General features: G+C 36.2%; 47 protein-coding genes and 1 tRNA gene (2 of these 48 running past the window's edge). 21 read left to right on the plus strand and 27 right to left on the minus strand.

Features of this window, described 5'->3' with window-relative positions:
- From AACZ41_RS10100 to AACZ41_RS10170, 15 genes are all read right to left on the minus strand, one after another.
- Positions 1 to 179, minus strand: the 5' portion of a protein-coding gene (locus AACZ41_RS10100; RefSeq protein WP_339628310.1) for a S9 family peptidase. The gene continues 2,026 nt to the left of window position 1, outside the view; only the first 179 of its 2,205 coding nucleotides appear in the window; its start codon is at positions 177 to 179; its stop codon lies beyond the left edge, outside the window.
- 138 nt (positions 180 to 317) lie between these two features.
- Positions 318 to 1,598 (minus strand): hypothetical protein, encoded by a 1,281-nt coding sequence (locus AACZ41_RS10105; RefSeq protein WP_339628311.1) that lies wholly within the window; start codon positions 1,596 to 1,598, stop codon positions 318 to 320.
- 523 nt (positions 1,599 to 2,121) lie between these two features.
- Positions 2,122 to 2,529 (minus strand): nuclear transport factor 2 family protein, encoded by a 408-nt coding sequence (locus AACZ41_RS10110; RefSeq protein WP_339628312.1) that lies wholly within the window; start codon positions 2,527 to 2,529, stop codon positions 2,122 to 2,124.
- 78 nt (positions 2,530 to 2,607) lie between these two features.
- Positions 2,608 to 3,795, minus strand: coding sequence for an MFS transporter (locus AACZ41_RS10115; protein ID WP_339628313.1), 1,188 nt, complete (start codon positions 3,793 to 3,795; stop codon positions 2,608 to 2,610).
- A 224-nt stretch (positions 3,796 to 4,019) separates the two neighbouring features.
- Entirely contained in the window at positions 4,020 to 4,532 is a 513-nt protein-coding gene (locus AACZ41_RS10120; RefSeq protein ID WP_339628314.1) for a hypothetical protein, read from the minus strand.
- Positions 4,533 to 4,743: 211 nt separating this feature from the next.
- Positions 4,744 to 7,041, minus strand: coding sequence for a glycoside hydrolase family 3 N-terminal domain-containing protein (locus tag AACZ41_RS10125; protein WP_339628315.1), 2,298 nt, complete (start codon positions 7,039 to 7,041; stop codon positions 4,744 to 4,746).
- An 8-nt stretch (positions 7,042 to 7,049) separates the two neighbouring features.
- Positions 7,050 to 8,669, minus strand: coding sequence for a carboxylesterase family protein (locus tag AACZ41_RS10130; protein ID WP_339628317.1), 1,620 nt, complete (start codon positions 8,667 to 8,669; stop codon positions 7,050 to 7,052).
- A 13-nt stretch (positions 8,670 to 8,682) separates the two neighbouring features.
- Positions 8,683 to 10,056 (minus strand): FAD-binding protein, encoded by a 1,374-nt coding sequence (locus AACZ41_RS10135; protein ID WP_339628318.1) that lies wholly within the window; start codon positions 10,054 to 10,056, stop codon positions 8,683 to 8,685.
- Positions 10,057 to 10,106: 50 nt separating this feature from the next.
- Positions 10,107 to 10,931, minus strand: a complete 825-nt coding sequence (locus tag AACZ41_RS10140) for a sugar phosphate isomerase/epimerase (RefSeq protein WP_339628405.1) — start codon at positions 10,929 to 10,931, stop codon at positions 10,107 to 10,109.
- A gap of 92 nt (positions 10,932 to 11,023) precedes the next feature.
- Positions 11,024 to 11,722 carry an NUDIX domain-containing protein gene (locus AACZ41_RS10145; protein WP_339628319.1) on the minus strand — a complete coding sequence of 233 codons (699 nt, stop codon included), beginning with the start codon at positions 11,720 to 11,722 and terminating at the stop codon, positions 11,024 to 11,026.
- Positions 11,723 to 11,954: 232 nt separating this feature from the next.
- Positions 11,955 to 12,812 (minus strand): GNAT family N-acetyltransferase, encoded by an 858-nt coding sequence (locus AACZ41_RS10150; protein WP_339628320.1) that lies wholly within the window; start codon positions 12,810 to 12,812, stop codon positions 11,955 to 11,957.
- Positions 12,813 to 12,847: 35 nt separating this feature from the next.
- A complete protein-coding gene (locus AACZ41_RS10155; RefSeq protein WP_339628322.1) occupies positions 12,848 to 14,044 on the minus strand; it encodes a glutamate-5-semialdehyde dehydrogenase in 1,197 nt (398 codons plus the stop codon).
- Positions 14,044 to 14,832 (minus strand): glutamate 5-kinase, encoded by a 789-nt coding sequence (gene proB, locus AACZ41_RS10160; RefSeq protein ID WP_339628324.1) that lies wholly within the window; start codon positions 14,830 to 14,832, stop codon positions 14,044 to 14,046. The genes AACZ41_RS10155 and proB overlap by 1 nt, the downstream gene beginning before the upstream one ends.
- On the minus strand, positions 14,825 to 15,640 hold the full coding sequence (gene proC / locus AACZ41_RS10165) for a pyrroline-5-carboxylate reductase (protein ID WP_339628327.1): 816 nt from the start codon (positions 15,638 to 15,640) through the stop codon (positions 14,825 to 14,827). The genes proB and proC overlap by 8 nt, the downstream gene beginning before the upstream one ends.
- A gap of 367 nt (positions 15,641 to 16,007) precedes the next feature.
- Complete coding sequence (locus AACZ41_RS10170; RefSeq protein WP_339628330.1) at positions 16,008 to 16,868, minus strand: RNA polymerase sigma factor RpoD/SigA; 861 nt, start codon at positions 16,866 to 16,868, stop codon at positions 16,008 to 16,010.
- Positions 16,869 to 17,163: 295 nt separating this feature from the next.
- On the opposite strand from AACZ41_RS10170, the gene AACZ41_RS10175 reads away from it, so the two are divergent.
- Positions 17,164 to 20,283, plus strand: a complete 3,120-nt coding sequence (locus AACZ41_RS10175) for a hypothetical protein (protein WP_339628332.1) — start codon at positions 17,164 to 17,166, stop codon at positions 20,281 to 20,283.
- An 11-nt stretch (positions 20,284 to 20,294) separates the two neighbouring features.
- On the opposite strand, the gene AACZ41_RS10180 is transcribed toward AACZ41_RS10175, so the two are convergent.
- Genes AACZ41_RS10180 through AACZ41_RS10190 form a run of 3 tightly spaced genes read right to left on the minus strand, consistent with a single transcriptional unit; the run spans position 20,295 to position 24,906 of the window.
- A complete protein-coding gene (locus tag AACZ41_RS10180) occupies positions 20,295 to 21,743 on the minus strand; it encodes an aldo/keto reductase (protein WP_339628334.1) in 1,449 nt (482 codons plus the stop codon).
- Positions 21,744 to 21,746: 3 nt separating this feature from the next.
- Positions 21,747 to 23,234: an APC family permease gene (locus AACZ41_RS10185; protein ID WP_339628335.1), complete on the minus strand. Its 1,488-nt coding sequence runs from the start codon at positions 23,232 to 23,234 to the stop codon at positions 21,747 to 21,749.
- A 25-nt stretch (positions 23,235 to 23,259) separates the two neighbouring features.
- Positions 23,260 to 24,906 (minus strand): hypothetical protein, encoded by a 1,647-nt coding sequence (locus AACZ41_RS10190; protein WP_339628336.1) that lies wholly within the window; start codon positions 24,904 to 24,906, stop codon positions 23,260 to 23,262.
- Between the two features lie 393 nt (positions 24,907 to 25,299).
- On the opposite strand from AACZ41_RS10190, the gene AACZ41_RS10195 reads away from it, so the two are divergent.
- The 6 genes from AACZ41_RS10195 to AACZ41_RS10220 all read left to right on the plus strand — a co-directional run bounded on the left by AACZ41_RS10195 (position 25,300) and on the right by AACZ41_RS10220 (position 31,853).
- Positions 25,300 to 26,964: an ATP-binding protein gene (locus tag AACZ41_RS10195; RefSeq protein WP_339628337.1), complete on the plus strand. Its 1,665-nt coding sequence runs from the start codon at positions 25,300 to 25,302 to the stop codon at positions 26,962 to 26,964.
- Positions 26,965 to 27,152: 188 nt separating this feature from the next.
- Complete coding sequence (locus tag AACZ41_RS10200) at positions 27,153 to 27,329, plus strand: hypothetical protein (protein ID WP_339628338.1); 177 nt, start codon at positions 27,153 to 27,155, stop codon at positions 27,327 to 27,329.
- Between the two features lie 166 nt (positions 27,330 to 27,495).
- Positions 27,496 to 28,029, plus strand: coding sequence for a helix-turn-helix domain-containing protein (locus tag AACZ41_RS10205; protein WP_339628339.1), 534 nt, complete (start codon positions 27,496 to 27,498; stop codon positions 28,027 to 28,029).
- Between the two features lie 35 nt (positions 28,030 to 28,064).
- Positions 28,065 to 28,505, plus strand: a complete 441-nt coding sequence (locus AACZ41_RS10210) for a response regulator (protein ID WP_339628340.1) — start codon at positions 28,065 to 28,067, stop codon at positions 28,503 to 28,505.
- 135 nt (positions 28,506 to 28,640) lie between these two features.
- Positions 28,641 to 30,581, plus strand: a complete 1,941-nt coding sequence (locus AACZ41_RS10215) for an ATP-binding protein (protein WP_339628341.1) — start codon at positions 28,641 to 28,643, stop codon at positions 30,579 to 30,581.
- A 276-nt stretch (positions 30,582 to 30,857) separates the two neighbouring features.
- Positions 30,858 to 31,853 (plus strand): AraC family transcriptional regulator, encoded by a 996-nt coding sequence (locus AACZ41_RS10220; protein ID WP_339628342.1) that lies wholly within the window; start codon positions 30,858 to 30,860, stop codon positions 31,851 to 31,853.
- A 274-nt stretch (positions 31,854 to 32,127) separates the two neighbouring features.
- Here the strand turns inward: AACZ41_RS10220 and AACZ41_RS10225 are convergent, their stop codons facing one another.
- Together AACZ41_RS10225 and AACZ41_RS10230 are read right to left on the minus strand one after the other, a co-directional pair.
- Positions 32,128 to 32,571 carry a response regulator gene (locus tag AACZ41_RS10225; protein WP_339628343.1) on the minus strand — a complete coding sequence of 148 codons (444 nt, stop codon included), beginning with the start codon at positions 32,569 to 32,571 and terminating at the stop codon, positions 32,128 to 32,130.
- 328 nt (positions 32,572 to 32,899) lie between these two features.
- On the minus strand, positions 32,900 to 33,331 hold the full coding sequence (locus AACZ41_RS10230; protein WP_339628345.1) for a BLUF domain-containing protein: 432 nt from the start codon (positions 33,329 to 33,331) through the stop codon (positions 32,900 to 32,902).
- Between the two features lie 356 nt (positions 33,332 to 33,687).
- Between AACZ41_RS10230 and AACZ41_RS10235 the strand changes: the two genes are divergently transcribed.
- The 5 genes from AACZ41_RS10235 to AACZ41_RS10255 all read left to right on the plus strand — a co-directional run bounded on the left by AACZ41_RS10235 (position 33,688) and on the right by AACZ41_RS10255 (position 39,319).
- On the plus strand, positions 33,688 to 34,977 hold the full coding sequence (locus AACZ41_RS10235) for a site-specific integrase (protein WP_339628346.1): 1,290 nt from the start codon (positions 33,688 to 33,690) through the stop codon (positions 34,975 to 34,977).
- Positions 34,978 to 34,984: 7 nt separating this feature from the next.
- Positions 34,985 to 36,079: a hypothetical protein gene (locus tag AACZ41_RS10240; RefSeq protein WP_339628347.1), complete on the plus strand. Its 1,095-nt coding sequence runs from the start codon at positions 34,985 to 34,987 to the stop codon at positions 36,077 to 36,079.
- Between the two features lie 101 nt (positions 36,080 to 36,180).
- The gene (locus AACZ41_RS10245) at positions 36,181 to 36,642 is read left to right on the plus strand and encodes a helix-turn-helix domain-containing protein (RefSeq protein ID WP_339628348.1); all 462 of its coding nucleotides are present in this window, start codon (positions 36,181 to 36,183) and stop codon (positions 36,640 to 36,642) included.
- Positions 36,639 to 37,769 carry an AAA family ATPase gene (locus AACZ41_RS10250; protein WP_339628349.1) on the plus strand — a complete coding sequence of 377 codons (1,131 nt, stop codon included), beginning with the start codon at positions 36,639 to 36,641 and terminating at the stop codon, positions 37,767 to 37,769. Before AACZ41_RS10245 ends, AACZ41_RS10250 begins: the two co-directional genes overlap by 4 nt.
- A 218-nt stretch (positions 37,770 to 37,987) precedes the next feature.
- Entirely contained in the window at positions 37,988 to 39,319 is a 1,332-nt protein-coding gene (locus tag AACZ41_RS10255; protein WP_339628350.1) for a DUF6371 domain-containing protein, read from the plus strand.
- 390 nt (positions 39,320 to 39,709) lie between these two features.
- Here the strand turns inward: AACZ41_RS10255 and AACZ41_RS10260 are convergent.
- Together AACZ41_RS10260 and AACZ41_RS10265 are read right to left on the minus strand one after the other, a co-directional pair.
- Positions 39,710 to 39,783: transfer RNA gene (locus AACZ41_RS10260), tRNA-Arg, on the minus strand.
- 105 nt (positions 39,784 to 39,888) lie between these two features.
- Complete coding sequence (locus tag AACZ41_RS10265) at positions 39,889 to 40,335, minus strand: MarR family winged helix-turn-helix transcriptional regulator (protein ID WP_339628351.1); 447 nt, start codon at positions 40,333 to 40,335, stop codon at positions 39,889 to 39,891.
- A 119-nt stretch (positions 40,336 to 40,454) separates the two neighbouring features.
- Here AACZ41_RS10265 and AACZ41_RS10270 point away from each other — a divergent pair, with 119 nt between their 5' ends.
- The 5 genes from AACZ41_RS10270 to AACZ41_RS10290 all read left to right on the plus strand — a co-directional run bounded on the left by AACZ41_RS10270 (position 40,455) and on the right by AACZ41_RS10290 (position 46,149).
- Positions 40,455 to 41,561 (plus strand): histidinol-phosphate transaminase, encoded by a 1,107-nt coding sequence (locus AACZ41_RS10270; RefSeq protein ID WP_339628352.1) that lies wholly within the window; start codon positions 40,455 to 40,457, stop codon positions 41,559 to 41,561.
- Between the two features lie 64 nt (positions 41,562 to 41,625).
- The gene (gene hppD / locus AACZ41_RS10275) at positions 41,626 to 42,756 is read left to right on the plus strand and encodes a 4-hydroxyphenylpyruvate dioxygenase (RefSeq protein ID WP_339628353.1); all 1,131 of its coding nucleotides are present in this window, start codon (positions 41,626 to 41,628) and stop codon (positions 42,754 to 42,756) included.
- A 77-nt stretch (positions 42,757 to 42,833) separates the two neighbouring features.
- A complete protein-coding gene (locus tag AACZ41_RS10280; protein WP_339628354.1) occupies positions 42,834 to 43,988 on the plus strand; it encodes a homogentisate 1,2-dioxygenase in 1,155 nt (384 codons plus the stop codon).
- 17 nt (positions 43,989 to 44,005) lie between these two features.
- Positions 44,006 to 45,241: a fumarylacetoacetase gene (fahA, locus tag AACZ41_RS10285; RefSeq protein ID WP_339628355.1), complete on the plus strand. Its 1,236-nt coding sequence runs from the start codon at positions 44,006 to 44,008 to the stop codon at positions 45,239 to 45,241.
- Positions 45,242 to 45,258: 17 nt separating this feature from the next.
- Positions 45,259 to 46,149, plus strand: coding sequence for a flavin reductase family protein (locus AACZ41_RS10290; protein ID WP_339628356.1), 891 nt, complete (start codon positions 45,259 to 45,261; stop codon positions 46,147 to 46,149).
- Here AACZ41_RS10290 and AACZ41_RS10295 read toward each other — a convergent pair.
- Both AACZ41_RS10295 and AACZ41_RS10300 read right to left on the minus strand, forming a co-directional pair.
- Positions 46,144 to 47,016 (minus strand): cation diffusion facilitator family transporter, encoded by an 873-nt coding sequence (locus tag AACZ41_RS10295; protein WP_339628357.1) that lies wholly within the window; start codon positions 47,014 to 47,016, stop codon positions 46,144 to 46,146. The genes AACZ41_RS10290 and AACZ41_RS10295 overlap by 6 nt on opposite strands.
- 80 nt (positions 47,017 to 47,096) lie before the next feature.
- Positions 47,097 to 47,639: a DUF4287 domain-containing protein gene (locus AACZ41_RS10300; protein ID WP_339628358.1), complete on the minus strand. Its 543-nt coding sequence runs from the start codon at positions 47,637 to 47,639 to the stop codon at positions 47,097 to 47,099.
- A 275-nt stretch (positions 47,640 to 47,914) separates the two neighbouring features.
- Here AACZ41_RS10300 and AACZ41_RS10305 point away from each other — a divergent pair, with 275 nt between their 5' ends.
- The 3 genes from AACZ41_RS10305 to AACZ41_RS10315 are packed head-to-tail and all read left to right on the plus strand — an operon-like array spanning position 47,915 to position 54,708.
- The gene (locus AACZ41_RS10305) at positions 47,915 to 51,241 is read left to right on the plus strand and encodes a transglutaminase family protein (protein ID WP_339628359.1); all 3,327 of its coding nucleotides are present in this window, start codon (positions 47,915 to 47,917) and stop codon (positions 51,239 to 51,241) included.
- Positions 51,242 to 51,253: 12 nt separating this feature from the next.
- On the plus strand, positions 51,254 to 53,815 hold the full coding sequence (locus AACZ41_RS10310; RefSeq protein ID WP_339628360.1) for a circularly permuted type 2 ATP-grasp protein: 2,562 nt from the start codon (positions 51,254 to 51,256) through the stop codon (positions 53,813 to 53,815).
- A 2-nt stretch (positions 53,816 to 53,817) separates the two neighbouring features.
- Complete coding sequence (locus tag AACZ41_RS10315) at positions 53,818 to 54,708, plus strand: transglutaminase family protein (protein WP_339628361.1); 891 nt, start codon at positions 53,818 to 53,820, stop codon at positions 54,706 to 54,708.
- Positions 54,709 to 54,738: 30 nt separating this feature from the next.
- Here the strand turns inward: AACZ41_RS10315 and madM are convergent, their stop codons facing one another.
- From madM to AACZ41_RS10330, 3 genes are read right to left on the minus strand one after another with little or no spacing between them, the layout of a single operon-like run.
- Positions 54,739 to 55,485: a malonate transporter subunit MadM gene (madM, locus tag AACZ41_RS10320; protein WP_339628362.1), complete on the minus strand. Its 747-nt coding sequence runs from the start codon at positions 55,483 to 55,485 to the stop codon at positions 54,739 to 54,741.
- Between the two features lie 2 nt (positions 55,486 to 55,487).
- Positions 55,488 to 55,862, minus strand: a complete 375-nt coding sequence (gene madL / locus AACZ41_RS10325) for a malonate transporter subunit MadL (protein WP_339628364.1) — start codon at positions 55,860 to 55,862, stop codon at positions 55,488 to 55,490.
- Between the two features lie 8 nt (positions 55,863 to 55,870).
- Complete coding sequence (locus tag AACZ41_RS10330; RefSeq protein ID WP_339628365.1) at positions 55,871 to 57,349, minus strand: acyl-CoA synthetase; 1,479 nt, start codon at positions 57,347 to 57,349, stop codon at positions 55,871 to 55,873.
- A 290-nt stretch (positions 57,350 to 57,639) separates the two neighbouring features.
- Between AACZ41_RS10330 and AACZ41_RS10335 the strand changes: the two genes are divergently transcribed.
- Positions 57,640 to 57,671: the 5' portion of a glycosyl hydrolase gene (locus AACZ41_RS10335; RefSeq protein ID WP_339628366.1), read on the plus strand. It continues 3,238 nt past the right edge of the window; the window shows 32 of its 3,270 coding nt (coding positions 1–32); it begins with the start codon at positions 57,640 to 57,642; its stop codon lies beyond the right edge, outside the window.

Raw genomic sequence — 57,671 nt, forward strand, 5'->3', positions numbered from 1 at the left:
ACTGTTTTTGTATCGTGGTCGGGTAGGGTATAGGTGAGCAATTGGTTTTTTTCCAATTTATAATAAGAACGCCCATCGTTGGTCCAATTTACTTGTGCTTCTCCATTAAAATTAAAAAAGAAAAAACAAATAAACGCGAGAATTTTAAAGATGTTTAAGGACTTTTTTACGTTTTTCATCTGTTGATACTTATGGATTATTATTGTTTTTTAAAATTTATTTCAAATGCAAATCATTCATTCTTTTTAGGCATAATGAAGGCTAATTTTTACACGGTGCTAGCCTTTCGTTATTTATTTTTTTCAATTCCTTTTTTCTTAATTAAATTGAATTGATCTGACATAAATAGTTTTTCCTTCACCACCTAAAAAAACGAAGGCAAGCGGTGTTTTTATGATTTTCTTATCTGCCGTTGCAAATTTCTCCAAAGGAACTTCATAGTTTTCCCAGGCATTGCTTAATGTAATATCAACTCTTGATTCTGTGCCATCAGGAAGATCATACTTATCTTTTATCGCTAAAGCGAACTGCTCACCACCAATGGCCCCCTTCATTTCAAGGATTACCTTTTTGTATTTTGTAAAATCCATTTCAGTTACGCGATTATTCAATGCGTTAATAGTAAAATAAGGGGAGCCCCAGTCAAACGTATTTTCAGGATAGGTCAAAATCATAGCGTCATCCCCGAATGTTATACCATCAAAAAACTTGCTACTTGATTGTGCGTATACTACTCCAAAATCTGACGGTATTTTGCCATTTACTAAAAGATTTAAGACATCAACTTCTGCATAGGAATAGAAAGTACCACTAAAATCTATTTTGGTCTGTTCATCAAAATTCACCTCTCCTTTTTCGACCATTTCAATGTATTTTTCTCCAAGAATAATTTGCTGATCGTATAATTCAACCATATCTAATTCTTCAAAGCTTTTAGCAAATAGTGCTATCGTATAGTCATCGTTTAAAACATCTAAAAACTGCTCTTTAATATCACCTGATTCCATATATTCCCAGGGCCTCTTAAAAAGTGTACCGACTTCATTCCTGAATTTATAGGACCATGTTTGAAAATCAGTTTTCAACGTCTGATTATAATCTTCCTCCTGTTGGTGTAAACGTTCGGCTGCAGCATAAAACGAATTAAGTAACAATTCGATATCCGTACCTTGAAGTTTACTTAGATAAATTGAATTTTTTAACGCGTCGAAAGCACTAAGGTTGGGTTGGTAATAAATGATATTATTTAATTCACCAAAGGTATTGGCTATAAAAGCGTAATCATTAAAAACTAATACTTCTTTTTGAGAATCAATATAGGTGTTGAAAATAGAATCTGCCCGAATGCCAATATTTTCTCTTCCCGTTCGGATTAATTTTAAATATTTGATATCAGATTGAATAGCACTGGAAATACTTTTCTTAAGCCCATTTAGTTCTGTTGCCTGGATACGCTCCTGATTCCAATTATTGATTTGCAGTGCTAACAAAATACCTATAACCACAAGAACGATTTCGCCAATGGCATATTTAAAATACTTTCCAGTTTTCCCTTCTGAAAGTAAATTTTGTCTAATTTTTCTAAAGAATTTTATCATTTGGTTCGTGGTTGGAATAATGAAGCACAACAATTAAATATAGTAATAAGTACTTAATTTTCTCAATATCAAGGAGTATAGTCACTAGTACCTATATCTATTTCCGCTAAAGTGTTAGGGGCATTTACTTTGCTTGGTCTCCTGCAAGGTAAAGAAGAATGTGGTTTATTTTCCTGCGGTTTTCCGTAAAGTTGTAAGAAAATATCATTTTTATGTCACGAAAATGGTGAGGGGGTTTTAGGTATAGTGGGCGATTATAAAACACGAGTTCTCGATACATTCTTTAGAATTGCTCCGCTTATCTAAAAAACATTTGAAGTGACGTGCCGGCATTACATAAAAAGGCTAAAAAGTGCTGAGCAAAAAACGTATTGTCAGTTCGAGTATTTTCCGCAAGAAAATGCATCAAGTAAAGGTTTGGTAAACGAGAGCTTCTCGATACAAACTTACTCGTACCTTTTAAATTCACTCGAAGTAACAATAGTGGTTTAAACAAAAGGGCCGACCAACGCTGAATTTAAGTTTACTTTTCTGCGTCCGCCAACTTCTTAGTATCAACAAATTGCTGAAAGGCAGTTATTTTACCTGCATCATTAAGTGTCCAAAGATGTGCGGCTTGTGCATTATAACTCTTTCCGGTTGCTTTTACTTTAGCGTCATATCGAAGCGTAGCTAAGACCATATTATCGCTCATACCGTGTGTTTTTACATCCTTTAGGCCAAAGTGTTCGTGGTTGTCGCCAAGTCGTGCAAATACGCCTTCTAAAATTGCATTTGGACCAATGTAGGGATTGCCATCGGCAAGTGAATTGCTTTCCGCTTCGTTCCATTCGATTTTAGGATCCATTGAGCCTAGTACCGTTGGCATATCGCCAGTTGAAAATGCGTTGTACAATTTGTCAATAATCTCAATGTTCTGCTTTGTTGTCATGTTTATGGTTTTTGTTGTTATTAAATTTTTCAAATAGGTTAACTATAGTACTGTACACAGAATTTTACCACCCAATTATTAGGTTACTTCATTTCTCGCAATTTCAGGTTTTGGAATTGTTGAAATGTATAAAATAACAAGTAGTGTTGCAAATGCAGAAACTAAAAAAGTCATGGCCGCACCAAACTGAAACCAAATTAGACCGGCCAATGAGCTGGCCAACATGGTGCAAATGCTCTGAAATCCTGAAAATGTTCCAATTGCCGTGGCAGTATCTTTTTTGTCCGTTATATTTGAAATCCACGCTTTTGAAATTCCTTCTGTTGCAGATGCATAAATGCCATAAAAAAAGAACAGCACGAAAAACATAACCAGATTTGTGTTCGCCGACATGCCGAAATAGACCACTGAAAATATGACCAGGCCGATTATAAATACTTTTTTCAATCCTAATTTGTCGGCTAGGATGCCAATTGGAAAAGCAAACAACGCGTAAATGAGATTGTAAAAAATATAAACTCCGATGACCATCGTGTCATCAAGTCCCGATTCTTTTGCTTTTAAGAGTAGAAAAACGTCAGAACTATTGAAAAGTGTAAAGGCAAGAAGGCCTCTGATCAATTTTTTGTATGCTATCGGACTTGTTTTCCAATAGGTGAGAAACGAAAAAAACGGTGTAGCAACTTTTGGGTTATTGTCGTTACGCCTTGTATCCTTTAATAATAATGAGGCCAATACGGCAAGCACGCCAGGTATAAAAGCAATAAAAAAAAGTGTTTTGTAGTTCTCTGGATAATAATATAAATAGAGCAACGCTAAAGCAGGCCCGATTACCGCACCCAACGTGTCCATAGAACGATGAAAGCCAAAAATTTTACCTTTGGTCGCTGCAGTTGCTTCGTCTGAAAGTATGGCATCTCTTGCCCCTGTTCTAATTCCTTTTCCGAAACGGTCAATAGTTCGAGCAAAGAAGATCCAAAGTGGATAAATAAAAATTGCCATCATTGGTTTCGAAATTGCACTTAACGTATAGCCAATTTGCACGAATGGAACTCTTTTTCCTGAATTGTCCGAAAGCTTGCCGAAATAACCCTTGCTTAAACCGGCAGTAGCTTCTGCAACACCTTCAAGTAAACCAATAAGCACAATAGAAAAACCAATCGATTTTAAGTAAATCGGCATAATCGGATATAACATTTCGCTAGCAGTGTCCGTGAACAAACTAACCAATGATAAAATCCAAACGGTCTTTGTTATATGTTTCAATTTTTAAATTTTGACCTTGGGTATAGTTTTCTAAATGGTACTAATTACTTAGCTCTATTGTAAAGTTAATAGCGTTAAAGCGGGAGGGGGAGTGTACTTCGATTTATGAACTACAAGATACTAAAATTAGGGTATTTTTTAGTAACTGCCATAAATATGAAAAAGCCTCCATTTAGGGAATGCTAAATGGAGGCTTTTACCCAACTAGAGTGGTACGTGTACGGTTATACGAAAAGTAGTATAATAGTTAAGAGTATTCCACCCAACGTAAAATAGATACCTTTTTTAAATACAGAGGTTTGTGGCATGAACATCCAAAATGAGGATATTACAAAAAACAATAATGAAAGCCCGAAGAAAATATTTAGATAATATACCGGACTGTCTGTAGTTGCTTTGTGCAAATGCTCCATCTTATCCAAAATTACCGGAAGTTCCATTTTCTTAACACTGGCCATACCGGTTTTGGTATTGTATTCGCCTTGTTTGAAATAAACGATATCACCTTCGGTTTTTTCAGGTTTTACTCCGCCTTTAATACGAAGGGCTCCACTTAGTTCGCCTTCCGATAAATTGGGTTTTAGTTGTTGCTCACTTATTTTTTCGCTCTTTAGAAAATCGGTATTTCTAAAAATCATAATGATTCCGCTAATGGAATACATCGCCATAATGCCTGCTAGGAAGAATCCTAAATAACGGTGAATAATTCTCATGCGTAATCCGGTGGTCATTCTCATCTTTAATTTCTTTATAGGGTTTTGTTTTTCGAGGGCAAAAATATCTAATATTCCGTTACGAAAAATTAGATATTTAAATGCCAAAAAGGTTTAATGTAATTGTGGGTTTATTTTGATATTATGTGGTCGTTGTGGCAAATTTTATGAGTACGGGAATAAAAAAGCCCTGGAAGAAAAAATCTCCCAGAGCTTAATTGAGCTAGTTGAGTTATTACCTGTAATTTTTTACTCTAGCGTCGTCTATAACGCCGCTCCAGTTTAAACCAAAAGCGAAGTCATACGAGTTGCCATCGGCATCCGTGTAAGCTTTCATGTCCCTTGGCACATCTTCAAACTGAGCTTCTACGGTCAACATATCGGCTGGCATTTGAAATGGAAGTAGGGCAGAAGGTTCTTTAGCTCCTGTAATAATTTCCATTAGCGCTTGATCCTGTACACCCATGTGCACCAATATGGCCGAAGCACTGCCTTCTATTTCAGAGAAAATCATTGGCTTGCCTACTTTTACCGATACGATTACTGGCTTATCGCCCATTTTTGCTTTGGTATCGTTTACCAACTGCATATCGGTCGTATTGATAGTATTCACTGTTTTACCTTTATAGGTTCTATTTGTAAAATCTTCAAGTGGACTACCGCCTGCTAAACTTACTTCACGGGCCGTATCTGCAGTATATGTGCTATATTGAAGACTAATCGGTACATACCCATTACCGCCTTTTTCCAAATCGGCACGGTCATAACCAACGCCGCCATTTGGACTATGGATACCTACAAGAGCGAAATCTGCTTCTTCAGGAGTTTCAACAACATCAAAATATTTAGCAACAACATCCATATTAAAAGCATCTACTGTTGTTTCGGGAGTAGTAATTCCCCACCAGTTTGTACTTGGTGCTACATAGCGTTGTGGCACATATACTTTCTTTTTGGATGCAATGGGCAAGGTTTTACTTTGATTCTTAAGCATTATAATAGATTTCAATTGCGCATCGAAACCGGCTTTCATAAACTCACTGTTACCTACTATTTTTTCAGTTTCAGACACATCTAAATACGGATTTTCGAAAAGTCCCACTCTAAAAATATTGGACAATAATCGAACAGCCGAAGCTTCGAAACGTTCACGAATCGCTTCTTCGCCATGTTCTGCGACACCCATTTTATAAGCCTCTAAAACCGGGCCCATAGCATTATTTCCGCCGAATTGGTCCATACCTGCAGCTATAGCCTTGTAATGGCGTTCAGCTTCGGAAATGGTTTCTACGCCCCAAGGTTTACCTTCAAATTTATCGATTGCGGATACATCTCGAGTTATTCCCCAATCGGTACAAAGAACACCATCATAACCATACTCGCCCCGTAAAACATCGGTAATCAAATACTTGTTATACCCGTTGGCTACATTTTCTCCTTCACCATCAGATATAGTATAGTAGGGCATTACGGCCGCTGCTTTTTTAGTTGGGCCATTCAATTTAAAGGCACCCTCGGTAAATGGTTGCATATGGTCTTTTATATTCTTGCCAGGATATACGGCATAAGCACCATACCCAAAGTGACCATCGCGCCCTCCTTCTTCAGGTCCGCCACCGGGCCAATGTTTTACCATAGTATTTACACTTTGCATTCCCCAATCACCACCATCGGTAGACTGAAATCCGTCTACATAAGCACGTGCCATATCAGTAGCCAAATTTGGATCTTCACCCATAGTGCCATCAAAACGGCTCCAACGTGGTTCTGTAGCTAAATCAATTTGTGGAGAAAGAGCGGTTGCAATTCCTAAAGCTCTATATTCTTTAGACCCAATTTCTCCGAATTGTTTCATTAACGCTGGATCAAAAGATGCAGCAATGCCCAAAGTACCGGGCCACATAGAAATAGCACCACCTGCACCGGCATTGAACTCTGCATAAGAATCACTACCATGTCGTGGATCTGAACTTGTGTTGACAGGTATGCCCAAGTACAACCCTTCTGCAAAGGCTTGTGCATTATTGTTCCATTGTGCGGCGGTAACCGGACTTTCAACAGAGGTAATCAGCACATGACGTAAATGATCTTCTGTCAAAAATTTCTTTTGCTCGTCGGATAGATCACTGGCTAAGGCACCGCTTTCTTGAAAAGGTTTGCCACCATAATTAGAGGAGCCAAACCCACGACTACTACCTGGTAAAGACTGGTGCGAACTGTACAGCATTAGACCTGCAATATCCTCAAGGCTCATTTTGCCCGCCAAATCTTTTGCCCGTTCGGCTACCGGTAAACGCCAATCTTCATAGCTATCAAGCGTTCCGTTCTTGTTTAAATCTTTAAAAGCGTACCGATCTTGCGATAAAATGGTAATACCGGATTCAGCGGAATACCCTAATGTAGCTCCATTTTGGTTACTAACAATTGTGACACCATCCTTAACTTCAGAAGTATATTTTTCGCTACAGCTAGTTAAGAGAACACCTGAAATTAAGGCGGTCAGTAAACTGCTATTTATTTTATTAGTTATCATGCTATATATTATTGACCGCTAACAATTTCAAAAAGTTCTTTGTCTAGCTGAGGTTTAACTTCACAAGTCACATCAAAATGCATAGTTGCGGTATTGCTACTATTATATTTTGGCCATTCTGGAAGGTTCTTGTAATTCGGATTTCCTGTTTTCGCAAAATTGATCCATGCACCGCTCATTTTTTCAGCTAGAACATGAGCTTCTTCACCACCACCTGTCATTTGATTTGCAAGATTGATATTATCGAATACAAAAGGTAGTTCCATACAGTGAAGCGCTTTATATTTTCCGTCAAAAACGGGAGATTGCCATGTGAATATGAACATGTATACAGGAGCTCCACCTTCTATTGCAGACTTTTCATTTGCTTGAACCACGGCACCAGGTCTAAACATAGTGTCGATATCTAACAGGTCTTTAGGATCTGTATCATTTGGATATGCCTTTTTGGCCGCTTTGATATAAGCATCTGCATTGTCTTTGTAGGTATCTTTAATATGTTTCATGATGACTTCTTCAGATGCACCCACAAAACGCATATTTGCAAATGGTGCAAATTCATTTTTTGCGGTACCGATCATCAACGGAATATCTTTTGATAAGGCCAAGGCTTCTTTACTGTTCACCTGATAGGGTAGGTCATTACCATCTCGACTTGGTCCCCAACTTAGGCCGAACCCAATAACCGGTTTTCCTTCGGCTTTCATTTTTTCAGCTACAACACGAAGTGCTTTGGAGCTTGCATCGGCCAATACTTCAAAAGGAATGTTTTGAATGCTATCCACATTTTTAGCATCTAATCCAAGAATGGCGATGGTTTCATTTGAAATACTTTGGGTGTCTTCTTTTTCTAGCATGGCACTTCTAAATGCACCACTTTGGTTGATAGCTTTATGGAACAATCCTTTTGCCTTTGGCATTGCCATAAGCGTGTTCACTTTGGCGCCACCGCCAGATTGACCAAAAATCGTTACATTATTAGGATCACCGCCAAAATTGGCAATATTGTTCTTCACCCATTCTAGGGCCTTTACCATATCTAAAATACTATTGTTGGCAGAATGTTGGTACTTTTCACCATATGCTGATAGGTCAAGGAAGCCTAAAACATTCAATCGATGATTGATTGTAACAACCACTACATCTCCTTTTTTTGCCAAGTTTTCACCATCGTAAGAAGGAAGTTCATGACTTGATCCTGCCGTAAATCCGCCGCCATGGATCCAAAATAGAACTGGTCTTTTTTTGACGTTAGAAGCTTCTGGTGTCCAAACATTCAAGCTAAGGCAATCTTCGTTAGGAAATCCCCAATCATGGTCGAATACAAATTCTGATTCATCTTGTATAGATGTTGTAGGGTTTAGTAATGGTGCTACAGGCCCATACATGGTGGTGCTTTTTACACCTTCCCATTTAGTTGGGCTTTCTGCCGCTTCGAACCTTTTTGCCTGTGCGTACGGTATACCTTTGTAGGTAGTGATTTCGTTATGAACGTAGCCGCGAACTTGGCCGAATTCAGTTACCGTTGCTGGAACTTGTGATCCTGTAAGTACCACGTCTTGAGCAGAAATTATCGAGCTAAATAGCGTCACGGCCAACACGGTCATTAATTTAATATAGTTTTTCATTTGGTTGAGTTAATTAAGAGTTATAAATATTTTGATTTAGATAATCGTTTTTGAATTTGCCCATAGGGTCAAACTGCTCGGCTAACCCAAGAAATTCGGAATATTTTGAATATCGAGAATGTAAATGAGCTGGGTCTATGGAAAATATTTTCCCCCAATGTGGGCGAAAATCAAATGGTTCAAGTTCTTTTTCAATGATTTTCACTAATTCACCAACCTCTTTTGGGTTTTGCTCCCAGGTAAAATGTATTGCCACACAATCTTGGTGATAGCAAGGGCTCATCCAAAGTTCATCTGCTGCAATAGTCCGTATTTCGGTAATCATTAATTGAGGCTTGAACTGTTCTCCTATTTTTTCTAAAGCTAGAATTGCATCTAGCGCTTTTTCACGTGGAATAAAGAATTCAGATTGTAACTCTTTGCCACTACTTGGGGTAAAGCCCATTTTAAAATGTGGTAAACGATCATACCATGGGCCGGGTACGCCCATTTGTTCGGTACAATTCTCTGCGGATAGTTCTGTGATCGGGTGTAAATTTCTTGTTGCTGCTGTAGCGGTATAATATTCTTTCCCTAGATTTTTCACCTCTTGATCAATCCTTCTTTTTACCCAAACTTGACTTATGTTCTGGTCTTGCCAATCGGTAAAAAGACTAACGCTATATCCACCAGAGAGTATAGCGTTAAAATTGTCTTTTAAAGATTCTAAGGGAAGGTTTTGAAACACATCTTGTCTGACATCAAAGGTTTTTTCAATTTCCAATGTTATTTTTGTAATTATACCTAAGGCACCCAGACTAACTACGCAGGCATTAAGAAGTTCATGATCATCCGTTTTGCTAATTTGAACTATTTCCCCTTTTCCATTAACCAATTCAATCGCTATTACTTTGGTGGCCAAATTACCATTGGTAACCCCAGATCCGTGTGTTGCAGTTGCACAAGCGCCTGCTACTGAAATATGAGGCAAAGATGCAAGGTTATGTAAAGCATACCCCTTATCGTGAAGTTCTGTAGCAAAATCACCATATTTAGCTCCGGCACCTACTGTCACGGTCATGGCCTCTTCATCTAATTCAATAATTCCTTTAAGGTTTTTCGTTGAAATCTGGTTTAAAGTACTATCGGCAATGTTATTAAAGCAATGGCAAGAACCTAGGGCCTTTTGAGAACCTAGTTTCTTGACCAATGCTTGTACTTCTTCAACGGTTGAGGGTTCAAAAAGATTTTCAGCGGTATATGTATAGTTTCCTGCCCAATTTTTTCTTACCGGGGCAGTAGCTTCTTCAATAATTGTTTTCTTTTCATCTCTACAAGAAATCATAGGAAACAGTACAGTGCCTGCTGTAAAAGTGGCCGAGGACTTTATAAAATCTTTTCTTTTCATCTTAAATTGAATTTTTGCGCGATTGAAAAGTAAAAGCGCTTTTGAAAAGTTTATTTGAAACCTATTTCTTTAAGTCCGTCATGGCTAATTTTAATAGCTTCCAATGGTTTTAATCCATCAAAAGTCATGTCTTGTTCTACCATATAATATTTCATACCCGATAGTTTTTTGTTGTCCAAAATATTCTTGAAGTTAATTGAACCCTTACCTACAGGGGCAAATCTACCTTGGTCATCCATATCCTTTACGTGCCAGATTTTGAAACGTCCCGGGTATTTGTTGAAATAGGCAATAGGATTAGCTCCTGCCTTGGTTACCCAATATAGATCCATTTGAAAGTTCAATAATTTAGGATCTACATTTTCCAATAAGTAATCGATCGGTACGATACCATCTTCATTCTTTTTGAATTCAAAATCATGGTTATGGTATAATAATTTTAATCCTGCTTTATTGGCTTTCTCACCTAGCGTAGTTAAAATCTTGGCCAAATCTTCTATGGTGCCGTTCATGCCCATACTCATTTTCTCTCTATTGAACTCGAACATGCCCATTGGTGGCACGGGAATTACAAAATATTTGAACCCTGCGGCTTTAACGTCAGCCATCATCTGGTCTGCATTCTCCAAGGTAACAGAACTTTGGTGTGTGCTAATCGGCTTAAGCTTCAAAGATGCCAGTAATTTTTTAAACTCTACGGGTCTCATATTATAGAACTTGCCATCTGCATACCCTGCAGCCTCAATGTTTTTGTAGCCGGCATCGGCTACCGCTTGTAATGTTGCTTTTGCATCGGTACCCATGTCGTCTCTAACGGTGTATAGTGCAAGTCCGCCAAAATTCTTTTGTGCGTAGGTCGTTAGCGTACCGCACATGAATATGGCGAGAAGGGTACATTTTAAAATGTTGTTAAGTGTTGATTTTTTCATTTTTGTTGTTTTAAGCGTTATGATTAAGTTTTTACTGTTTATTTAAAGCTATATTGATAAGGGGCTTTATGTGCCTTACCTTGAAAAAGTTTTTCGTGCCGTTCTAAAATGTCTAGCGATAGCATTTTTCTTTGAAATGTGGTACGTCTCAATTTTTGGTCTAGAACGGCCTCGAAAACCATTTGCAATTGTTTCATAGTAAATTTTGAAGGCAGAAGGTTCATGCCAATTAGCTTTTCGCTAAGATTGCTACGAAGTACCTGCAAGGCTTTTTCCACAATATTATTATGATCCATCATTAATTTTGGAAGTTCATCTATAGCATACCATTTTATACTATCCGAGTACTCATCTGGGGTAGGGGTTACTTCCTCGTAATTAATAAGGGCGTAGTAACCAACGGTATTAAAACGCTCTAACATCCAACTATTCTCTTTAGTATTATCGTTGTTTGCAGTTAGAATACGTTCCATATGCTCTGGGTCGGCCCGATCAACATTACCAAAAATATAGAACTGGTCCAAGTAGACATTGTCTAAACCAGTACGTTCCTTGACTCCTTGTTTTGCGGCATCATCTATACTTTGGTCAATTTCTATAAAACCACCAGGTAGGGCATATACGCCGGTGTTCTGGTATTCTAAAATGAGTATTTTAAGAAGCTTTCCGTTAAAACCAAAAATGACACAGTCAAAGGAAAGATTGGGTATGAAACTCCTATTTTCTAAACCTTTCATTGATTAATTTGATAATATTTGAATACGTTTTTCAAATTAAGCACAATTTATCATCTAATCAAAGGATTATTGTCATAAAATGAGACAATAGGCAAAAAGTACCGATTGTGAATAGTTGACTATTCACAATCGGTACTTTCATCCATAAAGGAATATTCGGAAAAAGTTAACTATTCAATTCAATTTTTATAGTAACGGAAAACTTAAGACATACCTTTGTAATTATAGAAATCTAGACCTCGTCATTTCCTTTAAAATACCAGATATTCATACTCTCCATTTTATCCCGAACTACGCAGTTGTTCGTTAATGTTCCCGCTAAAATAAAACCGTGTTTACTATAGGTGATATTTAAACCGTATGAAGTTGCCCTTACCATGGCGTATATTGTTAGACATCCTAAACTGTTCATCTTCTCTTTTATATTTTGAACAAGAAAATAGGAGAGGTTTTGCCCGCGATAATCTGGATGGGTCACAAAATCTACAATCTCCATATTTGCCTCATTTTCATGAACGGCTAAGATGGCAGAAACCAATAATTCCTCATTTTCGAAAAGACCATAGAATTGATGATTCAATTCTTTAAGCCTTGAGAAGTAGGCTATATCCTTTATTTGATTAGGATGATACTTATAGGCCTTTTGGTGCAATTCCTCTAATTGCCCAAAATTAGTTGAGGTAAGTTTTTTGATGGTCAGATTTACAGGTAATTCGAAATGAGAATCCGTATTGGGTTTATTTGCTGCAATTGCAATGGTTTTGACCGCAGCAATTGTTTTCAAGTTCTTTTCATCGTTAGTATATCGTTCTGTATTAATAAAGTCTGCAAGAAAGTAGCCATCTATAGAACCATTATAAAGACCGGGAATTTTTGCTTCAATCATATAACCGTTGGATTTTAATATATCCATCGATCCTTCAGGTACTTTACTGAGAATTTTTTCATAGTTCTTCTTCTTTGCGAGGTCCTTCATCTTTAGAAGAAAAATACCTAAATCGACCTTATTTGCTTCAGAGAAATAAATGCGATTATGTATATTTCCATGATATACCAATGCACCCTCAATGGTTTCTATTTTTTCGAACATTAATTCTGATTTAGCTTTATGTAACTGAAAATTTTTTAGCGTATTTGACCATCACCAAATACATAATATTTGTTGGTAACCAATTGCTTTAGACCCAATGGACCTCTATGGTGTAGTTTATCGGTGCTAATAGCTAATTCTGCCCCAACCCCCATTTGTCCGCCATCCGTAAAACGTGTAGATGCATTTTGGTACACCGTAGCGCAATCCACTTCTTCCATAAATTGTATGGCCGATTCTTTATTTGAGGTCATGATAGTTGCGGAATGGCCACCAGAATATATATTTATTTTTTCAATGGCCTCGTCGAGAGAATCAACAGCGCCCAAACAACATTTCATTGCAAGAAATTCTTCTTTCCAAACAGATGCATCTTTAATGAGATTGGATCCTTCAATTAAAATGTTTACATCGTTATCCACTAACGTTTCTACCCCGTTTACTTGCAACAGATTATAGAGTTCTTTAAGTTTTTCGGTGTAATTTTCAATTTTGGAACTGATCAAGATTTTATCCAACGCATTGCAAGCCGATATTTTAGCTGTTTTTGCATTGAGAATAACTTTTACGCTTTTCTCCCAGTTTGCATTTTCATCTACATATAGAAAATTATTACCACGTCCACTTACAAGCACAGCAGCAGTGGCATTTTGCTTTACAAAGTTTATTAAACGCTCACCACCTCTAGGCACAATTAAATCTAATTTTTCTGGCGGATTTTTCAAAAACATTTGGGTTTCTTCACGGTTCAAAATTAATTGTTGAATATAGTTTTTTGACAATCCGTTTTCTTCCAAGGCCTGATGCCAAAGTTCAGTAAGGATGGTATTGCTGTACAACGCTTCTTTACCTCCTTTTAAAAATATCTTGTTATTCGACTTAAACGCTAAAACCGCAGCTTCAATTGTTACATCTGGCCTAGATTCATAAATAATCATTATGGTGCCAAAGGGTGCGGTTCTATTATTGATTTCCAAACCATTTTCCAAAGATTTAGTTGAAATGGTTCTACTCACAGGGTCTTCTTGTGACCTCACTTCTTTTATTGAAGCGATCATTCCATCAATTTTACCGTCGGTAACGATCAATCGGTCGTACATGGCTTGATCCTCCAAATTAAAGAGGTCTAAATCTTTTTTATTGGCGTCAAGAATGTCTTTCCGATTTTCATCTAGAATACGCTCCATGCTCTTTAATACGTTGTTTTTTATTTCTGTAGATAGTAATTTCATTATACTTCTATTTTTTCTTCAAGGGTCACTTTTGTGCCCACATTTTTTCCGTCTATAATATCAATAAGCGTACGGTCTTTTTTACCGTTAGCTATGTAGGTAGGGATGTTATTGGCTGCTGCTTGTTGCGCATAATCTAATTTAGAACCCATACCGCCACGGCCTTCTCCAGCTTTCTTATTGCTGTCCTTTATGAATTCATCAAGATTTTCTTCAGGATTCACATGTTCTACAAGGTCGCTACTTTCGGCATTTGGGTGCCCAGTATAAAGTCCGTCGATATCCGTTAGAATAATAAGTTTATCAGCATCTATAAGTTGAGCGATCAAACTTGCAAGCTCATCATTATCAGAAAACATACCCATGGTCACCGAAACGGCATCATCTTCGTTGGCTATTGGAATAACACCTTCGGATAACAAACCCTCAACACAACTAATCATGTTCTCTCTATGTACCCCAGGAGTAAAATCTCTTTTAGTAGGAAGTACCTGCGCACATTTCATACCATAATCATTAAAAATATTATAATAATGGCGCATCATACGAGGTTGCCCAATGGCCGAATATACCTGTCTGCGCTGTGTGTCATTCTCAATACTTGATGTACCTAAAACCTCTTTACCTGCAATTACGGATCCAGAGGATACGAGAACGGTCAAAATATCACGTTCATAAAGTTCAGCAATCTGTCGTACCAAATTTCGTAATACGGGTCTTACAATCCGATTGTCTTTATTGGTCATTACGTTTGTACCTACTTTAACTACAATTTTCTCTTTATACATGTACCTTTTCTTTACCTAGTTCAACGGCACGTTCAAAAGCTGCGAAAGCTGCTTCTTTAATTAATTCTCCAACATTATTATTTTCCATAGAATCTAACGCCGCACGGGTAGTACCACCTTTACTGGCAACTTTGTCCATCCAAGAATTTGGTGATAATTCATTCTGATTAAAAAGCTCGATGGCACCGGTAAAGGTTTGTGCCACTAAAATTTTTGAGACGTTTGGTGTAAAGCCCATTTTCAATGCAGCTTCCATCATACTTTGCATAAAGTAAAAAACATAGGCAGGTCCGCTTCCCGAAATACCTGTTGAAGCATCGATAAAATTTTCATCGCTCACCAAAACAGATTTCCCTGTGGTATCCAATAAACTTTCAATGGTCAACAATTCAATTCTCGTGACATCATTAGAAGCAACAAAAGACGTTAATCCCTTGCCGATTGAAGCCGGTAAGTTCGGCATGGCTCGAACTATTTTGGTAAGACCCGTAAGATTTTGTATAGTTTCCATAGTAACACCCGCCATAATGGAAATTATAATCTGCCCAGGTTTTACCAACGGATTTAATTTTAAAAAAACACTTTCTGCATGATAAGGTTTAACAGCAATGAAAATGATATCTGCCTGCGGGGCACACTTTTTTAAATCATCGAACGCATCAAATTGTGGATTCTCCCGTAATTCTTCCAATTTCTCTTCGGAAGTATCCAAGACCATTATATTTCTTTTCTTCAATAATTTAGATTTTGACATGCCTTCTGCATAGGTCAACCCCATATTTCCAGCTCCTATTACTAATATCTTCATAAATTCAAATTATGTATTAATCGTATTATTTTATGTTTTTAAATAAATAGCATTTTTTCAATCGCGTTATTTTTTCTGCGATAATATATTTGCTTATAAGTGTGCACTTCTTTTATCGGTATTCCTAAAAAGTATTTGGTGATCGAAGTGACTTTTGAGTTCTTAAGTCCGGTTCTCGTTCGATACAATTCTTTGATTACGCTTTGTCTTTTTATATAAATAAATTTCATGTTGTACTATTATCAATGGTAACATAACATATGCTTTGCCAAGTCCTAATAAGACGTGTTAAGCTTATGTTATAATGATGAAAAAAATGTGCTAAGGTTGGTTTAAGGGAATATTGATTTTAAAAGTTGGTATTAGGCTATAAATAAGCGCGTAATACCTCTGTGTTCGAGGTGCGTCGTAAGGTTCTAAGACCTTTGTCCTTAATTTGGCGAGCGCGTTCTCTGGTAACGTCGAAAACTTCTCCTATTTCAACCAAACTCATTGGTGGTTGATTGCCAAGTCCGAAGAAAAGGCGTAAAACATCACTTTGTCTTTCCGGTATTTTATTTAGTACTTGATCGATATCGGTCTCTAATGATTCATCGATCATTTCTTTATCAGGACTATTAAGTTTCCTTGATTCCAAAACATTATATAATGATGAGGATTCACCTTCTTTAAAAGGGGCGTCTAAGGATATATGTTTTACAGAAGACTTAATGGAACTTTTTACTTTTGACACACTAATATCAAGTTCCGAGGCAATTTCTGTTGGGCTTGGAGGCCTTTGGTAGGTTTGTTCTAAAATTGAATACACCTGATATATCTTAGTATTGGTAGCGATTTTATTCTGTGGTAAACGAATTACCCGAGATGTATTTGAAAGCGCTTGTAGAATGGATTGTCTAATCCACCAAACGGCATATGATATAAATTTAAAACCCCTAGTCTCATCAAAACGTTTTGCAGCCTTTACCAAGCCTAAGTTGCCTTCATTAATTAAATCGGTAAGCCGTAAGCCTCTATTTTGATATTGTTTAGCGGCAGATACCACAAATCTTAAATTAGCACTTACTAATGCGTCTAGCGCCTTTTGATCACCCTCACGAATTCTTCTAGCCAGTTCTACCTCTTCATCTGCAGTAATTAAATCGATTTTACTTATTTCCTGAAAATACTTTTCTAATGATTTGGAGTCTCTGTTAGTTATTTGTTTGGTAATCTTTAGTTGTCGCATATATACTTTTTGGATTAGTATTTATAACATAGCATAATTTAGTTGAAATGCAAGTTTATCGACGGTTTTGTGATTTATTTGTCTATTTTGAGGAGTTTTTGGATTGTTTTTTAATAAAAACAATCATTTTTTAATTTTTCGTTTTTTCTAATTTAGGGATGGTTAATTCAGAAAATTGGTTTTTTTGATATCTGTCTCTCAATTAAAAGTCTTTTAAGATTTATGCAATTTTGAAAAGAATTGTGACTTATTTTAGAGGCTGTGTTTTATTTTTATAAAAATCATCTATCTGAGCATGAAAATCCGCATAAGTATCTTCCTTACTATTTTTTGTATTTCCAATATAACTGCACAAAAAATTGATTTAACTAAATTAAAAAATTTAAAGATTCGTAATGTAGGCCCTGCGAATATGAGTGGGCGCATAACTGCAATTGATGTGGTAACGGAGAATCCGAAAATTATGTTTGTAGGTGCGGCATCAGGTGGTGTTTGGAAATCTGAAAATGGAGGGTCTGCCTGGAAACCGGTTTTTGATGAGCAGCCCACACAAAACATTGGATCACTTACCATTCAGCAAAGTAATCCTGATGTAATTTGGGTAGGTACGGGTGAAGGTAATCCACGTAATTCCATGAATCTGGGCATTGGGATTTTTAAGAGCATAGATGGTGGCCTCACATGGAAACATATGGGGTTAGAAGCTACTAAAACTATACACAGAATTAGTGTTGATCCCACAGACCCAAACATCATTTATGTAGGAGCCATGGGAGACCCCTTTACTGCAAATGAACATCGTGGTCTATATAAAACAATAGATGGTGGCCTACACTGGAAAAAAATATTATACTCCAACAATACATCTGGTATTGGTGATATGGTCATGCATCCATCAAATCCTAAAAAATTGTACGTAGCTCTTTACGAACATAAACGAACACCGTACTATTTTACTTCCGGTGGTGAAGGATCTGGACTTTATGTTTCTGAAGACGCCGGGGGGAACTGGAAAAAATTAGGAGAAAAAGAAGGTCTGCCATCAGGTGATGTAGGTAGAATAGGTTTTGCAATTGCACCTTCTGAACCGAATAGAATTTATGCTAAGATTGAAGCTAAAAAGAACGCTATTTATCGTAGTGATGATGGTGGGGCGAATTGGCGAATAATAAATGACAATCCTAAGTTCGCTAATAACAGACCTTTTTATTTTCAAGACCTAGCGGTAGATCCAGAAGATGCAGATCGAGTTTATAATATTTACCAGCCCTTATCGGTAAGTTATGATGGTGCAACTACTTTTGATACCATACCCATGATACCTGCCGATGAAACAAAAGGTATTCATGCAGATTTTCATGCTTTTTGGGTGAATCCAAAAGATGCTAAACACTTTATCATTGGTGGTGATGGCGGATTGGGAATTACCTATGACCATGGTACAAGTTGGTATTTTCCAGAGACGATTCCTGTTGCTCAATTTTATCATGTAGGCGTAGATAATGATACCCCGTATAATGTTTATGGTGGTATGCAAGATAACGGCAATTGGTCTGGACCTGCCTATACTTGGAAAAGAGGAGGTATACGAACTTTATACTGGCAGTATTTGGTAGGTGGCGATGGATTTGATATTTCGCCCGATTTAGATAATTCACGATTTGGATATGGCTCTTCACAAAATGGCGATTTGTATAGATATGATAAATTATCAGGCTATTATGTGAGTATAAAACCACCTGCGCCAGATTTAAATACCGCGCTGCGTTTCAATTGGAATGCAGCCTTTGCAAGAAATCCATTTAATACCGATCTCGCTTATTACGGCTCACAGTTTGTACATGTTACTAACGACAAAGGTGCTTCTTGGAAGATAATTTCGCCCGATCTAACAACGAACAATCCTGTACATCAAAAACCGGATTACGGTGGACTTACATTAGATGTTTCTGGAGCAGAACGTTACAATTCTATTTTGACCATTTCACCAAGTTCGCTAGATGCAGATGTAATATGGGTGGGTACCGATGATGGTCAAGTTCAATTAACAATGGATGGAGGAAAAAGTTGGAAAAATGTAACCACTAAGGTTAAAGGGATGCCTAATGAAGGTTGGATAGCCCAGATAGAAGCTTCTCGATATGATGCCGGTACGGCATGGATGGTTGTTAACAATTATAGAAAAGGAGACTATGCACCCTATCTTTTTAAAACCACAGATTTTGGAAAATCTTGGTCTAGATCGGTGAATGGAGAAAATGTAAAAGGGTATGCCTTAAGTGTACTCCAAGATCCGGTGGAATCTAATTTAGTGTTTTTAGGTACCGAGAACGGATTATGGATTAGTATTGATGAGGGCACTACATGGGCCCAGTTTAAAAATGGTTTTCCTTCGGTTTCTACAATGGATTTGAAAATTCAAGAAACAGAATCTGCATTGGTCGTAGGAACTTTTGGAAGGGCAATATGGGTGTTAGATGATTTATTGACCTTAAGGGAATTGGCTGGCAACCGATTAAAATCTGGGTTGACCGCATTGCCCATGAACGATGCTGTACAAGTAAAAGGATTGTTCATTAATCCCCCAGGAAATATTTGGACAGGTTTTCACACCACTTTTGAAGGTGAGAATAAGGTTTTTCAGAAAACCCAAATTCCATTTTTTATTACCAATGAACCTACGGCGGAATCAATGGTAACCGCTATTATTTATGACAATCAAAATAGGCTGATAAATACGATAGAAACTAAAGAATTCACTAAAGGGTTGAATTATTTGATATGGAAGTTAGACGAGTCTTCTTCTTCATTGCCTGGTTCTTGGGAAGATGATTTTTCAAGAGATATTCCTGTTCTGCCAGGAGAATATAGTATTGTTTTGAAAAATGGTTCGTTTACCGATACTACGAGCGTTAAAGTTATACCAGACCCTAGATTTCAATTAGAATCTGAAGTAGACGAGGAGCTTTATCGTTATAGAAAATTAGTTGATGGACAGGTAGAGGTATTGTCAAATCACTTATCCGATATCGATGCTAAAAATAAAAAGGTAGCGAGCTTGCTAAAACAAGTACATGAAGCTGACAATAAAACTGACCAAGGCTTAATATTGAAACTTGAAGCAATGAAACAGTCTTTAACTATGTTGCGGGCAAAAGGGCAAACTCCAAAGCCAGAAAGGCAAGTAGGTGCATGGCAGTCTTTTGAAACGTCACCTTATACGAAAATTAGGGAAGCCCTTAGTATAGCGGCTGCCCAAACAAATGTAATTTCAAGTCAACATACTGAAATACTTGAACAAGGAAGATTACTTGTCGACGATTTTTCGAAAAAGGTGACTAGTTTTATGTCCAATGAATGGGCGTCTTTTGAAGTTACTGTTAAAAATAGCAACCTGATTTGGGAAGAAAAATAAGTAAGGATCAACTATTGTAAAATAGCATCGGCCTCTATTTCTACCAAATAACCATCGCCTACTAACTTGGCTTCTACTAAGGTATTTGCCGGATTAATGCCTTTAAATCGTTCGCCGTGGGCGCGGGCCACAAGTTCCCAATCAGCAAGATGATTCACAAAAATTCGGGTGCGTACTACATCCGAGAGTGTGCCACCGAATGAGGTGATAACACCTTCAATTTTGTCAATAATAAAATGGGCCTGTGCTGCTGGATCACAACCACCAATCATTTTACTGCCATGAGTAGCTGTAGTTCCTGAAACTTGAATACTATTTCCGATTTTCACTGCTCTGCAATATCCTGCAAACTCTTCCCATTCCGTTCCACTAAAAATCTGTTCTCTGTTTTTTCCTTTTTTTACAGGGGTAAAAGCTTTTGGTATCGTTTCTAAATGGTCGCTTAAATCACCTGATGCGGTCAAAAATGGCGGTTTTCTATATTCATCTCCACAATCACCAGGAATCATCTTCAGTTGAAGCTGGGCAAGTTTAATAGCGTTGATATCTTCAGTATCAAGTTGAATGTCGAGCATTCGTCTATTATCATCAATATGCTCACTTTCTCCCAATCTGGCCCCAACGATTACTGAAGCGACTGCTTCATTTGCTAAAATGAATCTACTGGCAATATTGGCTATAGAGGCATCATGCTTATCTGCTATCTTTTTTACTGTTTGCAGTAGGTTTTGGTAGGGAGTCCAGCCTCCTGCAGCATCTATAAAGCGTTTGTATTTCATTTGTGACCAAGTGGTCAATTCTTCGGCAGTAGGTTCATTTTTCCCCAACCATTTATCGGTTAGGAAACCACCGGCTAAAGTTCCGAAGGTTAATAATTTCACATTGTATTCACGACAAACAGCGGCCATATTTCCGTTTGCACGTTGGTCGATTAAAGAATGGCAAATTTGATTGCTTACAATGGGAATTCCACTAGCAAGGGCTATACGCAAATGTGCAGCATCGAAATTGGTTACCCCTAAGTGCTTAATTAATCCTTCATCCTGTAATTCCTTCAAATAGAAAAGTCCGTCTAGCCAGCTTGCATCTGGATAATACCAGGCATGAAACTGCAAGAGATCAATAGATGGTTGTTGCATTCTATCTATAGCGGTTTTAACTGCCGCTCTAACATCTTCTCTGTTGATTTTCCCTGGTTTTGGCACCCACTTTGTAAACAGCTGTACTTTGTCTTTATCGTTAAGACTATTTTTAAAAGTTCCTGCAATTATTTCACTGGACCCATAATGATCTGCCATGTCAAAAGAAGAGAGTCCGGCGTCTACATATGGCGCCATAAATTTAGCGGTCGCTATCGGATCTAAAGTGTTACCGTTTCTCTCCATATCGGCTATTTGCCATAAGCCTGTTACAACTCTAGAAATCTCTAAGCCTTTTGCCAATTCAATTTTTGTTCGCATTTTTTATTCTTCAGGAAGTTTTAAAAATAATTCTTTTAATTGGGCATTCTTTTTCTGCAGCCTTCTCCAATTAACACCGAAAATAATACTTGCTATTCCCATCACGATTAGCCAAATAGGAGTCGAGTGAAAATACCAAGCTGCGGTTTGGGCGGTTAAGTCCTTAAAGGTGTGAATGCCTAAAAAGGCAGATAGCGTAATGATGCCAAGCCAACCTATCCATAATTGTAAAGTCCTGTTTTTTAAAACTGAAATTTGTTTTGCCAAGGTAGGATTGACTTTGGTAATCGCTACCAAGGAGATGCACATGAGCAGAAAGTTGACCATCATAGAAGTCACCATAATATCGATACCTAAAAAGAAATCTCCTGCATAATGTGAGCCTAATACACCTATACTTGCCATAGTACCGGCAACAAAAAGTGCAATATGTGGCGTATTGTTTTTTTGATGAACTTTAGAAATAGATTTTGGAAAAATACCATCTTTTGCCCAAGCGAACATTAATCGTGAAACCGATAGAAGCATGGCAGGTAAATCATTGATCAATGCAATTGCGGCACCTGCTAAAATGGCTATTCCCAATCCAGATGGTAATACGTAACTCAGAAGGCCAGGTGCTGAAATATCTTTTACCATAGCTTCCTCGGCCACAAAGCTCCATGGTACAATATGATATACAGCAGAAGCGAATAAGAAGTAGAAAAGACCAACACCGACAATAGCTAAAAGAATAGCCCTTGGTAATGTTTTTGTCGGGTTCTTAGCTTCGCCACCTGCTTGTGCAATAGAATCAAAACCTATAAAGCTAGAAAAAAGCAAAGCGGCTGCCGATAGAAATATACGCCAGTCAAAATTTATGTTTGTGGTAGGTTCGAAAGTGCGTCCCGTTTTTTCTTGAAGTCCGGTTAAAAAATCGGTAGAATCATATAGTAGACCTGCTGCAATGACAATTCCCCCTAAGGTGAACATTAAAAACATCATAGGGAGTAAAATGCGTTCATAGCTTTTAACGCCGCGCACATTAACAGCTACAAAAGTCCAAATAAGTGATAGCGCAATAGATACTCTTATCCATCCAACTTCTAGTCCGTTAGAAATTTCTTCCCAACCTAAACTTAGGGTAACGTCGCGAATAAAAGGTACGGTTACATAGGCAATAACACCAATAACAATAGAAAGTCCGAACCATTGAGAGAAGCTGGCAACAAAGCCTAAATATGGATTTAAGCCACGACTTGCGTAAATATAACTACCGCCAGCTCGTGGCATTGCAGATGCTAGAATACCATAGGCCAATGCTGCGAATAATGCAGGTATGGCGGCAAAGGCAAATGCGGGAAGTACGTAAGGCCCTATGCCGGGTACATTGCGCTGAATCATAAAGGGAACAACGTTTATAGAGGCACCCAACATAGAGCAAACTCCTGTAGCAGTGAGGGCCAAGAGCCCCATTTGACGTGTTAGTTTTTTAGAAATTGTTTTGGCCATGATACATTGAATTGCAATTTAGTTGCTATTCTTGACCAAGATAAGATTGTACCCCTGTCATTTCCCAACGGCCCAAGGAAATAGGAATGCTACCCACAGAATTTAGTTGGTCAAAAAATGCACGCATCTCGAAAGGTTCATTTTTAGACTCCTTCATTCGGGCATACTCTGCTAGTGTATTTTCTAAAAGATATTTTCCAGTTATATAACTGGTGCCATAGCCAGGCTGTCTAAGATATAGGTGTTGCTCAAAAAGTAATAAATCTTTTTCTGTTTTCATCCATCCTCTCGGGGTGTAGTTCGAATGAATAACACCGGCTTCTTCAGACGTCATTTCGTTGGCTTGAGCGTATAAAGAACCCAAACCTCTTGCCGCACGTTGTGCAATCATAATGTAAACGATTTCTCGTGAACGAGGTTGGTCATCATACAGACCGGCATCCATAAACATTTCTTCAACAGCTGTTGCAGTACCTTCATTTCTAGAATCGAATATGTTATATAACAAAGCACCTTTTCTGATTTCTCTAGAATTAGGTTCACTATCCATTCTAGCTAATTCGAACCAATGGTAAAAATGAGAGTATAACGGGCGTTGATCGTAATGAGCAGTTATCCAAAAAAAGTTTCTTTTCTCTTTAGGAACAAAGGCGCCTAAATGTTCATTAAGGGCAGGTTCAAAATAATCTTTCACCGTAACCATTTCATTTTTGTCGAGAAAAGTAAGAAGACTTTTAGCGGAAGCTTTAGCCCTCGCGTCGTACTCTTCTGGTGTACTTGCATCGTTTAATGGTGGTAAGTTTCGATTTCTATGTTCTTCTAATTTCAAGGCAGACCATGCCCTGGTAAGTTCTCTTTTTAAGAGCATTACTTCATCTTCCCATGTCAAAGGAACCAAATGCACATTTTGTAAATACCAAGTGTAATTTTCCTTGCCAATACCAGAAGGGCCATTTTTAGAAGGAGCCTCGGCCCGAAGCCAAGTGACCAAGTTATTTGTAGATTTTATAGCTTCATCAATAGCCGATACTATTTTTTTATTTTTTGATATTCCTGGAAGATTTTTCATATCCTCCAAGTTTATGCTTTGAGTTTCAATATCACGAATACCGGCAACCCATAGGTCTTTGGCATTACCGGTTAAATTTATTTTAGCCTGGTCGTTGATAACCGGAATTAACTCTAAAGCGGCAAGTAATTCTGTCCCATTTTCTTTGTCGAGTGGAAAGGTATATTTCCACACATCTATGATTGCGTGGTGCGTAGGGCCTTCATGTGCTGGTACATCACTACGGTCTGTCCATATAGTGGTGTAAAATGCAGGATCTCTAACCCAAGGTTTAAGCACTCTTTGGTTAAAATCGTACCCATTCATTTCTGCATTAACAATGCGCCAATCTACTTTATTCGCTATTGGCCAACCCGTGGTGTCAATCGCATGAAGTTTTTGTTGAAGAGTTTTGAATTGAGGATCTCTATTAACAAAAGTTGTTTCCGTATAATCAGGTGCACCATCTCGCAAAGGTGGTTTTTCGAATAATCGCCACTCTTTAAAAATTTTCACCAATTCTTCATTCGAATCTTTGCCTTGGGATATGGCAGAATTCGGAAAATTGGCTAACAGAAAGGTGAGCAAATAAAAAACTGATTTCGGAAAGGTGGAATTGGTCATTTTTAGATAGTGATTGGTATATGAATGCAAAATAAGAATAGTGAATCAATGAACCAATATTCTTTACATGTTACTTGAAAATAATCTATTTGAATGTGCTTATATAAGAAGATTAAGGGCAAGAGGTGTATGAAGAATAAAAAGGAAAGGTCGAAAATTAAAATGTGGTAAAAGATATTAAATTAGTAGAATTCTAAATAACCCATGTAGAACAAAAAACAGCCATTAATTTTTTAGTTTTAATTTTTAATTATGAATTACTTTATTTGTGAATTATATTTAAAATATGTTTTACAAAATTGTATTAATCTTGTGGTGCAGATGTATATTATTTAAGTATTGATTCAATTTTCACTGAACATCTTTTAATGATAGAGCAATCTAATATCAATTATGGATAAAAAGTTTTATTTTCTTGAAGACGGTGGTGAAATTGGCGAATTGATGCGTAACAAGGATTGGTCAAAAACACGAATTGGGCTGCCTGAAACTTGGCCATCAGCCTTAAGAACAACAATGAGTATATTGTTGAACTCCCCATTTCCTATGTTTCTTTTTTGGGGTAAAAAATTAAAGTGCTTTTATAACGATGCCTATAGGCCAAGTCTTGGGATAAATGGTAAACATCCATCTATTTTAGGAATGAGCGCTAAAGAGGCGTGGCCAGAAATTTGGGACGATATTTCTCCTTTACTTAGCGCAGTCACTGAAAATGGAGAGGCTATTTGGAGAGAAAATCAGTTGATTCCTATTTTTAGAAATGGACAATTAGAGGACGTTTATTGGACCTATAGTTATAGTCCGGTAAAAGATGCGTCTGGTAATATTGTAGGTGTATTAACGGTGTGTAGCGATAATACGGAAGCTGTTAAGGCTGTTAAAAGTCTACGAGAAAGTGAACGCCGTTTTCGAGAAATGGCCGATCAATCACCTATTTGGATTTGGATAACCGACGCTGAGGTTAATGTTCAATACGCAAATAAAGAACTTTTAAACTATATCGGAATTGAGAATTCCTCTGACTTTACAGGACAAGTTTGGAAGGATGTGGTACATGAAAATGACATTCAGTTAGTATTTGCTGGTTTCGCTGATGCGGTACAAAATCAATCAGAGTTTGCTTTAGAATTTCGAATAAAAAATGCATCAACTACTAATTATGAATGGTTTAAAGTTATTGCAGCCCCCAAGTTTGAAGAAGGTAAGCTGGTAGGTTTCATAGGAACAGGAATGAATATTGATCAGCAAAAGTCTTTTGCAGAACATTTAAAGAGTGAAGTTTATCATCGAACCAGGGAGCTTGCTGATAGTAATATTAAACTAGAATCAATGAACAAAGAACTTCAGTCATTCGCCTATATTTCTAGTCATGACCTTCAAGAGCCGCTAAGAAAAATTCAAATGTTCGCAGAAGTATTAATGGAGAATGAGTATGATAACTTATCCAAGACAGGTAGGGTGAAATTCGAGAAAATAAAATCTGCCGCAAATAGAATGCAATCATTGATTAACGACCTATTGGCCTATTCACGAGCCGATACTGAGAAAAGAGTTTTTGAACTTATCGATTTAAAAAAGGTTGTTGGTGTGGTTGAGAATGATTTAGGTGAAGAGTTGGCTAAAAAACAAGGTAAAGTCGAAGTTTTGAGTAGTTGCAAACTAGAGGTAGTGCCATTTCAATTTCGTCAATTAATGTATAACCTATTATCGAATTCGGTAAAATATTCTAAGTCAGATGTCAACCCTGTCATTAAAATTATGGGGGAGACTATAGATGGTTCAGATAGTGATGATAAACTTTTAATAGCTGGTAAGCGCTATGCTAAAATTACAATCACAGATAATGGGATCGGGTTCGATAAACAATTTTCTGAGAAAATTTTTGAAGTCTTTCAAAGGTTACATTCAAAGCAAGAATATACGGGTACAGGTATTGGCTTGGCGATTGTTAAAAAGATAGTTCAGAACCACAACGGTTTCATTAGTGCCAATGGTGAATCGGGAACTGGTGCAGTATTTCAAATCATTATTCCAAGTAGTCAGTCAGGTATATCTTAGAAAAGCTTTTTTAATTTTTTATAATGAATACTATGAAGTTTAGTATTTATGAGAACTTCCTAATTTTAAATTCTCCAAAAGCATAAATTTTGCTGTTGTTCTTTTTTTGGCAAATAACGCTGACGAAACCGCTTTTTGGGTCTTGAATTTCAGTAATCAAGAATATCAAGATTATGGTATCTGGTTAAATGATAAGGAGCACCTATCACTTAAGAATCAGTGCAGCCTGTAAAGTGTATGATGCTGCTTTTTCAGAATTATCAGTAGATAGTGTAGAAGTGGTTGAAGAAGAAACCGATCCCAAAGAGTGGACATGTAAAATAAACATACCTACTTATGCTTCTTTGATATTCAAAAAAACATAGAAAATTTTAAGGTTATCAACTAATAGAATCGAAAATATTGAAAAAGGGTAATTTTTTAGGACTAGATTCAAAAGTGGTAATAATTTGCCGTATTTTGTTATAGAATGTTTTTTGAAAACAATAGTTTTACAAACTTTTTAGAAGCGAATTAACTGTAATATAATGAATGGAATATAGTTTCATATATGATCCCGAAAAGATGGTTAATGAATTATTTCATAGAACAATGATCGCAGCCGGGGTTGATTTTGAAATTTTGCAAGACGGAACTATTAAGTTTTTAGATGATTTAAGTGAGGAGAGGCTTAAATCAATTTCTAATGAACTTAATGGTTTTGGTATTAAAATTCAAACGAAAGAGAATCGTGATATCGTTGAGGAAATCAAGATTTATATAAAGAAAATGGTACATGGCGGTGATATACGAAATGTGAAAATTTCAGAACTGCTCTCAAATCGATTGGGTTTCAGTTATCCATATCTTTCAAATCTATTTTCTAGTAAGACATATACGTCAATTGAGAATTTTTATATATTAGTGCGAATAGAAAAAGTGAAGGAATTAGTACTCTTAGAAAATACAAGTTTAGCTGAAATAGCACATGATTTAAGTTTTAGTAGCGTTCCACATTTATCTAATCAATTTAAAAAAGTAACTGGGTTAACGATAACTCAATACTTAAAGTTTAGAAAAAAATAAGAAGAACAATTTTTCAACCAATATGAAATTTGAAAATGGATAAATTAAGAATACTTCTTGTGGACGATGATGAAGATGACAGGCAATTTTTTGCAGATGCATTGGACGGTATTGAGCTTAATACAGAATTACGCCAATTAGAAAATGGTAAAAGCTGTATGGAGTATTTGACCCAAGAAACTGAAAATCCGCCAGATTTGGTTTTTCTAGATTTGAACATGCCCATAATGAATGGTTTCGAGTGCTTAGAAGCAATTCGCGGTACACCACATTTAAAAGATATATTAGTGGCTATTTATTCAACATCATCTGCAGAAAGAGATATAGAGGAAACTTTTGAAAAAGGTGCGAATATTTATATTAAAAAGCCTTCAAGTTTTAGTGAATTGAAAAAATCATTGAAACAAGTGGTTAAAATGAATTGGGCATATCATCTAAATGATTTCAAAAAAGAGAATTTTTTATTGAAAATATAATAGCTCATATCAAATTGAATTAAAAAAGTTGTTTCGAAAGGAGCAACTTTTTTAGTTATTGCACTAGTCGATTCGAATTAATACCACGTATTTAGCAGCAATCTATTATTAGAGGTTTAAACCTCACGTATACCTATGACAAGCATTAAATCAGATAGTTTTTTTAAGAATATTGTCGATGGCTCTAATGAAGCTTTAGTCTTTTTGTGTCCTAATTTTGAAAAATCGAATGACATTAATGAATATGTAGTGGTTTATGCAAATAAAAAAGCTGAATCACTTTTTGCAAATACAATAGAAACAATACAGAACAAGGCACTTATAGAGTTACCCAAGTTTTGCGAATTTGGCGAGTTACTAAATCATTTAAGTTCGGTAATAAAGTCAAAAAAACAAGAGGCTTATAATTTCGTTCAAAAGGTCGGGCAAAACAAATTGAATATGCACTTTAAAATTGAAAGTCATGAAACCGGACTATTGTTAAGTGTTACAGAGGCCAAGGTGTATTATGTAGAAGATAAAGAATCGAACTTGCCAGTGGGTGATTTAAAAGCTAGAATAAATGAGCTTGAAATTTCTAATTTATTTAGTTACCGAGTTTTAGATAGTTATGATAGTATAGTTTCCTATTTAAAACCAATTTTTGATGATAATGGGGTTATATCCGATTTTAGAATAGATTATATCAATAATCGAATGGACGATATTACCCAGGAAGAACCTGAATTTATTATCGGTAAAACCTTTTACGAGTATTATCCACAAAACTTTGAAAATGGAGTATTTGATAGATTAAAAGAATGTTTCTATAGTGGACAGAATCAAGATTACATTAAGGAGTTTTTCTTTAACGAACAGTCATATTGGTTGAGTAATACGGCCGTAAGGATGAATGATGGAATTGTTCTTTTTTCAAAAGATATAACCCGAGAAAAGAAAAACGAAGAACAATTATTTATACAGAATAGATTGCTCTTAGAGGCTGAACATGTGGCGAATATTGGAAGTTTTCGCTGGAATTTAGGTGAAGAAAAAATTAAATATTCTGAAAATGTGTATCGTATTTTCGGCTTTGAACCTAAGGAATTCGATAGCAGATATGACCGTTTATTGGCTTATGTACATCCCAATGATATTAAGAAAGTAAAGGATGCTTTTCATAAGGCTCGGATTGGTAAAACTAAAACAGACTTGGTTTTTCGCATATACACGAAATCTAACGATATGAAGTATATGAATGCCATAGGGGAATGCTATCAAAAAGGAGGAAATTGGTATATGGTAGGAGTGATAAGAGATGTTACCAAGCAAATAGGGGTAGAGTCTAAACTACAAAGTAAAAATGCGGAGTTAAAAAGGTCAAATTCAGATTTAGAAGCCTTTAATCGCGTAGCAAGTCATGACTTGCAAGAGCCTTTACGTAAAATTCAAATGTTTGTCAGTCGCTTGAACGAAGAAGAGAAAGATACTATGAGTTTAAAATCTCAAGGATATTTAGAGAAAGTGAAATCTTCTTCTAACAGAATGCGAAATCTTATTAATAATCTGTTGTCCTATTCAAAAGTAGACGAGATTGAAGAACAACCTAAAAGAACAGATTTAAATGACGTTCTATCAAATGTATTAGATGATTTAGGTGAGCGAATAGAAAATATGGATGCTGCCGTTGCTTCAGATGCTTTGCCGGTCGTAAATGGCGTTCAATTTCAACTTGAACAATTATTCGCAAATCTTATAGGTAATTCATTAAAATATGTAAAGCAACAAACGAAAGCTAAGATTCAAATAAAAAGTGAAATTGTATCCCGTAACGAATTACCGCCTGAACTTTTATCTTTCGGAGGTAGTTACGTTAAATTACAATTTATAGATAACGGAATAGGCTTCGAGAAAAAATACGAGGAGAAAATATTTGAAATATTTCAACGATTACATGGTAAAACTGAATACTCAGGTACTGGCTTAGGATTATCAATCTGCAAAAAGATTGTTCAAACACATAATGGTCTAATACAGGCAAAAGGCGAAATAGATAAAGGAGCTGAGTTTACGGTTTACTTGCCAACATTACTATAACCAACATATCCATTAAGGCTATATTTTTCAGTGGTTCTTAAAATTGTGTAACACGTTCTCAAAATGATGTAACACATTAACAGGTCAAAGTGTGGATATTTGTATCATCAAATAATCGGTCTTTATGAAAAATCTTCAATACGCTAGAGTTGGTACCGTAAGAGCGAAAGCTGACAACAGTAGTTCTGAATATAATAATCAAAGTATGACTGGTATTGTGGTGAGTTTTAAAAGCTCGGCAAATAAATTATTCAATAACACTGTAAACAATATATCATGCAAGTAGTACATAATCAATTAAGTTATTTTAATAATATTTTAGGCGGTAGCATTTCAAGTTTTGAAGGTGATCGTGTATTGCAATATGATAACGAAAAAGGTACAGGTAGAATTCAAACAGTTTCTTTAAATTCTGGAATATCTTATTCTGAATATAACATGGACTTGGTAGAAGATTTTAATTTCGATTTGAAATTGGATGAAAACCGTAGTTTGTTTTTTATTTATTGTTTAGAAGGAAATTTTAGCTTTACCAAGGGTGGAGAAACATCTAAGGTAGAGGCGTTACAAACAGTAGTAGTTGGTGGCTCTAATGAAGTAGTCAATATTAAATTAAGAAAGGGAACGAAATCTAACTTGTCTGTTATAAAAGTAACGCAAGATAATGAGCACTCGGTTAAAAATAACGACGGTTCCGAATTATACGATCATTTATTTGCTTCATTCTTAAATGAGGATGATAGTGTTCATGTTGGAACTTTTAATTTGAAAATTAAAGAGCAGTTACTACAAATTCGCTCCATTACTCAAAAAGGATTGGTTAGAAAGTTGTTAATTGAAGGTATTGTTAATTTCACATTAGCTCTTGAAATTCTTCATTGTAAACAAGATATTGACGGTAATGGTCAAGTTAATACCTTGCTGACTAAAAAAGAGCTTTTAAGGATAGAAGAGGCTGTAAATGCAATAAAGAGAAAACCTGAATTTCCATATACCGTGACAGATTTAAGTAAAGAATACGGCCTTTCTCCAACAAAACTACAAGAAGGGTTTAAAGTTATGGAAGGTACTACGGTAACAAATTTCATAAGAAATGAACGTCTTATACTAGCTGAAGAATTAATTCAAACATCAGATATGAATATTTCTGAGATAGTTTATTCTATAGGTTTTACGAGTAGAAGTTATTTCTCAAAGATTTTTAGAAATAGATATAAGTGTACTCCTAAAACTTATTTAATGAATATTCGAAAAGTCTCTCTTTCTGCATAAGAGCAAGAATAAGAAATAGCAAAAGTCAGCCATAGCTGACTTTTGCTATTTCTATAAGTTTGTAATACTAAGTCTTAAAAGCGAAAATGTACTCGCAAGACCAGCTAGTTTTAATAAACTATACATACCTATAAAGGCAGTTATTTCAAATAATCGGAGAAGACTGGTAATTTTTTTGTGAAAACGAATTGTAGGGAAACCCCTCTCTAAATAAATTATTCTGTTGTGCTCTTTAATGAATAGTAAAAGATAGGTAGTAAGAGATTGAATTCTATTAGATTGAAATAACGAATTCAGGTTCTACTTTTATTCTTTCAGAACTATTGACATAACGAAGACATTTATGCAGTAGTGTCTTAAGTTGGTTGTAAGATGATGGCTTTTGTAAGTATAGCGAAGCCCCCATTTCTTTTAATCTATCTATTTCTTTAGGGTGATACGATGTTGAATATATTATTACTGGTGTGTTCACATATTTGGCAAGGTCTCTAATATCAGCAAGACATTCAAATCCGTCCATCATAGGCATTTTTAAATCTAAGAATATAACATCTGGTTCTTCGTTTGTACCTGATGTTAAATCTGACATTAAATCAACCCCATTATTATATTCAAAAATTCTTGATGGTATTGGAATCTCTCGTAATGCATCAGAAAAAAATAATCTGTCATCACTATCATCTTCTGCTAGATAAACATTAAGTAAAGTTTTGCTCATTTTAATTAAATCAATTATACTATTAAACCACGTGTTAGAAGTTAAAAAGATATAGTAAAACACGAATGCAAATTAAAAATTAGGTGGCTCAATCAGTAATGCTATTCACTAAAAATCTAACTCAAAACCTGATTATAATTTTTTATAAAATCATTTTATACACCATATAAACAGTTAATCTGCATATTATAGTATGCCGATTTAGTAATAATTTAAGAGTATAGGTTAAATTCAATGATGTTCTTTGAATTTCTATTGTCTCAGATAACCTTAAAATTACGGTTTTAGATGAGCATATTTTTCTTTTAAAAATTTATGTTGGCGAAACTTATATAGGTTGATCTGAAACAAGACTTTTGATTTTTTCCCAAAATTGTTTTGAGGTTGCACTGGTAGGCTTTACCAAATCAGACAACAAAATTAAATTTCTTCTAAATTGTTCAAATTCATATTTGGTGACGTGGTTTTCGTTAATAGGATAATAGGCCATACCCCAGTTAGGAAATGTTCTCTCACTTATTTCGTCATCGGAGAAAAGAGTGACGTTTTTATGACGGGAATCTATTTTAATTTTATCATAAAGAATTTCGATTTTACTTCTATCACCCTCTAGTAATTGAACAAATCCACCATTATAATAAATAAGACAACCAGTTATTCCCTCACGTTTATTATTCTCACGGGCTTTTTGAAGAAGTTCTTCCATGTCTGTGCCCTTTACAGTTTCAGTAGCTACAGATTCATATGTTAATGTGTACATGTAAAAAGAAATTAATCATAAAATTCAAAAATAATAAAAATGATAAATAAGTATGTGCCCATTTGATATTGAAAAAATGCTTGTATGGTAATTTATAATGGTAAAGAATAGAAAACAAAAAAGCCCCTTAAAAGGGGCTTCAGAGTGATCGCAGGAGGATTCGAACCTCCGACCGTCTGCTTAGAAGTTATATTCTTAGGGTTCATTAATTTTAATTTAACTATATCAAAATACTGTTTTACAGAACTTTGCAAATATAGTGTTTAATTCTATTTCATCATATATCATTATTTTTCTGCACATTTTCTGCAAATCTTCTGCACACTTTGTATTTTTGAAAAAGCAAAGAACAAAGGATGAGTAAGGAATATACAATTTCGTTTTATTTTGACAGTAGGCGAAAGAAGGGAAAAAACACCTTTCCAATTAAGTTGAGGTTATACCACCCACCTAGCACCAAGGAAAAACTATTTAGAACTGGCTACTATTTTTCAGAAGAAGAATATATGCAAGCGGTGAAGCTTAAATCTGCAAAAGGCGCAAAGAAGATTTCTAAGGTACGAAAACAAGAAATAGGGGAAATTCTTCACGTACTAAAAAGTAAAGCTACTAACATACTTAAAGACTTACCAGAATTTTCTTTTGAAGCTTTTGAAAGAAGGTATTACAACAAGTCGGCAAAACTAGATGTGTGCAATTACTATGAAGATTATATTAAGAACCTAGAAAATAATAAAAAAGTGAGGACTGCCGAGGTTTACCGTTTATCGCTTCAAAGGCTCAAAACGTATATAGAATATTCAAAGAAAAAAGAACCTAAAGAAATTGATTTTGAACTAATAACCCCAAAATTTTTAAAGGCATATAAAAATTATTATTCTGATTTAGGGCGGACCAATGCCACAATAGGAATTTATTTAAGACCGCTAAGAACAATTTTTAACCAAGCAATTAACGACCCTAATTCTGGCGTTAAAAAATCGCTATATCCTTTTGGTAAAGAGACAGCTAAGAAATTTCAAATACCTTCAGGATTCAAAAAGAAAAAGGCACTTACCAAAGAACAACTAAAAATTTTATTTGAAGCAAAACCAGCGAATGAATATCAAAAGAAAGCAAAGGCCTTTTGGTTTTTTAGTTATTTGGCAAGCGGTATGAATTTAAAAGATGTTGCCTTATTAACTTTTGATAGTGTTAACGGTAACGAATTAAGTTTTGAAAGGGCAAAGACCAGAACCGAGCAAGGCACCGCTAAGGATGAAATTAAGGTAGTTTTACCACCATTTGCAAAAAATGTTATCAAAGAATATGGAACCACGAAAGGAAAAAAGAACGATTATATTTTTCCAATTCTTTTAAAAAGTGATACGGCATTTGAACAGTCAACAAAAATTAAAAATTTTAATCGCTTTGTTGGGCAACATATTAAGAAGCTGGCTATTGCCAACGGTTTACCTTCAGATATATCTAGCTATTGGGCCAGACATTCCTTTGCAACCTTTGCCATTAATCACGGGGGGGCCAGTATGGAGCTGGTACAGGAAAGTTTAGGCCATAAAAGTATTAAAACTACCCAAAATTATTTTGCTGGTTTTCCTACTGATGTGAAAAAGAAATTAAGTGAAAGCTTATTAAATTTTGATTGATGAGGTTATGAGCGAAACACCGACCAACAACCAATTAAACAATTGGTACGATAAAGCTTTAGAGATACCTTCATTTTTAGATACGCTATCTCTTTATCAAAAAGATGAACTTAGAATATTCACACAAAAGAAGGTCATTAAAAATTACTCTTTTGCAGTTGAATGTTTTAATATTTGGAAAGAAGAAAATTACCCTAAAGGCTTACCAGAAGAAAAAAGGATTGACCACATTCTTTTTGTCAATCTGGACACCAGAAAGCAAATTTCAATATTAAACCTACTAGGCTGGAATTGGACACCAGAAAAAAGCTTTTTCAAACTAGAAGCACCAACCCCAGAAGCAAAAAAGATACTTAGCGAAAATGAAGCTAGGGCCCAATTTTATGAAGTTTTAAAACACCCTTTATTTGTTCTGGAATTGAACGAATACGAAAAAAGCAAAATATTAGAAATTGCTTTTGATGAACAAAAACGAATAATAAAGCAAGCTTCTGCCTATCTAAAGAACCCTTCAGATACCTCAATTTTAAATGATGCCGAAAGCTTTAGATTAGGCTTAATCGGTCAAACTGATTTAATTGATGATTTAAAAGATGTGCCAGAAGAAAACAGGCTAAACTATTTTTTAACAGAAATAAGCGAAAACGCTATTTCCTTAAAGGCTCTTTTTCAAAATCTAGGCTTTAATTGGAATTTCCAAAACGGTCAAATTAGGCCAATTAAAGAACCTCAACCAGAAAAAAAAGAAAACCATAGATTTAGCAGGCGACAAATAGCTTTAATTCTAACTTTTGAAAAGGAAATGGTAAGAAACCCAGATTCTGACATGACCGAAGGATTAAAAAAAATAGTATCCGAAAAATATGATTTTATAAGTAAGACTTCGGCTAGGCAGATTTATTTTGATTTTTACAAGCCTATTCAAGAAGCTATTGAAGAAGAAAAATCATATAAAAAAATAGTTGAATCAATTTGCGATAAACAAGGAATAAAACCCAAAAGACTAAAAAGAGATATTGAGGGCATTTTAAATAAAATAAACGACCAAGGTCAAAAAGAAGCTTCTGAATTTCTAAACGGTATTCACCTTTTAATGAATTAAATACAAATAGTTTTGATTTAATTAAATTAAAAGTGTAACCACTTATAACCCCTTACCACCTTCACTATTCACAAACATTTGTGTAACTAAAAATTACGCAAATGGAAAATAATCCTTTTAAAACTATTAATGATAAGCTGGACAAGCTTCAGTATTCATTTGATGAACTTCAAAACAATTCAGATAAGGTTTCATTTGAACCCGATTTACTAAACGTAAAACAGGCTTCAGAATTTTTAAATCAAGCTGAAGGAACCCTTTATAATAACGCCTTAAAAGGTACCATTCCGAGTTATAAAAAATTTGGTAAAAGATACTTTTTGAAAAGTGAATTGCTGGAATGGATAAAGAAGGGAAAGCATAAGGCCCACGAAGAATTAACAGACGAAGTAAATAATACTTTACAGGGTCAAAAGAAGAAAACCAAAACTCAAAAACAGATTGAACAGATAGCCCAGCACAATAAAAAAAAGGGGCAAAGAAGTAAAGAACTTCTTAACGCCCCCAGCAAAGAACAAAATAAAGATACTGATTTTTCAAACATTGAAAAAGGCGAAGAATGAACCCTAAATTCAATGATGAAATTTTAAAGAAGGGGGCAAAGGCCAGCAAAGGACTTACCACCGCTGAAGTAACTGCACAAATATTGGCAGATGCTGAAAAGGCAAAATCTAAGAAGGGGTTATTCATTTTAAAAAAGGCTTCACAATGGATTGACGAAGCTAAGAACCGACCAACGCCCAAAATGCTGTTTAGTGAGTTTTGGCACGAAGGTGAACTTTGTATTCTGTTTGCAGATACGAACGTTGGTAAAAGTATTCTAGCAGTACAGATAGGCAATAGCATTGCGCTGGGGGAACCATTACAAGGTTTTAAAATGGATTCTGAAAAACAGAAAATTCTTTATCTGGATTTTGAACTTTCAGACAAACAATTTGAAGTTAGGTATTCTCTAAATTATAAAAACCACTATCAATTCATTGATAATTTTCTTAGGGCCGAAATAGACCCAGATACAGAGGGGCCAGAAGGTAAATTTGAAGAATTTCTTCACGCTTCATTAGATGCTATGCTAAATGAAGAAGGGGTTAAAATTCTAATAGTAGATAATATTACCTACCTATCAAATGAGACCGAAAAGGCTAAAGACGCCTTACCGTTAATGAAGCAATTAAAGAAGCTTAAAACAAAGTATAATCTTTCAATTCTGGCCTTAGCACATACACCAAAAAGAGATCAGCACAAAGCAATTACTAAAAACGATTTACAGGGATCTAAGATGTTGATTAATTTTTGTGATTCTTCTTTTGCAATTGGGGAATGTGAAACCGAAAAAGGGGCCAGATATTTAAAACAGATTAAGGCCAGAAATACAGAATTCATTTTTGATTCTAAAAACGTAGCTGTTTGCCAGATAGCAAAACCCAATAATTTTTTAATGTTTCAATTTCAATATTACGGTAACGAATTTGATTTATTAATGAACCGAGATAACTCTTTTGAAGATAAGAGGGTGCTAGCTAGGCAGATGAAAGAAGAGGGTCATACTATCTATGATATTGCTGAAAAATTAGGTATTTCAAAAACCTTTGTCAGTGATAACACAAAAGATATAACCCAGAAAAAAGGGCGTAACAGGGCTAATAAAAATGATGAAAATGGCAACGATTCAACCCTTAATCTTGTTTGATATATCCGCCATTAGTCCGCCCGTACGGACAAATAAAATAAGAGATAAAATATTATTAATCAATACTTTATGAAGGGTAGGATTAATTAAGTCCGTTGTCCGTAAAGAAAGTTTTACCTGTTTATGGTTTTTACAATATAGAAACCCACGGACAACGGACTTAACAAGAATACTAAATCATAATTATTTGATAATCAATAAATAAACTGCATTTAATTATGTCCGCATTAACGGACTTACACGGACAAATGAATAACGATTTCAAATATATATTAGAACCATATAAAGGCCCCAGCACTAGGCACGTTTGCCCCCAATGCCAGAAAAAGAAACAGTTTACACTTTATATTGACCAGCATACGGGGCAAACACTTTCTAATCTGGTAGGCTTATGCAATAGGGCCGTTAATTGTGGTTATCACTACACACCAAAACAATTTTTTCAAGATAATAAAGAGTTTAACCCAGATGTTAAACCGAACACCACACAAGGCACCCCGCAGATAATGGAACCCCAGAATAAAAAACCTATTTCGATAATATCATTTGATATACTTGAAAAAACATTGAAGGCCTATGACCAAAACCATTTTGCCCAATTTCTTGTAAAAAGGTTAGGTAATAAAATTGCTGAAGATGTTGCTGGCCTATATTATTTGGGAACCTCAAAACATTGGAAAGGTGCAACCGTATTCTGGCAGATTGATATTGAAGGGCTTGTAAGGACTGGTAAGGTTATGTTGTACGACCCAGATACAGGCAAACGAATAAAGGAACCCTTTCCACATATCAATTGGATTCACAAGGTTTTAAAGTATAAAGATTACAACCTTAACCAATGCCTATTTGGGGAACATCTTTTAAGTATGTACCCAGAAAAACAAATTGCCATTGTTGAAAGCGAAAAGACCGCAATGTTATGCGCTGGACACCTACCAGAAATAAATTGGCTGGCTTCTGGCAACCTCAACAATTTGAGCGCAAAAAGATTACTATGCCTAAAGGGTAAGAAAGTAATGCTTTACCCAGATGCTGGGGCCTTTAAGATATGGAAAGATAAGGCCAAACAATTAAAAGATATTGCCAGCTTTACGGTATCTGATTTAATTGAAACCAGAGCAACCCCAGAACAATTAAAAGAGGGTTACGATATGGCAGACTATCTAACCTTACCCCCTTCTAAGTCCGTAGGGCGCAAAGAATGTGAACAAACCCTTAAACCCACAAAAGAAGATTATAATACGTTAGAAAGTAACCAAAGGGCATTTAATGAAGATGAGGTTAACGATTCCTTTTTTGATGAACTGAAGGCAACCCAGACCAAAGAAAAATTAGAAGTGTGGCCTGTAAAAGAATTAGAAGAATATTTTAATAAGGTTACACTACCAGAAGAACCTATTCAATTAGATTCTTCAGGCCCTATCATAGACCTTCAGAAATTTATTGAAAGTAATTTAAGTATTGTAAAAATGCACAACGGCAAAGGAATATATAAACCGTACTTCGATAGATTGACCCAGTTAAAAAAATATTTACAAAAAATTAGCTGAAGGGGGGTATATGGGGTTAAATCACTAAGATATTTAAAGGCTATACATCGCCACTTAGTAACAATTATACTTATTGAATTTTTTAGAGGGGGGGGGTATGATACTTAGTAAATACAATAAAATACTATCAAGTAATGATAATCTAAAGTTTCCTGTTTTGAAATTCTATTAATTTCTTGTCAATTTCCTTTTCAATGTTTTTATAAATTAATCTTCTTTCTTTTTTAGTGTAAAACCTTTTATTCTCAATATATAATAGGGTTTGCTGAAGTAAGTCCATAGTAATAGGATTTTATTTTTTATTTAAAAATACACTTCATTTTCTGCAAATTTTCTGCACAATAAAAAAAGGATTACGCGAAAAAATCGCATAACCCCTTTGTTTAAATGTGATCGCAGGAGGATTCGAACCTCCGACCGTCTGCTTAGAAGGCAGATGCTCTATCCAGCTGAGCTATGCGACCGTCACCATTTTTTCAAATGTGGGTGCAAACTTAGTGAAATTTATAGACTGGTAAAACCAAAATCAATTAAAAATTTCATTATTTTATGTATGTTCTAAAATACGGTTACGACCTGCCATCGTATTGGTCGAAATTCTCCCACAGTTGATCTAAGACTTTATAGAATATTTCAAATTCTTCTTCGGTGATACCCAGGGTGCTAGCCTTTCTCAAATCCTTTATAAAGGGCATAACCTCTTTCATAAGATTAGTGCCTTCTTCGGTCATTACCAATTTAAAACGCTTTTGGTCATCTCTAAATCTTGACTTTCTTAAGAGCCCTTTTTTACATAAACCGCTTATTACCCTAGATGTTGTTGCTCGATTTCTAAAATTTGATTTGGCAATATCTGCCTGTGAAGCATCTTTGCCTTCTAGGTGTACACGTTGTAAAATAACCCATTGCTCAATAGTTAAATCAATACTGTTTTCTGCAAATACCTGTAAAAAAGTACTTTGTACTTTTTTTAGGGTACGGTCAATGTAAACGCCGAATCCCTCAGTCCTGTCCATAATTTTCGTGCTTATTCTTCCAAAAGTAACGGAGTTTATCGTTAATTTTGTTGTTAATGCAACAAAATTAAAAAATAGTTGTAATTTTACTACCGCCGAGACGGTCTAAAATGGGATATATGCAATTAGGTTTTAAGAATTATATTTTAGAAGATAGTACATATAAAGGTGGAGGTAAAAAAATCGTAATGCCCGATGGTGTAACTGTACACAAACTATCTTCAAATGAAAATCCGTTAGGGTATTCACCGAAAGTGAAGCAGGCGTTAGCAAACACGTTAGATGATTTAAGCTTCTATCCTGATAATACCGATATACGATTAAGAGAGGCACTAGTTAAAGACTTCGATGGGGTGTTGGGTGCGGATAATTTTATTACCGCTAATAGTGGTTCTGAAATTATTGATATGATTTCTAAGGCTTTCCTAAGTGAAAATGATGAGGTAATTGTTAGTCAGCCTTGTTTTCTGCCGTATACTGCTTTTACACGATGGATGGGAGCAAAGGCGATCAATGTGCCTATGACCGAAGATTATAATTATAACCTAGATGGTATTCTTGAGGCTATTACAGATAAGACGAAGCTAGTATTTCTTGCCTCCCCAAATAATCCATCAGGGAATTATATTCCCATGGAAGACTTGCGGAAGTTTATTGACAAGCTGCCTGAACACATAGTTTTGGTATTAGATGAAGTGTACAGGCATTTTGCGGAAGCAGAAGATTACACTTCAGGAATTCCTTTTGTAATAGAAGGTAAAAATGTAATTGCCATAAACAGTTTTTCAAAGACTTATGGTTTGGCAGGTCTGCGTGTAGGGTATTGCTATGCTCCATTGGAAATTAGTAATTATATGAGAAAAATATGTAAGCCATTCTTACTTTCTTCATTGGCTTTAGAAGGTGCGATTGCTGCTTTAAAAGATGTTGATTTTGTAACTAAAACGGTAGCCTTGGTAAAAGAGGAGCGAGAATTCGTTTTGAACGGACTTCATGCTTTACATATAAAATATTGGCCAACACAAGGTAATTTTGTATTAATAGACCCACCAATTAATGACATGGAGTTTACAGTTTTTTTAGAACAAAGAGGCATCATGGTACGCCCGGTAGGTAATTTTGGTGCTCCAGGTAAAGTCCGTATTTCATTTGGAGTAAGAGAGGCGAACAAAGCGCTATTAGCTGCTTTAGAAGTTTTGATGAAAACCCAAACGACAACAGCATAACTTTTTTTAATATATATGTTGCAGAAGCAACAATAAGTAAAGCAAAAATATAAAACTCAATAGTATGTCAACATCAACAGCAGTAGAAAACAAACACAAAGAGGCGCAAGATTTTATGCCTATCAATGGTACAGATTATTTAGAGCTGTACGTAAGTAACTCAAAACAGGCGGCACATTATTACAAAACTGCATTCGGTTTTAAATCTCTAGCTTATAAAGGTTTAGAGACTGGTAGTAGGGATTTGGAATCTTATGTTGTAGAACAAGACAAGATTCGTTTGGTTTTGACATCTCCATTAAAAAGCGGAATGGATGTAGGTAGACATATTGATAAGCATGGTGACGGTGTAAAAGTTACTGCACTTTGGGTAGATGATGCTACCTATGCTTATGAAGAGGCTATGAAAAGAGGAGCTAAAAGCTATATGAAACCTGTTACAGAGGAAGATGAGAGCGGTAAAGTAGTTCGTTCGGGAATCTATTCTTACGGTGAAGTCGTGCATATATTCGTAGAACGTAAAGACTACAACGGAATATTTTTACCTGGGTACCAAAAATGGGAAAGCGATTACGAACCTACTTCTACAGGTTTGAAATTTGTAGATCATATGGTAGGTAATGTGAATGAAGGTCAAATGAACTATTGGGTAGATTTCTATGCTAATGTAATGGGCTTTAAGCAGATTATGTCTTTTGATGATAAGGATATTTCAACAGAGTTTACGGCATTGATGAGTAAGGTAATGAGTAATGGAAACGGTCGTATTAAATTTCCTATCAACGAACCTGCACCGGGAATGAAAAAATCTCAAGTAGATGAGTATTTAGAGTTTTATGAAGGTGAAGGGGTGCAGCATATTGCCGTAGCTACAGATGATATCGTAAAAACAGTGTCTGACTTAAAAAGTAGAGGAGTAGAATTTCTTACCATACCAACTACTTATTATGATGTATTGACGGAAAGAGTTGGTGAAATTGATGAGGATATTGAATCATTAAGAAAACTCGGTATTTTGGTGGATCGTGATGATGAGGGCTATTTACTTCAGATTTTTACCAAAACCGTGCAGGCAAGACCAACAATGTTTTTTGAAATCATTCAAAGAAAAGGAGCAACTTCTTTCGGGAAAGGAAATTTCAAGGCATTGTTCGAAGCTATAGAACGTGAGCAAGAATTAAGAGGAACTTTATAAGTTCAACAGATTTCTTGAAAATCTAGGAATAGATTACTTTTAAAGGAAGCTTTATTAACTACTAATAACGAACGTATATGCCTATATATCATAGACAAGGAGAATTACCACCTAAGCGGCATACGCAGTTTAGGAAACCAAATGGTGAATTGTATTCTGAGCAATTGTTCGGTACAATTGGTTTTGACGGTATGTCCTCTTTATTATATCACCACAATAGGCCTACCATGGTCAAAGAGATATTAAAGAGCACCGATGTTTCTCCCAAAATTGCCTTGGAGAAGAATATACGTTCGTTAAAATTGGTAAGCTTTAATGCTCCTGCAAAAGATGATTTCTTAGAGGCTCGTGAACCATTGTTGGTGAACAGTGATATTATTATCGGAGTTGCAGCGCCAAGAAAATCGTTACGTGATTATTTTTATAAAAATACCGATGCCGATGAAATGTTGTTCATTCATAAAGGCACGGGCACTTTGCGTACCATTTTTGGGCAAATTCCCTTTGAATATGGCGATTATTTAATTATTCCTAGGGGGACTATTTATCAGATAGATTTTGATACTGAGGATAACCGTATTCTATATGCAGAATCCTTTTCTCCGATATATACACCAAAACGCTATCGTAATTGGTTCGGTCAGTTATTGGAGCATTCCCCATTTTGTGAGCGTGATTATAAATTGCCGCAAAATCTAGAAACTTTTAATGATAACAACGAGCATTTGATGAAGGTGAAGAAGCAAGGTATCATGCATGAAATGGTATACATTGGTCACCCTTTTGATGTTGTGGGTTGGGATGGGTACAATTTCCCGTACGGATTCTCCATTCACAATTTTGAGCCTATTACAGGTAGAGTTCATCAGCCGCCACCAGTGCATCAAACTTTTGAGACGAATGCCTTTGTAATTTGTTCTTTTGTACCACGATTGTATGATTATCATCCACTTTCCATACCGGCACCTTATAATCACTCGAATATTGATTCTGATGAGATGTTGTATTATGTAGATGGTGATTTTATGAGTAGAAATGGCGTACAGCCAGGTAATATATCATTACATCCGGCAGGTATACCTCATGGTCCGCACCCTGGTGCAGCAGAACGCAGTATAGGTCAAAAAGGTTCGGAAGAGTTAGCGGTAATGATAGATACGTTTAAACCATTAATGGTCACCGAAAATGCTTTGAAATTAGATGATGGCGACTATTATCAATCTTGGTTATAACAGAAATAAGTAAGCACTTGGCAACATTAAAGACATGGGTTTCCGTACCCAAAAATTCAGATTTTTCAATCTATAACCTTCCATTTGGTATCTTCTCATTAAAAGATGATGCCCCTAGGGCAGGTATGGCCATTGGAGAGCAGATTTTAGATTTGGCGGCAATATCTGATTTAGGTCTGTTAGAGGTAAGTGCGACATACTTTAGGCAGAAGACGTTAAATGATTTTATAGCATTAGGAAAGAAAATCACCAATAAGGTTCGTTTAGATATACAGCGTATGTTGGTTTCTGAGAATTCTCCGTTGAAAAATCACCCTGAAGTTTTTGCTTTACAGAAAGATGCAACTATGCATTTACCAGTGCATGTGGGTGATTATACCGATTTCTATTCTAGTATAGAGCATGCCACCAACGTGGGTAAGATGTTCCGTGATCCAGAAAATGCGTTGTTACCGAACTGGAGGCATATTCCGGTAGGGTATCATGGGCGCGCTTCTTCAATTGTGGTCAGTGGCACCAATATTCACAGACCCTTGGGTCAGGTAAAACCAAATAATGAAGAATTGCCCTCGTTCAAGCCCTCCAAAAATTTAGATTTTGAATTGGAAATGGGTTTCATAGTTGGCAAAAGCACCGAATTAGGTGAGCGTATTTCAACCAAAAATGCAGCTGAACATATCTTCGGTTTAGTGTTGTTCAATGACTGGTCTGCACGTGATATTCAAAAATGGGAATACGTGCCTTTAGGTCCGTTTTTAGGTAAAAACTTTGCATCTTCCATGTCCCCATGGATTGTTGCTTTAGAGGCATTGGAACCTTTTAAAGTTCAAGGTCCCGAGCAACAACCAGAGGTGTTGTCTTATTTAAAATATGAAGGTGCAAATAATTATGACATTCAATTAGAAGTGGGTATGTCTGCACAAAATTCAGATGAAACTGTCATTAGTAAATCAAATTTCAAATATATGTATTGGAATATGATGCAACAACTGGCGCATCATACCGTAAACGGGTGCAATGTAAATGTTGGTGATGTAATGGCATCTGGTACCATATCAGGTAAAGATGAAAGCTCTTTTGGTTCTTTATTGGAAATATCATGGGGCGGTAAAAAACCGTTTAAACTGAAAGATGGCAGCGAGCGTACATTTATTGAAGATAACGATACGGTTACAATGCGAGGTTTCGCAGAAAAAGATGGAAAGCGAGTAGGTTTTGGAGAGGTATCTGGAACCATAGTACCCAATAAATAAATTAGAATACTACAGCAATGTCAAATAACAAGGAAATAAATTCAATAGACCCAACTACCATTTCGCAACAAGAGTTACATGGTTATTTGTTGTCTGCAGTTGCACCTAGACCAATCTGTTTTGCCAGTACAGTAGATAAGGATGGAAATGTGAATTTGAGTCCGTTCAGTTATTTTAACCTGTTCAGTGTTAATCCCCCGATTATGATATTTTCTCCTTCAAGAAGAGGTCGTGATAATACTACCAAGCATACCTTAGAAAATGTTTTGGAAATAAAAGAGACGGTCATCAATATTGTCAATTACGATATGGTAGAGCAAATGTCATTGTCAAGTACCGAATATGACGAAGGTGTAAATGAGTTCATAAAAGCCGGATTTACCCAAGTACCCAGTGATAAAATAAAGCCACCAAGAGTAGGGGAAGCTCCTGTTGCTTTTGAATGTGTGGTCGATAAGGTAATAGCACTGGGCGACGGACCAGGAGCAGGTAATTTGGTATTGGCTAAAGTGGTACAGATTCATGTGAAGAAAGCGTATTTAGACGCAGATGGTAATCTAGACACTCCAAAATTAGACTTAGTAGCGCGTATGGGGGGCAATTGGTATTGCAGGGCCAATGGCGATGCACTTTTTGAAATACCAAAACCTATACGTACCAAAGGAATTGGGGTGGATTCGTTGCCAGAAGCTGTTCGTAATAGTGCTGTTTTAACGGGTAATAACTTAGGTCGATTAGGCAATTTGGAAGAATTGCCTACAAAAGAATCAATCGGTAAAATTGCAGAAAATCCACAAGTTAAGTCCATTTTAGAAGGAACTAAGAATTCATCTGAAATTCACAAGCTAGCCCAAAAATGGTTGGAAGAAGGAAAGACGGAAGATGCATTGGCGTTATTGCACTTATAGATCATCGGGTTCAATATGAATCAGCACATGTTCTAGGTTAGGAATTTCCTTATTAAGATGATCTTGTAACAGGTGAGCAATGTCATGGCCTTTGGTAACTGAGATATTACCATCTACCATGGCGTGCAAATCAACATGAAATTTCATTCCCGCTTTACGAATAAAGCATTTTTCTGTTCCTGTAACTCCGGGAACCTCTAAAGATTTTGTGCGGATTTCTTCCAAAAGGGCATCATAGCGTTGTTCATCCATAATCTCACCAAGCGCAGGTCTTAAAATCAAATAACTATTGTAAAGAATAAACCCCGATGCAAGTAATGCCGCCCAATCATCTGCAGTTTCGTAACCTTTGCCAAAAATAACGGCAATTGAAATACCAATAAAAGCCATTACAGAAGTAATTGCATCGCTTCTATGGTGCCAAGCATCTGCCTTTAAAGAAGTGCTATTGGTTTCTTCACTTTTTTTGATCACAATACGGTATGAGATTTCTTTCCATACAATTATTAAACCTAAAACTATTAATGTCCATGCTTTTGGAACTTTATGCGGAGTCTGAATATTCTCGATGCTTTCATAGGCAATGACCGTTGCAGAAATAACCAAAAACGCTACGACTAAAAATGTAATGACTGGTTCTATTTTTCCGTGTCCGTACGGGTGATTTTCATCTGCTGGGCGTTCTGCATATTTGAATCCCAAGAGCACTAAAATGGAAGAAAAAATATCGGTAGTAGACTCAATAGCATCTGCAATAAGGGCATATGAATTACCAAAAAAACCAGCAAATCCTTTAATCAAGGCCAGAAATATGTTTCCGATAATGCTGAAATAAGTGGTCTTGATAGCAGTTTGTTCGATACTCATATAGCAAAGGTAATAGTATCAGAAATCACAGAATATTTTTATTTATATTTAATCTCAACTTTAAATAATGAATACAGCTGTTAATTTGCTTTTTCGTAAGCTTCTTTTAACCATTCGATTAATTCACTATCGACTTGCGTAGCATCGGTAAGCTGAACTCTGTGCGTGCACATGGTGCCAAAAGGGCCAGAAGATTCTAATCGGTCATTTGTAGGTTTATCCTTTATTTTGAGTCCGAGGTCAATTCTAGTTTTAGTGGCCGGTTTAATAAGGGCGAATTGTGTTTTCCGTATCAAACTGACAGTGGTTTTTTTAGGAGTAATGGTTACATCATCGCCAAATGATTTCACCACTTTTAAAATGGCTTCGTAAATTGGTTTTAAGTTTTCCTTCCCTTTATATTGTTGGTCAACCAAGTCTGTAGGAGTATTATTCTCTTCTTTGGATAAAGTGACAATGGTATTGGCGAAACCATGGGTTACACCATGTTCTTTTTTGAGAAAATTGACAGCTTCAGAATGCTTTGTAAATGATTTTGATTTCAGAACCGTTTTCCACTCCTTTAAAGACTTACCTGTTTTTTCGGGCATATTATCAATCATGGTTTTAAGTGCCTTTTCCATTTTGTCGATGATTTGAAATTGAACTTTAATTTACGAAAATTAATAGTGATTTAATTTTTTATATGTGCAATTTAGCAGGTAAAATTAGTTTTCAATGCTTGTAATAGAGGCGCTTTATCCATAGAAAGAATGAAAAATCAACTTCTAGATTATCAATCTAGCAATAAAAAACGTCCTAGCTATTTTATGAATAAAAAAAAGGCGATTAACATATTTACGCATACAATTATAATTATTAGTGCTTATATTAGGTAAGAAAGAAATACGACTCACCTATGGCATTAAAAGTTGCAATTAAACATAAGACAAAATATATATACGATAGAAGTATAAACTTATCTCCACACATATTTAGATTGCGGCCTGCACCACATAGTAGAACGCCCATTGAATCGTACTCCATAAAGATTAAGCCAGAGAATCATTTTTTCAATTGGCAACAAGACCCGTTTGGTAATTATTTAGCACGTATCGTATTCCCCGATAAGACTACTGAACTTTCTGTAGATGTCGAAATTATTGCAGATTTAAAAACGATTAATCCGTTCGATTTCTTTGTTGAAGAAGCTGTAGAAGAATTTCCTTTTACATATTCCGAAGAATTGAAAAAGGAATTACTGCCCTATTTAGAAAAAGTGGAAAGTGGCCCGCTTTTAAAAGATTGGTTGGCGAAAATCGACATGACACCTAAGCGTAGTATCGACTTTTTAATTGGTTTGAACAGCGATTTGTATGATTATTTGAATTATACCTTACGTATGGATCCTGGAGTGCAAACTTGTGAAGAAACCTTAAGCAGTAAATTGGGTTCGTGTAGAGATTATGCTTGGTTATTGGTACAGACGCTACGCCATTTAGGTTTGGCTTCACGTTTTGTTTCTGGATATTTAGTTCAATTGAAGTCCGACGAAAAATCATTGGATGGCCCATCGGGTCCTGAAGAAGATTTTACAGATTTACATGCGTGGGCAGAAGTATATTTGCCAGGAGCGGGTTGGATCGGTTTAGACGCTACATCTGGTCTGTTGGCTGGTGAAGGTCATATTCCTTTGGCATGTACACCTTCTTATGAAAGTGCAGCACCCGTTAGCGGATTTAGCGATTTTGCTGAAACTACCTTTGAGTTTGAAAATTCTGTAACCCGTATTTTTGAATCTCCACGCGTAACCAAACCTTATACAGAAGAGCAATGGAAAGCCATTTATGATTTAGGCTTTGTGGTTGAAGATGAATTACAGGCGAATGATGTTCGACTAACCATGGGTGGCGAACCAACTTTTGTTTCAGTAGATGATATGGAGTCGGGGGAGTGGAATACCGAGGCCGATGGTGAGCACAAACGCAAACTGGCAAGTAAATTGTCATTAAGTTTAATGGATGTGTTCGGTAAAGGCGGGGTCTTACATCATGCACAGGGAAAATGGTATCCTGGAGAACCTTTACCGCGTTGGTTAATAGGTATTCATTGGCGTAAAGATGGAAACCCTATTTGGAGAGATCCAAAGTTGCTGGCCTCCTTTGCGGAAAATTATAAACTACCCGTAAATATTACGGAGACATTCTTAAGAACATTATCCAAATTTTTAGGGACTGACAATGAAGCTGTTACTCCTGCATACGAAGATGCATTTTACTTTTTATGGGAAGAAGGTAAACTGCCAATTGATGTTGATCCAAAAAAATACAATAAAAACGATACCCACTTACGCCGTAAATTGGGCGATATTTTAGAGCAAGGTATCGGTAAGGCCGTAGGTCATGTATTCCCATTAATTAAAAAAAACGGCAAATGGATTACTAATCTGTGGGAGTTTAGAGGTAAGCATTTATTATTGACACCTGGTAATTCATCTATAGGATTGCGATTACCATTAGACTCTTTGCCAAAAAATCCTGAAATTCCATCAGAGCCAACAGCAGAGCCTGAACTTTTTGAAAAACGACCTGCTTTACCAGCATACGGAGTCGATTTAAAGCGAAGAAATAGAAGGAAAACAGAAACAAGAAAAAATAAAAATCAGCCTTTTGTTCGTACTGCAATTTGTGCTGAGGTTAGAGAAGATAAATTATACTTGTATTTACCGCCTTTAGATAGCGCAGAAGACTTTCTAGATTTAGTGGCTAGTATAGAGGCTACTGCTAAAAAATTAAACACTCCGGTAATTTTAGAAGGGTATGAGCCACCGCGAGATAACCGTTTAGAGGTATTGAAAGTTACACCTGATCCCGGTGTTATCGAAATAAATGTTCATCCGGCAAATAACTGGAAAGAACTAACTGATAATACGTTGACGCTTTATGCAGAGGCTAAAAAAGCTCGTTTAGGTACAGAAAAATTTATGCTGGATGGTAAGCATACCGGTACTGGAGGGGGAAATCACGTTACGTTGGGTGGGGTTACGCCAGCGGATAGTCCACTACTTCGTAATCCACAATTGTTGCGAAGTTTATTGACGTTCTGGCAACATCACCCTGGACTTTCTTATTTATTTTCTGGGGCATTTATAGGGCCAACGAGTCAAGCACCACGAGTTGATGAGACTAGATTAGAAAACTTATATGAGCTAGAGATTGCATTTTCGCAAATACCCGAAGATAAAGAAGTACCATTTTGGTTGACCGACCGTTTGTTTCGTCATTTACTGACCGATATTACAGGAAACACTCATAGGGCAGAATTTTGTATCGATAAATTATATTCCCCAGATTCTTCTTCAGGTAGGTTGGGTATACTAGAACTTCGTGCATTTGATATGCCACCACACGCACAAATGAGTTTAATGCAAATGTTGTTGGTGCGGACTTTGGTTTCTTGGTTTTGGAAAAAGCCCTATAAGCATAAGTTGGTTCGTTGGGGTTCTGAACTTCATGACAAATTTTTATTAGAGCATTACGTAAAAGAGGATATAAAAGATATTGTGGATCAATTGAACGATGCGGGTTATCCATTTAAGTTAGATTGGTTCGACCCGTTCTTTGAATTCCGTTTTCCATTGTATGGCATGGTAGAAATAAATGCGATGCAGTTAGAACTTCGTATGGCCATCGAACCTTGGAATGTGCTGGGCGAAGAAATGACAGGGCGTGGTACTTCGCGTTATGTCGATTCTTCTTTAGAACGCATACAGGTGAAACTTAATAACTTCACAGAAGAAAGGTATACGTTAACGTGTAACGGCGTAAAAGTAGATCTTAGCCCTACGGGAACAAAAGGTGAGTATGTGGCAGGTGTACGCTTTAAAGCTTGGGATCCTTGGTCTGCATTGCACCCAACTATTGGTGTAGATACGCCCTTGGTTTTTGATATTGTAGATGATTGGAATCAAAAATCTATTGGAGGTTGTACTTATTTTGTGGCCCACCCTGGCGGGCTTTCCTATGATAATTACCCTATAAACAGCCTTGAAGCCGAATCGCGAAGAATAAATAGGTTTTGGGATATTGGTTTAACACAAGAAGAAGAAACACCGAAAGAATTGGTCGCTACAACAAATTTTACAGGTAGAATGGTTGAACCTAAGTCAGGTTCAAATACATTTGTATATAAGGAGTTGCCAGTCAATCCCGAGTATCCACATGTAACCGATTTACGTAAGAAGTAATTGAAAAAGGCAATGCCAACAACGAAGACTAGCTGGTTAAATAGCTATAAAACCCATCAGGGCAATGATGAAATGTACTCATTGAACGATGAGTTAAAACCTTATTGGAATAAATTATTTAAAGGGTTTGATAAACTTGGGGTGAACGGATTAACGGCACGCCAGAAAGATATTGATTGGTTATTGTCCGAGAACGGAGTTACCTATAACGTATACAATGACCCAAAAGGAATGCACAGGCCTTGGAGCTTGAATGTGGTTCCTTTTGTTCTGCATCAAGAAGAGTGGAATAGGGTAGAGGCAGGTTTAAAACAACGGGCCGAATTGCTTAATTTGGTCTTAAAAGATGTTTACGGCGAACGAAAGCTGATTAAAGATGGTATTGTACCCTATGAAGTTATTTATGGGCATCGTGGTTTTTTAAGACAATGCTCAGGAATGGAGCTTAATCTAGAAAAGTTTTTATCCATATATGCAGCAGATTTGTGTCGTGGCACTGATGGTCGTTTGTGGGTAGTTAATGATCGTACAGAAGCACCATCAGGAATGGGTTATGCATTAGAGAATAGGTCTACAAGCAGTAGAATTCTTCCTGAGATGTTCGCGAAAATGCATGTTAAACGTTTATCTGGTTTTTTTCAAGAATTCAATCAGATGCTTGTTGATGCTGCCCCAGGTAAAAAAGAGAATCCGAATATCGTAATTCTAACACCCGGATCACATAATGAAACGTATTTTGAACATGCCTACATGGCTTCATTTCTAGGATATCCATTAGTGCAAGGCAATGATTTGGTAGTGCGTGATGGTTTTCTATGGATGAAATCACTACAAGGGTTAAAACAGATAGACGTAGTATTGCGTAGGGTAGATGATGCATTTACAGATCCATTGGAATTACGTGAAGATTCACATTTAGGTGTCGCGGGATTATTAGATGTGGTGAGAAGAAAAAATGTATCGGTCATTAATCCAGTAGGAAGTGGAGTTATTGAAAATCCTGGGTTAATTCCTTTTATGCCAGCGATTGCTAAATATTTCTTGAAAGAAGAGTTGTTATTACCGCAAATAGCCTCTTGGTGGTGCGGACAAGAAAAAGAGAAAAATTACGTACTAGAAAATTTATCAAAATTAGTCGTAAAAAGAATAGATCGCACAAATAGAGAAAGTATCTATTTTGGTGAGTTAATGAGTACCAAAGAAATAGAAGCCCTTAAAAGAGTAATTTTAGAAAGGCCATATCGTTTTGTTGCTCAAGAGCACATTAATTTTTCTACCGCTCCGAATCTTACAAATGGGAACGTAGAGCCTAGAAATGTAGTCGCTCGCGCATTTTGTATTGCCTCAAAAGACCAGTATTCTGTAATGCCCGGTGGTTTGGTTAGGGTAGCATCAGATAGTGAAACCGTTAGGGTTTCTAATCAGCGAGGTGGTACAAGTAAAGATTTATGGATATTGGATGAGACCACCTCACAAGAAGATAAGAGTAGACAATGGCAGCAGAAATCATCGGTTGCAATTTCAGGATTAAATGATTTGCCAAGTCTCACGGCAGAAAATTTATATTGGGCAGGGCGTTACGTTGGGCGTACTTTAGTTAACGCTCGTTTTTTACGTACGGTTATGCGTCAAATGGCCATAGTACAGAATAGGGATGAAAAACCTGATTCTGAAAAGCTAAAAGTACTTTTCAAAGCTGTTACCCAATTGACAGGTACCTACCCAGGTTTTATAGAGAAGGATAAGGATGGGAAACTGGCGATGGATAACCCGTACGAAGAAATGTTATCCGTTATTTTAGATAAAAATAGAGTGGGCAGTTTAGCCCATACCATAAGTATGTTCAGCAATTCATACTATTCTATACGTAATCTTTGGTCTTCGGATATGTGGCGTGTTTTTGAAAATATTCAAAAGCTTTGGAGTTCTTTGGTAGATAGTGAGGATCATTCTATCAATCGAATATTAAAAGTATTGAATCAGTTAATTACCCGCTTAATTGCTTTTATGGGGCTGATTGAGGAGAGTATTATGGTACAACAAGGTTTGTTGCTTTATTTCATAGGATTGCAATTAGAGCAAAGTTCGTTGACCATTACTAAATGTCGTGCCTTACTAACGATTAAATACGACGATCAGGTAGAATATGAATTGTTAGAGTATTTATTGACAAGCCACGAAAGTTTAAATATTTATCGATATAGTTATCGTTCGCATATTGAGTTAGAGCATGTACTTGATTTAATAGTGTTAGATCTAGACTATGCACGTTCTTTAACCTTTATGATTAATCGATTGCAGAAAGATATATCTCGTTTGCCACATTCGAAACAAGACCATCGATTAAGTAATTATGAGAAATTTGTATTCGAGGCCTTTTCAAAGTTGAGGTTAGCAGAATCATCAAAATTAGCCAAAACAAAATCTGAAACTGATTTTTCTAGAGAAGAACTTGATAATTTATTGAAAGCTCTTTCTAAGCTTTTATATCAGACTTCGCAATCTATATCAAATACCTATTTCAATCATACAGACAAGCAAAACCAATTGTTTACACAGTCTTTCCCTATTTAAGCATGATATTTAATGTAACACATATTACCAAGTACGAATATAATGCCCCGGTAAGTTATTGTCATAATATTGCTACGCTTAGGCCAAGAGAATCGAAGGGACAAGAGCTTTTAGATTATACGATACAGATTACTCCAGAACCCACTGAAATATCTGAGCGTATCGATTTTTTTGGTAATTACATCACCCGTTTTTCCATACAAACGGAACATAAAATACTGAAGGTAACTACCAGAAGTAAAATCAAAAGGGACTATGCGAAATTTCAGGAATCTTTCAAAAGTCCAGCATGTAAAAACATCACGATGAACAATGCTTTGTTAGCTTTACAGGGAATGGATCCAGAGGTACTTGAGGCAAAGCAATATATACTTGAATCAATATTCATACGACGCACAGATAAGGATATACGTGAGTATGCCGAATTGTCTTTTAAAGGAAACCGTTCCGTTTTTGATGCAGCTTACGAATTAATGCAACGAATTTATACCGATTTCGATTTCGATTCGGAGTTTTCTACTATTTCGACTCCCATAGAAGAAGTTATGAAAGAAAAAAAGGGAGTTTGTCAAGATTTCGCGCAAATTGCCATTGCTTGTATTCGTTCTGTTGGATTGCCCGCACGATATATTAGTGGTTATATTGAAACTCTACCACCTCCTGGTAAGGTAAAATTGGTAGGTGCAGATGCATCGCATGCATGGTTTGCTATATTTATACCAGGTTTTGGCTGGGTAGATTTTGACCCCACTAATAACATAATACCCAAAGATCAGCACATTGTGGTTGGTTGGGGTAGGGATTATTATGATGTGCCTCCCTTAAAAGGTGTGGTGTATGGAAGCGGTCAAAGTAAGTTGAAAGTATCGGTAGATATTGCTGCGGTCGAGTAAAATGTTTTCGATTATTGATGTATAGAAAAATTAAAAACCGAAAAATTTCAATATCAGATAAAAAACGGAAGGACATAATAAACAACCAATTCCTGTATAGAATGTTGCGGTTAATGCTCCATAAGGAACAAGCTTTTCATCTGTAGCGGCCAAGCCTGCAACTACACCACTGGTAGTACCTATTAATCCACCAAACACAACGGCAGCATGTGGATTGTCTAGCTTAATACGTTTGGCAATCAATGGGGTTGCTATTGTGGTAAAAATTGTTTTTACGACTCCAGTAGCTACGCTTATGGCAATGACATCTGAACTAGCACCCAGTGCAGTACCAGTTACAGGGCCTATAATATATGTACCAGCACCTGCTGCAATTGTTGCCATACTAACCGCATCTGTGTAACCCATAGAGTAAGCAATTATAGCCCCAATAAAAAAGGTTACAGTGACTCCAATAAATAGCGAGATTATTCCTGCAAGTCCGGCTTGTTTTATTTTAGAAATATCGGCACTCATTGCTGTAGCAACAACGGCGAAATCTCTAAACATAGACCCACCCAATATCGCCATACCTGCAAAAATGGGGATATTTGCGATACCTTTCTTATCGCCAAAAAATGCTAATGATAATCCTATTAGAATTGCAATGGCAACCCCAGGTATTTTATTTTTAAATATTTTTTTGGAAATCCAAAAAGAAATAAGCATCACGATGCCTACAAATAGAAAAGCGAATACGAGTCCGTTCTTAGAAATAATCTTTTCAATGATCTCCATACCTATGTTTTTGGAATTTCATTGTTTCTGCCAATTTTAGATAATACAGGTACCAATAGCATACAGATTATGGTGGTTACGATTCCGGCAACAACCGCAACAAAACCTCCTGAAACCGCAGCTTTAACGTTAAGCGTTGCAGCCATAGCAACAATAATGGGTATATACATGGCACTCCAAAACCAAACACCTTTTTCAGTTTCAGGAATTAACCATCCTTTTTTTCTAAGATAAATGCTCGATGCCATTAACAGAATCATTGCAAAGCCAACGCCCCCAATATCGTTATTGATGTTGATGAGTTTACCTAATAAATTTCCTAGGAGTTTGCCTAGTAAGAAACAAGCGGCCAGTAATGCTACTCCGTATATTTTCATAGGTTGGTTTATATGAATAGTTTTTTAATATCGTTCTTTGTTACTTTCCCCATAACGTTTCTGGGTAAATCTTCTTGAAAAATATACTTTTTAGGTGTTTTATATGCAGGTAATTTTTCATGAATCCATGATGTTAAATCTTCAACAGATAATTCACCAGACTTTAAAACTATGCTAGCCCCTATAATTTCTCCCCATTCCAAATCGGGAATGCCCACTACGCCACAATCTTTAATTTGGGGATGTGTGCGCAGTACCTCTTCAATTTCTAATGCAGATATTTTGTAGCCACCAGATTTAATGATATCTACTGAATTCCTACCTAAGATTTGGTAGCTATCGACATCGAATATGGCTATATCACCAGATTTAAACCAACCATCGACTGTAAAAGCCTCTGCAGTAGCCTCTGGATTTCCCCAGTACTCCTTAAAGACATTAGGTCCCTTAATTTGAATTTCCCCAGGTTCACCAGCTGTAACAATTTGATTGTTTTCATTGGCTAGCCTAATAGAGACGCCGTGTAGCGGTTGACCAATATGGCCTGGTCTACGTGTTTCGTTGTATGGATTGCTAATGGCCATTCCCATTTCGGTCATACCATAGCGTTCCAATAAAGTATGTCCGCTAATTTCTTTCCATTCCTTCAGAACACTGACAGGCAGTGCGGCCGAGCCAGAAACCATAAGACGAAATTTTAAAAGATGGTTTGAGATAGCCTGTTGTTCTTCTTGAGGAAGCTCATTGAAATAGGTAATTAATTTAAAGTAAATTGTAGGTACGGCCATAAAAACATTCACCTCACCTTTCAGGAAAATATCAAATATAGCTTTCGGACTAAATTTAGGTAAGAATTCACAGCAGGCTCCGCTCCATAAGGCACAACTTAACATATTAATAATGCCATGCACGTGATGAAGTGGCAAAACATTTAGAACGTGGTCATTTTTGTTCCATTCCCAAGAAGTCGTTAAGGCCGTAATTTGTGCCTCAATATTGGCGTGGGTAGTAACAACACCTTTTGGCAACCCGGTAGTGCCACTTGTGTAAAGTATAAGTGCACTACGGTCTAACGCAATCGTTGGCAACTCACATTTTTTGGGAGTAATATCAGCATATTTGAGAAATCGGATTTTAGTACTTTTAAATAGAGGTGAAAGCAATTCCTCGAAAGCCTCGGTATAAATTACCGTTGTGGCTTCGGTATCGTCTAGTACATACTGCATGGAAGGTAACGGATGTTTTTCACAAAGAGGAATGGCAATACCACCCGCCCTCCAAATTCCCCATTGAACTGCGGCGTAAGAAAAGCTCGCAGGAACTAAAAAAGCAATTCTAGCCTGGTTTAAATCTTTTTTGTCTTGCAATAGATGAGCAGAAACATGTTCTGACTGCGCTAATAGTTGATTGTATGTGTGGTTTTTACCATTGCTTTTGATGGCAACTCTATCCTTGAACGAAGAGGCCCTTTCAATTAGTGTAATCATTTGGTATAGGTGCTTAATAAACGTATCAGCCTAACAAGGTAAGCACCAATACGGTAAAATGCAAAATAGATTGTAAGTTACTTATTAATTGAGCTGCGGTAATATTCGTTTTCTTAATTCAGATGGTGGGTTTAAGCTCAAATCATAGATGTCTGCGGAATGGAAATTTATAAAAAAGCTTATATTTTTAGTTGTTTCAGAGTAGTTAATTATTTTTACTGTTCAAGATATTGAAATTGGGTTAATGATTTCAACATCTCGTGCTTTAAATAATTTAAATATTAAAGTTTATGTCATATAATAATCATTCTTTTGGCTTTCT

This window comes from uncultured Maribacter sp. (assembly GCF_963974015.1).
Lineage (GTDB): Bacteria > Bacteroidota > Bacteroidia > Flavobacteriales > Flavobacteriaceae > Maribacter.

Coding starts and splice junctions, on each gene's coding strand:
- AACZ41_RS10205 (WP_339628339.1), top strand. CDS start 27,496: ATGGAATATAGTTTCATATATGATCCCGAAAAGATGGTTAATGAATTA.
- AACZ41_RS10240 (WP_339628347.1), top strand. CDS start 34,985: ATGAGCGAAACACCGACCAACAACCAATTAAACAATTGGTACGATAAA.
- AACZ41_RS10130 (WP_339628317.1), bottom strand. CDS start 8,669: ATGAAAAACTATATTAAATTAATGACCGTGTTGGCCGTGACGCTATTT.
- AACZ41_RS10190 (WP_339628336.1), bottom strand. CDS start 24,906: ATGACCAATTCCACCTTTCCGAAATCAGTTTTTTATTTGCTCACCTTT.
- madL (WP_339628364.1), bottom strand. CDS start 55,862: ATGAAAATATACGGAGTAGCATTACTGGCCGCTTGTTTCTTACTAGGC.
- AACZ41_RS10315 (WP_339628361.1), top strand. CDS start 53,818: ATGATATTTAATGTAACACATATTACCAAGTACGAATATAATGCCCCG.
- AACZ41_RS10110 (WP_339628312.1), bottom strand. CDS start 2,529: ATGACAACAAAGCAGAACATTGAGATTATTGACAAATTGTACAACGCA.
- AACZ41_RS10140 (WP_339628405.1), bottom strand. CDS start 10,931: ATGTGCGGTACGCTAACGACCTACGCACAAAAGAATTTTGGCGGACTT.
- AACZ41_RS10185 (WP_339628335.1), bottom strand. CDS start 23,234: ATGGCCAAAACAATTTCTAAAAAACTAACACGTCAAATGGGGCTCTTG.
- AACZ41_RS10290 (WP_339628356.1), top strand. CDS start 45,259: ATGTCAAATAACAAGGAAATAAATTCAATAGACCCAACTACCATTTCG.
- AACZ41_RS10265 (WP_339628351.1), bottom strand. CDS start 40,335: ATGGACAGGACTGAGGGATTCGGCGTTTACATTGACCGTACCCTAAAA.
- AACZ41_RS10280 (WP_339628354.1), top strand. CDS start 42,834: ATGCCTATATATCATAGACAAGGAGAATTACCACCTAAGCGGCATACG.
- AACZ41_RS10225 (WP_339628343.1), bottom strand. CDS start 32,571: ATGAGCAAAACTTTACTTAATGTTTATCTAGCAGAAGATGATAGTGAT.
- AACZ41_RS10210 (WP_339628340.1), top strand. CDS start 28,065: ATGGATAAATTAAGAATACTTCTTGTGGACGATGATGAAGATGACAGG.
- madM (WP_339628362.1), bottom strand. CDS start 55,485: ATGGAGATCATTGAAAAGATTATTTCTAAGAACGGACTCGTATTCGCT.
- AACZ41_RS10305 (WP_339628359.1), top strand. CDS start 47,915: ATGGCATTAAAAGTTGCAATTAAACATAAGACAAAATATATATACGAT.
- AACZ41_RS10310 (WP_339628360.1), top strand. CDS start 51,254: ATGCCAACAACGAAGACTAGCTGGTTAAATAGCTATAAAACCCATCAG.
- AACZ41_RS10150 (WP_339628320.1), bottom strand. CDS start 12,812: ATGTTCGAAAAAATAGAAACCATTGAGGGTGCATTGGTATATCATGGA.
- AACZ41_RS10155 (WP_339628322.1), bottom strand. CDS start 14,044: ATGAAATTACTATCTACAGAAATAAAAAACAACGTATTAAAGAGCATG.
- AACZ41_RS10170 (WP_339628330.1), bottom strand. CDS start 16,868: ATGCGACAACTAAAGATTACCAAACAAATAACTAACAGAGACTCCAAA.
- AACZ41_RS10330 (WP_339628365.1), bottom strand. CDS start 57,349: ATGATTACACTAATTGAAAGGGCCTCTTCGTTCAAGGATAGAGTTGCC.
- AACZ41_RS10200 (WP_339628338.1), top strand. CDS start 27,153: ATGATAAGGAGCACCTATCACTTAAGAATCAGTGCAGCCTGTAAAGTG.
- AACZ41_RS10245 (WP_339628348.1), top strand. CDS start 36,181: ATGGAAAATAATCCTTTTAAAACTATTAATGATAAGCTGGACAAGCTT.
- AACZ41_RS10125 (WP_339628315.1), bottom strand. CDS start 7,041: ATGATAACTAATAAAATAAATAGCAGTTTACTGACCGCCTTAATTTCA.
- AACZ41_RS10230 (WP_339628345.1), bottom strand. CDS start 33,331: ATGTACACATTAACATATGAATCTGTAGCTACTGAAACTGTAAAGGGC.
- AACZ41_RS10235 (WP_339628346.1), top strand. CDS start 33,688: ATGAGTAAGGAATATACAATTTCGTTTTATTTTGACAGTAGGCGAAAG.
- proB (WP_339628324.1), bottom strand. CDS start 14,832: ATGTATAAAGAGAAAATTGTAGTTAAAGTAGGTACAAACGTAATGACC.
- AACZ41_RS10300 (WP_339628358.1), bottom strand. CDS start 47,639: ATGGAAAAGGCACTTAAAACCATGATTGATAATATGCCCGAAAAAACA.
- AACZ41_RS10120 (WP_339628314.1), bottom strand. CDS start 4,532: ATGAGAATGACCACCGGATTACGCATGAGAATTATTCACCGTTATTTA.
- AACZ41_RS10105 (WP_339628311.1), bottom strand. CDS start 1,598: ATGATAAAATTCTTTAGAAAAATTAGACAAAATTTACTTTCAGAAGGG.
- AACZ41_RS10250 (WP_339628349.1), top strand. CDS start 36,639: ATGAACCCTAAATTCAATGATGAAATTTTAAAGAAGGGGGCAAAGGCC.
- AACZ41_RS10175 (WP_339628332.1), top strand. CDS start 17,164: ATGAAAATCCGCATAAGTATCTTCCTTACTATTTTTTGTATTTCCAAT.
- hppD (WP_339628353.1), top strand. CDS start 41,626: ATGTCAACATCAACAGCAGTAGAAAACAAACACAAAGAGGCGCAAGAT.
- proC (WP_339628327.1), bottom strand. CDS start 15,640: ATGAAGATATTAGTAATAGGAGCTGGAAATATGGGGTTGACCTATGCA.
- AACZ41_RS10295 (WP_339628357.1), bottom strand. CDS start 47,016: ATGAGTATCGAACAAACTGCTATCAAGACCACTTATTTCAGCATTATC.
- AACZ41_RS10220 (WP_339628342.1), top strand. CDS start 30,858: ATGCAAGTAGTACATAATCAATTAAGTTATTTTAATAATATTTTAGGC.
- AACZ41_RS10270 (WP_339628352.1), top strand. CDS start 40,455: ATGCAATTAGGTTTTAAGAATTATATTTTAGAAGATAGTACATATAAA.
- AACZ41_RS10135 (WP_339628318.1), bottom strand. CDS start 10,056: ATGAAAAGAAAAGATTTTATAAAGTCCTCGGCCACTTTTACAGCAGGC.
- AACZ41_RS10180 (WP_339628334.1), bottom strand. CDS start 21,743: ATGCGAACAAAAATTGAATTGGCAAAAGGCTTAGAGATTTCTAGAGTT.
- AACZ41_RS10255 (WP_339628350.1), top strand. CDS start 37,988: ATGTCCGCATTAACGGACTTACACGGACAAATGAATAACGATTTCAAA.
- AACZ41_RS10195 (WP_339628337.1), top strand. CDS start 25,300: ATGGATAAAAAGTTTTATTTTCTTGAAGACGGTGGTGAAATTGGCGAA.
- AACZ41_RS10215 (WP_339628341.1), top strand. CDS start 28,641: ATGACAAGCATTAAATCAGATAGTTTTTTTAAGAATATTGTCGATGGC.
- AACZ41_RS10145 (WP_339628319.1), bottom strand. CDS start 11,722: ATGAAAGGTTTAGAAAATAGGAGTTTCATACCCAATCTTTCCTTTGAC.